This is a genomic window from Sphingopyxis microcysteis (genome assembly GCF_012274265.1).
Taxonomy (GTDB): domain Bacteria; phylum Pseudomonadota; class Alphaproteobacteria; order Sphingomonadales; family Sphingomonadaceae; genus Sphingopyxis; species Sphingopyxis microcysteis.
Genome location: NZ_JAANYY010000005.1, coordinates 336,995 through 394,665, shown reverse-complemented (window position 1 = coordinate 394,665; position 57,671 = coordinate 336,995). Strand labels below are relative to the sequence as shown.

Sequence of the window (57,671 nt, the reverse complement as noted above, 5' to 3'; positions counted from 1 at the left end):
CCGTTTGGTCATAATCAGTAGCCGACAGCGGGAACAAAGCCCGCTTCCGAGAATATGTGCTTCGTCTCCATAAACACATCGAGGCCCATAAGGCCGTGTAGCCGTCCAATTCCGCTCTGCTTGTAACCGCCGGTCTCGGCCTCAGCGAACAGGCGGTTGTGGCTATTGATCCACACAGTACCAGACTTGATTGAGCGCGCGATCCGCTGCGCCCGGCTCCCGTCGCGCGTCCACACGCTTGCGGCGAGTCCAAAGTCGGTTGCATTGGCACTTTTTGTTGCATCTGCTTCGTCGCCAAAACGTTCAATCGTGACGATCGGCCCGAAGAGTTCATCGCGAACGAGTGTGCTGGTGCGATCATCCACCGCGATCAGGCTGGGCGAGAGATAACTTCCGCCGGCTGGTGCATCATCAGGATGTCCGCCAGCCACCAGCACATCGCTTGCACTCGCTACAATCGCTGCAAGCCGGTCGCGATTGGCCATGTCGATCACCGGCCCCATCTCCGATCGGGGATCATCGGCGGCGTTGACATTCAATGCACGGAAATGTTGGGCAAGCCGGTCGCCAACCTGCTCATACGCCGCAGATTCGACCAACACCCGGGTGACAGCCGTGCACATTTGCCCCGCCGCTGCCGTGGCCCCACGGACGATCTCAGGCAGAGCGCGGTCCAGGTCGGCGTCGGCGAAAACGACAGCGGGTGCTTTCCCGCCCAGTTCGAGGTTGAGGCGCTTGAGCGTCGCGGCCGAGGCTTCAAAGATGCGTCCCGCAGTATGGCGTGAGCCCGTAAAACTGATCGCATCGACCTCTCGATGCACCACCAGGGCCTGCCCCACCTCATGCCCGTTTTCGTTGACCGAGTTGAGCACACCAGGCGGCAAATCGGGAACCGCTGCCATCGCCTCGATCATCAAGGCATTGGTTAGCGAGGTTTGCGGCGCTGGCTTCACCACGACAGTACAGCCCGCTGCCAGCGCTGGCCCAAGACTGCGTGCCAACAGAGTCACCGGTGCGTTCCATGGTACGATGATCGCGGCCACCCCGATCGGCTCGCGGCTGAAGATTGAAAGCTGACCCTCGCCAACCTCCTGGACCCGGCCGAAGATCGTTCGCGCTACCCCGGCATAATAGCGAAGTTCAGATACGGCCGCGCCAACCTCCCCCTCCATCTCTGCAGTACGTTTGCCGCATTCCGATACCGATACCGCGACAAGCTGGCCGCGGATGCGTTCGATCGCATCGGCCATAGCCAGCAGGACGGCCGCCCGCTTTCGGGGATTGTTGGACCATCCTCCGCGTTCAAAAGCTCTCCGCGCTGCAGACACCGCTGCATCGGCGCAGTCCGTATCGCCTGGCGAAAACACGCTGGCTACTTCCCCTGTGGAAGGGTTGATCGTTTCCATGGTTCCAGAACCGGCATGCCAACTGCCGTCGATGTAGTTTCGAGCAAGTTTCATCGTCACGCGAACCTCACAAGATGCGCCATCCGCCATCGGCACCAATTGCCTCGCCGGTCAGGTACGACGACGCATCGGACGCCAGCCAAAGCGCAACCTCGGCAATCTCCCTAGGGGTGGCGGAACGCCCCATGGGAATGAACGGCTTCGGAAAATTCGGCAGGGCATCGTCAGTGACGATCGTTTCAGCCATGTTTGTTTCGACCAGTCCCGGGCAGATCGCATTGATACGAATGCCCTGGCTCGCGTACTGCACTGCTGTCGCCTTGGTGAGCCCGAGAACGCCGTGCTTTGCGGCCGAATAGGCAGGGTTCCGCGGAGCTGCAAGAAAGCCCATGACCGAAGATAGGTTTATGATCGTTCCGCATCCTTGGACAGCCATCGCGCGCAGTTCGTGCTTCATGCACAAAAACACGCCCTTGAGGTTCACGTTCATCGCGCGATCCCATTCTGCTGCTTCGACATCGGCCAACATTTTGCCGAGCGGACCGAGAATGCCGGCGTTATTGACGGCGATATCCAGTTGGCCATGTCGACCGAGAACCCCAGAAACCATCGCTTCGACCTGCCTCTCGTCGGCAACGTCGCACGCAATATCGGCCTCGCTCGACAGATCGGCTGTCACGACTCTAGCGCCCATCGCAGAAAACAGGTCGGAAATTGCTCGTCCGATACCCGCAGCCCCGCCTGTGACTAGCGCAACCTTGCCGTTCAAATTTGCCATCAGATGTTCACCGAGCCGCCATCAACGAGGAGTGTCTGCCCAGTCATGAAGTCGCTGTCCGACGAGCAGAGGAAGATGAGCCCGCCGAGCAGATCTTCGGGATAGCCATCCCGCTTGAGAGCGCGGCTCGCGACTACGCGATCACGGTTCGTATCAAGATGTTCCTGGTTGGCGCTGATTGAATCCGACATGATCAGACCGGGCGCGAGCGAGTTGATGTTAAGGTTGTGAGCACCAAGCTCGCGGGCAAGAGCACGAGTGAAGCCTAACATCGCGCCCTTCGACGTGACATAATGAGACATGAAGGCCAGGCCCTTATAGGCACTGCCCGACGAGATGTTGACGATCTTTCCTGCGCCCTTCCCGATCATCATCGGCGCAACATGCTTCACCATCAGAAATGGACCGCGCACATTGACGGCCATCACCTTATCCCACAAATCGACATCGAGTTCGGTCACTCTGACGTCGCCAAGGGTGGCAAACACCGCCGCATTGTTGACAAGGATGCCAACATCTCCAGCCCATGCTGCAACGCTCGCAATCCCGGCCCTGACAGCAGATTCGTCGCTGACATCCACTCGAAAAAAACGAGCGGCGTCGCGTCCTTCGACAGAGTTGATGTCGGCCGCTAGGTTTTCTCCGTCGGCCAGGTCGAAAATGGCCACGCGCGCGCCTTCCTGCGCGAGCGCGCGGCTGTAATGCACACCGATCCCGCGCGCTCCGCCAGTCAGGATCGCGACTTTACCTTCAAGCTTTCGACTGGTCATGTCTGCTCCGGAAAATGGGTGGTAATGAGGGAGAGTTCATGCGCCACCATCTGTGCGCGGGCCCGCTCGGAATCCCGAGCCTCGAAGGCGCTTACAATCTCGTGATGATACCAGCAGGCCCGCTCCATGGATTGGGAGAGCGTCGCATCAAGCCGACCCAGGACATTGAAGGGCGAGTTCAGAGCGGTCTCCAGGATGCGCTCGCCCCGCGGGCTGTCCGCCGCCCGCCAGATGGTCGCATGAAACTCCCGATTCAACTCGTCGAAAATCGGCCTTGCCTCGTCACCATGCTCGCGTACGGCGCGTTCCATCCGGTTAGAAAGTTCTCGCAGCGAGGCGATTTCGGAACTATTAAGCCGCGTTGCAGCACGGGCCGCAGCACGACCCTCAATCAACGCCTTCAACTCCATGATTTCGATCCGGTCAGCCTCGTTGAACTCGGCTACCACGTGCTTTCGGTAGCGCTCCTTGACAACAAGGCCTTCCGCACTGAGCCGACCAATCGCCTCACGCAAAGGGGTTCGGCTCACACCAATGCGAACAGCTAATTCTGCCTCAGGCAAACTCTGGCCAGCGACGAGCGCCCCCTGTAGAATCCACTCCCGCAAGGCTCGATAAGCGACATCCACCGACTTGGGCAGATCAGAGTTTCCCGGGTTCGAATCGCCTCCATTTGTCATTGCATTGCTCATGGCAGCACCTCGCGACCGAATTCGCTCAGAGCCGTCATGCGGCAAGATGTCAGCTTCGAGCACCAACGAATGATCCCTTCCGGCCAGTGCGAATCTAAACCTCGTGAATCTTGGTATACCATGCCCAGCTCTCCTTTCAAGTTTTTGTGCCATTTTTGCCAATTATCGTGATTCCAGTATACCCGCGTTGGGAGCGCGAGATCGCGAGAGGCAGTTTTGACCTTCCTCGAACTGTAAGTCATCCTCTTCGTAAAACCGGCGAGTTCCTGTCCATTAGGAGCCAGAAAGCAACAGACCTGAGAGCGATCTCACATCGGCAGACATTTGCACTGGCCGGGCAAGCGCCTGATTGATGGTGTATGATCATCGCGGTCTGACGCGAGAAGTGCCGACGACATAGATCACGACAAGATCAGGTTTGCATCCACGATACGGCGCGGATCCACTTGTCAATTTCCGCCTCAACCCATACGGCACATTTGGGCCCCAGCGATCGTGACCTTGGGAACCGCCCCTCTCGCTCATACGCTGATAGATGGCGGAGCGGCGCAGTCCGACGCGGGCGATCACTTCCGGCAGGCGCAAAAGCCTCGCCGGCGGCGCTGCTTCGGGCGATTGAGGCGTGCGCATTTCATCTGGTGTTGCATGCGGCATAGTTGTGATCTGCCCCCTTCTGAGTGGTCCAAAATTGATGTTATTTTGGATGACGAAGGAGACATGGAATGCCGAGCAAGAAGCATCGCCCGGAAGAGATTATCGGCAAGCTGCGTGAAGCGGAGGTTGTGCTGGCGCAGGGCGCCACGACCGCCGAGGCGTGCCGTCGGATCGCGATCAGCGAGCAGACCTACTATCGTTGGCGCAAGGAATATGGCGGTCTGAAGACCGACCAGGCGCGGCGGATGAAGGATCTGGAGAAGGAGAATGCGCGGCTTCGGCTTGCGATCTCCGACCTCACGCTCGACAAGTTGATCCTGCAGGAAGCTGCCCGGGGAAACTTCTGAGCCCCGCGCGCCGCAGGCGCTGTATCGACCACATCAGTACAATGATGCCGGTGTCCGAGCGGCGGCTCTGCCGTGTGCTCGGGCAATACCGATCGACACAGCGCATGGTGCCTCGCGGGGCAGATGACGAAGCCGTTCTCACTGAGGACATCATCGCGCTTGCTCGGCAGTATGGCCGCTATGGCTATCGGCGGGTGACGGCGTTGCTGCGCGATGCGGGGTGGCATGTGAACCGCAAGCGGGTCGAGCGCATCTGGCGTCGCGAGGGGCTCAAAGTGCCGCAAAGGCAGCCGAAGCGCGGGCGGCTGTGGCTGAACGACGGATCGTGCATCCGGCTTCGGCCGGAATATCCCGGGCACGTCTGGTCCTACAACTTCGTCGAGGGTCGCACCCACGACGGGCGCAAATACCGGATCCTGTCGATCATCGACGAGGCGAGCCGGGAGTGCCTGGCGTTGCCGGTCGCACGCAAGCTCAAGATCGACGACGTGCTCGCGGCACTCGCCGAGCTGTTCGTCACGCGTGGGCCGCCGGCGCATATACGATCGGACAATGGCCCGGAGTTTATCGCAACGGCGGTGCAGCAATGGCTCGCCCAGATCGGCGTAAAGACGCTCTACATCACGCCGGGTAGCCCGTGGGAGAATGGCTATTGCGAAAGCTTCAACGGGTCCCTGCGTGATGAACTGCTCAACGGCGAAATCTTCTACTCGCTCGCAGAGGCACAGATCCTGATCGAGGCTTGGCGGCGGCATTACAACACCGTCCGGCCGCACAGCTCGCTGGGATATCGACCACCGGCTCCCGAGGCCGTTCCATCGCCAGTTTCGCCCTCCGGTTCCGCTTCGCTCCACCTGCGGCCAACACTGGCGATGGAGGCGTCAATGCACTAACAATCCAATCGGGCCACTCGGTGGGGGCCGGTCACAGTTCCAAAATATTTACCTTCAAGCTCTATGCGATCTTTTACGAGAGAAAGGAGCGCTTAGAGATGAAGGTTCTAACGACGCTGACAGTGGCGACGCTTGTGCCGATGTCCTTGCCGGCCCAGGCCGCGAGCGCGAGTTTTGAGCTGATAGGTCGCGTGCCTGTGTCCTGTAGCGCTTCTGTCGCCCACGCCGATCTACGCGAAGGAACGCTCCAAGTTGTAATCACGGAGGATTGTAACACATGGTACAATCTTCGAATGGCTTTTCCAGAGGGCAGCCGCGTGAGCGGGGTCTCAGTGGATGGAACGTCTTACCCGGTGCGAGACGGAACCGCGCTTATTGCGCGAACACCTTTTTCCGGATCAGCAACGACGGGGTCGGAATTTCGTGTAGAGTTTAGCGAAGCAGGGGCAGCTGAGGACCTAAAAACTCTGCATCTCGAAGCGATCGCGCGATCTTAAGGAGATCTGGTCTTGGGCGATGCTCATATCGCGTCGACGCTGATCACTATCAAGTCGCGATACTCGCCCGCAAATTTATTGCCGACTTTCGGGACGGTTGCCACAGCCCTATACGACGCTCCTTCTAGGGTTCGACGAGGTGACCGCGTAAGAAAGAATGGGCCCGCCAGGTTCGCGGGTGTCCCATCCACAACCAGAGTGTACGGGATGACCTCCGACTTCATCCCCACGTGCGCGAGCATGCCGCGATTTCTCGAATCCAGCCGAACACGCACGGGTTCGTTGGCCCTTAGTTGGATAAAGATCTGGTTCGTTGAGCCGTCAGTCAGTTCTCCCAGCGACAACACTGCGCTGCGTACGCCTGCATTGAACACACTAGCAGTGCCCGCTAAATTGACCTGCGCGCGTGACTGAACCTGTACACTTAAGGGTAGGCGGCGGTCCGCACGAACACCGCCGGTCTGGCCGACCAAGCGCAGTTGGATGTTTTCGTCGTAATGCCCAGATGGGACTACTTGACCTGCCGGGATCCTCACCTGAAGACGAAGGATCGTCTCTGCGTTCGGACCCAGCGCAACAGGTACTCCGAACCCGCTGTCCTGCTCGTTCGGAAGACGGACACCGTGCGCGCCCAAGATTTCGTAAACGAGGGGGGCGCCAGATGCGGAACCGGTCATTTTCCTGTTGCCAGACGATCCACCGATCGCGAGAACCTTTAGGTCACAAGCCTGGTCTGCACGATTACTTATCGTGACTTCTAACGGGTAAATGGTAGCATCAGGCGAGAATGGCTCATACGCGTCGTTACGCGGTGCAGCTACTCTGCTGATCTGCGGATCGCAGGCTTGTGCTGATGGGGTTCCTACCAAAAGAGCAACGACCATTACCGCGGCCAAAAGAACTTTCATTTGCTCGCTCCCGACATCTGGACTTTTCCGACATTGACCAATCCCGCACTGTCAGTCGGGATGACAATCTCCAGCCCTGTGTCCTCATCAGAACCGATAGCAAGTTTATAACGACCTGGCTTCAGGCCGGTTGCCGCGAACCTGCCCGCCCTGTTTGTGAACAACGGTATCGGTGGGTCCCCAGGACGGTCTCTTGATTTGAGCGTGCCAACGATCAGAGAAACTGGCTGCCCTTCGGTGTCCACAAGAACGCCCATAACCGTGCTCGCGGCATCGGAGCCAACAGTTAACCTGAATCCGCTGCCACTTCCCGGAAACACTTCGAAAGTGCCGGCACCAAGGTCATATCCGGTTGGCAGGTTCTCGACGTCCACAGTTACTAAGTTTCTCTGGTACGGACGATTCGTTGTGACGAGTGCCGGGCCAAGGGCATCGACCCGTGCGTAAACCTCCCCGGCGCCACCAACTGCAACCTTCACGGAACTCTCGGCCAAAGTCTTGTGGCGCTCGACGATTGCAAAGCCATCGCGATATGGGCGACCGACCGCGACGGCGCCGTCAGCAAAGCCAATTGCAGTGGCTGCCCGTAAAGTTGTTTGGCGCACACGCCCACCCGATACCGTGTCATCGAACAAATCGAACCGACCACCTAATTCTGCGCGATTGGTGATGTAGTTAACTTCGCCTTGGAAGCCGCGTTCGCCGTCGGCACCGCTTACTCCAGCACGGAAGCCTAGACTGCCGACAGAGTTGGTCAGACTCCGTTCGTATTCGACGCGGTAGCGGTCACTTCCAGTCTCGTAGCGCGCGTTAATGCCATCGCGCGATCCGAGGCGAAAGCTGAGGTTGAAGAACACCCTGTGATCGACACCGCGAAACTGCTCGTCCTCTCCCTCATAAAGGACCGACACATTGAGTTTCCCGAAGGAGCGACTGAGGCCGCCTGACCAGCGCGTCCGGTCTCTGCCGACGCGCCGATCTGTGTAACCGAAGGCAGCATTGGCGAAAACTCGGCCTGGCAATGCCTGGCGGTATCGAAAGGCGACATCGTTCTTGATATCTTGTCCTACGGATCCGTCGTTTAGGACGGAAAAGTCACGACTACGATGGTCCCAGATTGCCTCCACCTCGCCCAGCTGATCAAGCAGGCTGAATGACTTGATCCAGCCAAATGCTGCGGCGAAACCTTCGCCCGCCCGAGAGGTGCTCGCAGACGCTTCCATTCGGAATGTCCCCAGCGTCGTTGCTAGGAGAGCCTCGCCCCCTGCTACCTGGGCGTGTCTGTCGGCTTGCGCATTGATGCCCAGCGTGACGCTTTGGGTGACACCCTGCCGAAAAAATCCCGAGAACTGCGGATTGCCCCCATAGCGGAAACCCTTTTCCGTCGGGAAACGAGGAAAGCCCACGGCAAATGAAAACTCGTTGATACCTTCCTCGAGGAGAGTGGTAGTGAAGGACCTAGAAAAAGACGCGATCTCGCGCCGGCCGGCCTCGTCCTGGATTAGGAGACGCACCTCGTTTAGCCCTTCGGTGAAGGGAAGGTCGCGCAAGTTATAGGTGCCGGCACTGAGTTGGATGGTGCGGGTGATGACCCCGTTTACTTCCACCTCAACAATCGCATCACGATCAAGCGTGAAGCTCGTACGCCCGGCGGGCCTGACGTTTCGCGTTGGCTGAAGTTCGGCAAAGGCGCGTGTAATTGCGACACCGCCGAGCGGAGTCGCTCCCTGGAGCGGCAGCGCGAATGGATCCACGTCTCCGGCGGCATACCGAATTGCGTTCCGCCAATCATCGTGGATCAGAGTGATATTGCCACGGGTCAGGCGAGCATCTCTGCCACCATTATAGGTCCACTGATGAAACAGGTACGCGCCGTCTATACCACCGACGTTCAAGAAGCCGTCGATGCCAACGGTCGTCGGCTTTCCACCCTCCCGCGCGGGATTGAGTTTATCATGATGCACAAACGCCTTCGAAACGAAGAAGTTCATACCTCCGGCGAACGCCGCCGGGAGCATCGTATTCTTGTTGGGTGAGTCGATGATATTGGGGCTTAGCGCAAGTTCCTGCGCCCGTGCGATTTCGGGTGAAATGGACACCGACAAAGAGAGATTGGCAGAATCGAACGCGACCTCGATCCCGGGCACTTGCAACGCCGCGAGCGATATCAGGGGATCGGCGGCGGCGATGCGCGCTTCGAGCTCTGCGCGCGCGCTGTCGTTGACGCGAGGGCCTATCAGGTCGCGGAACCGTTTGGCATCGACCCCGATCACTTCGCCGCCCGTCGTCGTGCGAGCGGCGATGTCGCCAATGTAAACGTCTCGCAAGGTGAGCGGGAGGTTCACATCGATGGTGCGCTGCGCTTGTGCTGGAGGATCAGAAGCCTGAGGCTGAGCGTACTGCGCCTTGGCTGGCGGGGCGGCGACAGCAGCACAAGCCGCCGCACCAGCCAAGAAATAAGCCTTGGCAGAAAACTCTGACACTAACCGTCTTCGATGCCCCCCCACCTGGCTTCTACTTGATCGTCAGCTGCACCGGCCCCGACAAGTCGAAGTTCTTGGCGGCAGGGATTTTGTAAAGCCGACGGCCATGAGACGGCACAACGGACGCTACCAGCGTCTCTCGCAACGGATCTCCAGTGAGTTCCATCTTCGCGCCCGCGGCGTTGGTGAACGTCCAGGTCGTGTTACCAAGCGGCGCATATCGCGAGCCAGTATTTTCTAGCAGCACGTCCATCAGCCCGGGCTCGCTAGCCGCTTTGACGGAGACAACCTTGAGTTCCGTCTTTGCGCCCGCCGGCACCACGTAGGCGGCGGTTCCAAAATTGATCACGAACTGCACGCCAGTCGGTGCGTTCGGATCGACAACCGGTACCTGGTTGATTCCGATCACATACATCGCAGTGTCGTTGACGACGGGCTCGCCCACATATTGTATGCGAACAGCCTGGGTCTTCCCCCGCTCGACCACCATCTGGGGCGGGAGGACCACAAAATCGTCCTCCGCAGGGGTACGCGTTTCCTGCCCCGCTTCGTCCCAGCTCCGCTTCTCCACCACGACTTCAAGCGTGATCGGTCGGTCGGTGGTATTGTCGACCCGCAGTACGGTCGACGCGCCGGAACCAGTCGGGGCCAGCTCATAGCTCATCGGGTATACCCGATGCGCCGCAGCTGGCGTTGCGAACAAAACCGCGGTAGCCGCGGTCCATCCGAAAATTTTGCGACACACTGACATGGTCTGACCCTTGCTGGATGGCTCACAACGACTCTAGTCGACGGGTTCCATCTCAATTGTAAATGTCTCGCGGTAATTTCCCGCGAGCAGTTCTCGAGCGCTGCCCCAGTTGATTCGCATTCCGCCGTGCTGATCGATGACTGAGGTGCCGGATACGAAATCCAGCCCGCCAGCCCATTGCGCACCCGCTGCCGAAAAATTGGCCGCGACCGGCTCACCGCCATTGCTGACCATTGATGGCCAAGACACCGAATAGGGGAGATAGCTTCGCGCGTTGCCCGACTGATACAGTTCCGTGTGGCGAAGAGCGCCGTTTGCGGCGGTTGCCTTGAGCCGGAAGGGTATATTGCAGTTCAGACTGACGCCTACTTCTTCGACGCGCGAAGCGACTAGATTTACGGTGGCTGACGCTTGGTCAAAAATCACGCTACACTGAAGGGAGTTGACCGCTCTGATCGCAATCACAGCCTCTTTGCCGAAATCACGCTCGAAGTAAGTCTGATCGCGGGGTTGCAGGACCGTCTGCTCGACCACCTGCGCCTGCGCCGACGCAGACGCGATTGCCAACCAGCAGCCTAGCAAGATGTACTTGCGCATCACACCCAAACCCTCCTGCAACCAAGCCGAAAACAGGGGTGGCTTCAGAAAGCCACCCCTGCATCCATCGCCTCGTTATGAGGCAGCCTATCAGTTGGCGGTGATCGAAACGCGAACGACATCGGTGTAGTCACCGGCGAAGAGTGGGTTCGCAAGGGTGGCCGATGCCGGCTTGGCGAGGATCAGGCTCAAAGTGCCGGTCTGGCCGTTCACAAAGGCGCCGGACGAACCCAGGTTCGTCGTGTGAGGAGTGGCCAGTGACACAGGCGTGGCGATGCCAAGGCCAGAGCCGCCGCCGTGGGTGATGGTGTAGGGCACAAAGCCTTTATTTGCACCGGCCACGTTGTTGAGCTGACCGGCATTGTCCGAAGCAATCGTCCGGGTGAAGCCGTTGGCGCCGTTGCAGCGGTAGGTCAGGCTGCCAGCCGACTGAGCGGCGGTGCTATTGAGGTCGACGGTCACGTCACGGACGTCAGGCGACACGGTGCAGACCAGGGCGATGTTGCCCGTGATCGAGACGTCCGCCTTGTCGTCAGCCACGGCAGGAGTCGAAGCGAGCACGGCAAGAACCGAAGCAGCAGCAAAAAGAGTCTTCATCACTATTCTCCACAATGAACCAGCACGATTGCCGATCATCAGATTAAACGAGGCACGCCGTGCCACCGAAGAGCTGCGCGACGTCACCATTTCTCACGCCGGTATTCCCGGCGCAAACCTTCGGCTTCGTTCAATTGTCGCACGACATCGCCCTGAGCGAAGCGCCCAAGAGACGGCCTGCCCAAATGAGCAAAGCTACAGGAATGTGGGTAATGCCCGTGTTAGCAGGCGCCCCCTTCTAAAAGGTGCCGCGACCCTCGCACCTTCGAGCTTCTTCCGATCGGTGGATTAACCCCTGCCCTCAAAAGCTAACCGTTTGTTAACGGAGCGCGGGTCGATTCGCAACTCGTTTAACAAACGGTTAAGTGACTTCGGCGTGCACTTGGCAACTTCGTCCCAGTTCGAAACACCTTCAGTCAGTGTCTTAACGTGAGGGCCGGCGGTCATTTGGCCCCGCATGCGGGCGGCAAAATCAGGACCTATTGATTTATGATTCAGGCGCACTGCGAGGAGACTGAATTTCAGCAATTTATCGAGCTGACGGACGAGCAGATGGCGTATGTTCAGCCGTATTCTCCGAAGATCCATGGCCGGGAGCGCGTCGGGCAGCTTGCGCGAATTACGCGAGATGACGAGAGAACACGCGACGTCCCGCTGCCCGATAGTCCCCGCGAACAGGAAACGCAAAGCTGAGACAGCGCCGTTGACGGTTGACGCGCTGACGCCCTTCTCGTGCTAATATAGCTGCAGGCGCCCGAGATCTTCGGTTGTTGCCGTATCGAGAGGGCGACCGAGGAATGCAGCAAGCGTCGGACGCGGCTGATTTAGTCTTGCTGGGTGTGCCGACCCAAGCCGCGCATCCTCTTATCATGCTGCGTGCGCTGGCGAAGCGAGGTGACGGGAACGTGGACCGTAACAATAGTCACCATATGCTCCTCATCGTTGCAGGAGCTCTATGATCGGCATTACCACGCCGCCTTGCTCAACGTCCGTGTATCCTCCGCTACCTCAGTTTTGGCGCCCATGCTGCGAAGCGGGTTCGTCCATCAGGCGCAGACGGCCTTTACAGATTATCTTAGCAACTGCTATTGTGACAGCCTGCTCACAATCGTGAGTACACCCAATGAGTACACATGCGTCGTCTCACTTCGCAGAAAACGACGGAAAACCGTGGGCTTGTAACCCATCCGACCCCTCCCGTAGGGGTCACCACGGTCAAGCGCGCGGTCGGCGGGCTTTCTCTCCGAAAATTTCCGACCCCCTGCGGCCCCTTCGTCTAGCGGTCAGGACGCGGCCCTCTCACGGCTGAAACACGGGTTCGATTCCCGCAAGGGTCACCAAAATCCTTCTCGCAGGGTTCCAAACGGCTCCAAGCTGACTGTTTGACGGGGAGTTCGGGAACGGATCAGGCTCGATCGGATCGCTGCCACCGTGGCGACGGCCAACGGCTTCAAGGCAATGGCGGAGGAGCAGTTTGCAAAATTGCAACCCGATAACCCTTCGGCGGTAACGATGAAGAAGCCGCACTGGCCAGGCGATTCCCCAAGGTAGCGATTCATCGAGGTGTTGATCGCGAAGCGACCAATCGCCGAAATGACATCAACCCCCGACCGATATCCCCGACACATGCCGCCCGGTCGCATCGCGGCTGAGCTGGAGCACGATATCCACGGTCGTGCGCACGTAGGACAGGATATCGGCGCGCTGGAGCGTCGAGCCGCCCTCCAGCACTAACAAGGCCAGCTGCTCGAACGCGCGCTCGACGCTGTCAGCGTGGATGGTGGTCATCGAGCCTGGATGACCAGTGTTGATCGCACGCAGAAACGCAAAGGCCTCCGGACCGCGCAGCTCGCCAAGGATGATGCGGTCGGGGCGCATGCGGAGCGATGCCGATACAAGGTCGTTCGCAGTGACCGATGCCTCGCCCAGCGCGCTGCGGGCGGCGATCAAGCCGACGGCGTTGGCATGCGCTATCCGGATCTCGGGCGTATCTTCGATCAGGACCAGCCGCTCTTCGGCCGGGATTTCGCGGATTAGCGCATTGAGAAAAGTCGTCTTGCCCGATGACGTCCCGCCCGAGATCAGCACATTGAGGCGCCCCCGTACCGCCGCACGCAGTGCTCCGGCGATATCGCCGCTGTCGACCAGTGCACGCACCCGCTCGACCACTGCGGCTTGCCCCTGCCCGGCCTTGCGGACAGCGCGAAACGCATCGGCGGCGACATAATCGTCGAGCGTCAGCTCGGCCGACACGTGCTTGCGAATGGCGATCGCCAGATCGCCGCGCGTCGCGGGCGGTGCGACGATCTGAATGCGCGAGCCGTCGGGCAGGCTTGCCGACAGCAGGGGATGCTCGCGGCTGATCCCCTGGTGGCTGAGCGCCGCGACCTGCCGTGCCAGTCGGGCCAGCAGCGATGCGTCGAGTGCGGGAACATCATGCCGCTCGATCGCGCCGCCCAGCGTTTCGACCCACAGCTCTTCCGGGCGGTTGATATAGATGTCGGTGACGTCGGCCCGTTCGAGCGCAAACGACAATGGCGAGAGATAGCTGCCAAGATAGACCCGCTCGGCGACCGCTGCCGTCATCGCGGCGCCTCGACCCCGGTAAAGTCGAGATCGCGCGCGACAAATATGCTGATGCTCGTTCCCTGCCGGACGCTGAGCGTCGGCGGAATCTGCGTTGCCTGTGTCGTCGTACCGGCGCCGGGCAATGATCCGGGAAGCGCGATCACCACCGAATCGCCGACCGAGCGCGCCGCGAGGTTGCCGCCGATGAGCATCGCCGTCTGCAGGATCGATCCCGCAAAGCGCTCGAAAAAATGACTGTTGACCCTCGCGCGCACGCCGCCGACGCCGACCGGGTCGGTCGCCGGCGACTGGAGCGCGATCGTCACGCCGTCAGGACGGATGAGCCGGGTCCAGGTCACAAAGGCACGTTTCTGGCCGGGGCTGGTGTCCGACGCATATTCGCCGATGAGGCGACTGCCGCGCGGGATGAGTATGCGGGTGCCGTCGAACCCGTGGACGTCGCGCTGGACGAGCGCGCGGGCAAAACCTGCGCCGGTCGAGTTCATGGCGGTTTCGAGAACAGCGGGGATCAGCGTACCCTGCGGCACCGTCGTCGCACGATTGGCGATCGAACCCGCGCGGCTGCGCGCGGTGGTCCCGAACGAAGCGGCGGATTGACCGCCGGCCGCCGACGGCTGCGCTCCGTCGGCGGCGGGCCGGGCTTGGGAGTCAAGGATCAGGATGGCACCGCCACTGGTGCGCGGCGCTGGAACCTCCTGAGGCGGCGGCGGCGCATAAGAGATGGGCGGCGGCTGCGAATAGGATGGCGGCGGCGTCACGGGAACGGGCCGCGGCTGCGGCTCGCGCGGGGCAACAGCTGGGCTTGGCGGCGGAGCAAATGGCTGCGCCACCGCGGCACGCGGGACAGGCGGAATATAGAGCGGCGGCGGCGCCTGCGACGCTCCGACGAGCTCGGATGGCGCCGGACGCACCGCAGGCGCCGACAAGGCGCGGCGCCGCGCATCGAGGATCGAGAAGAGCAGTCCGGCGGCAACCACCACCCCGATTCCGATCGCAACACCCGAAAGTCCAGCGCGCGGACGGCCGACTTGGGGCACGACGCCGCGCTCAGCAGCTTTTTGGGGACCGGCGGGACTGGCGTCGGGCGCGCTCATGAGGCTTCCGCCTTGGGGAGGTATCGCTTAGCGCGCGCCGTTTTGCGATCGATGCGAAACAGCAGCATTTCATGCACGCTGTCGATCACGTAGAGATGCCCCCGCATATTGCCATTGGCCAGCCGCTCGCGGCCGTAGTCGTCGATGACAAACACCGCGGGCAGCGCGACGTCCGCCGGCCAATCGATATAGGTCTTGATGCCATCATCGTGCATCCGAACGGGCCACAGCGCACGGGTGCCGCCCATGCGGTACATGCCCACCGCCGCGGTCGCCTCGCTTGCCGCGGCTCCTGCATCGGTTCCCGGCTCGGGAGGATAGCGGAAGCGGATCTCATAAGGCGGCGAGCCATTGGCCGGGACCAGATCGAAGGCGTAAAAGCGCGCGCTCGTGATCACCGTCATATTGGTGCTGATGCCGCCCGCGTTCGGCCGCACGAACAGCATGTTGCCGCTCTGGCTCGCCACAACCTGCCACGCCCCGCTGTCGCCGACCGCGACATTCTGGATCTGCTCGTCTGGGGCGAGCGCGATCATGACCTGATAGCCGGGCGCAGCTTCGATCTCGACAACCTGGTCGCGGCGATAGTCGACCGTCTGCATGCGCGCGTCGCCGATACCCGGCTGCGGACGCACCTGCGACCCGGCGCCGGACATCGGCATCAACGACAGGATGACAAGAGCGATGCGGAACATCATGGGCGAGCCGCGGTCGGTTGCCCGGTTGACCCTGCAGGAATATTCGCGGGCAAAGCGGGGGCCGGTTCCACGACGGCGGTTGCGGGTGCGGGCGCCGCGATCGCCTCGGCGCTCTTTCGATAGCTCGTCACCTTGAATCCCAGCGGATTGATCATCCGGTCCGCCACCGACATCGGTTCACCGCTATAGCCGTAGCGGACGATCGCGACCCACGGCTGAGCCGGCCCGGCCTGCCCGCCAGCATCGCGCCGCTGGGTGTCGAAGCGGACCATCGCGCTGTCGTCGCTCATCGGGGTAACGCTTTTTACCTGCACATCGATCAGCGACGAACGCGGCAGTCGGACCAGCGGGCTGTCGGGACTGGAGACCTGAACCTCCGACAGATAGCTGTTACGAGCCGCGCCATCCGACCACAGCGCGACCTTCTGATAGTCGCGCTGCATCGAATTGATGTCGAAGCCCTCGCGGGCGATGACATATTGGACGAGGAAAGATTGCGTGAGCGCGCGCTCGCGCGAAATCGCCTGCGGCTCAAGTGGCTTCAAGGGTTGCACGAAGCCGGTCTGGCGGTCGACCAGCAAGGTATAGGGCTCGACGGTCTTGAGCGGGGTCAGGAATACGAGCGCGAGCGCCTCGCACACCGCGATAACCGAGGCGGCGCCAGCCACCCACCAAGCGGTACGGCGCGACGAGCGCAGCGCATTCTCGCGGTCGTGCGCCCAGCTCCCCGCTTCGGCATAATAGGCATCGAGCGCCTCGCGGCTGGGTTTGTTCATGAGCGCCGATCCCTGGCAAGTGCGCGTGTCGAGATGCGTTGGCGGGTACGGCGTCCAGCCGTTACCGCGGTGGGCGCGGCGCCATAACGCTCGATGCCATCCTGCCGACCGGTCGTGCGCGCGATATGCGCCGCACGCGATCCACCGCTCGCTTCGGCGGCGACGGTTTCGCGGCGCTCATTGATCGCAACCGCATCGGCGATCGCCGCCGCGCGCGAGCGGCTCTCGATCGGCGCGTGCGAGGCGACAGGCTGCTGCGCGCTTTCAATGCGCGAGGCACCGCCTTCGGCGGCGCGGGCTGACGCCACCTGCATCCACGCCGGGATGCGCAGGCTGAGCGCCACACGCCCGATGATCACCGTCACGGCGGTCAGCGCGATCGCGAAGATCGTCGTCGCAGCGAGCAATTGCGCGGGCGCGCCGATGATATCGAGACCGCCGCCGCGCCGCGCGAGCAGGCCGGCGAGCCAAGGCTCAAGGAACGCCAGCGCGACGCCGAGCGTGATCGCTATGGCGAGGCTGCCGAGCGCGGAGCCAAGCAGCGCTTTCAGCCAGCCCGCGAACAAGCCGCGCGTTCCGTCGAACAGCAGGAAGGCGGCGAACAGCGGCGCCAGCGCCAACAGCAGTCCGGCGACGATCCGCACCACCGCAAAGGACGCGATCGTCGAGACGAGGAAGATCACCCGGGCAAAGCCGAGCGCGAAATTGTCGAAGCCGATGAACGGTGCGGGCGGAACGCTCGGAACGATGGGTTGCCCGTTCGAGCCGAGCGGTGCCGGGCCGACGCCTTCGATCGCAAGGATCGTGAGCGCTTGATCGACGCCATCGATTCGCTGGACCAGCCCGCCGCCGCTGCCCGGCAGGCTCGCAGCGCCGCCGATCGTCGCGGCCAGCTCGGCGGGCGCGCGAAGAATGATTTCATAGACGAGGATCTGATACGCGGGCCAGCTCGTCGCCAGCACCAGCACCAGCCCGATCTTGACGAAGGTCAGCACCCCCTCGCGGATTGTCGGGGTTTGGCCGAGCAGCATCCGGTAGCCAAGAAACGCGATCAGCAGCGTGACCATGCCAGTGAGCAGGACCGAAGCGGTCGATCCCGGGGTTGCCATTGCACCATAGCCTTGCGCGCCAATGACCTGCGCCTGACAGTCGAGGAAGCGGAGCACGCTCGGCGCGAAGCTCTCGGGGGCCGGGATCGCGTCGCAAAGTGCCATGATCAGGCGCGCTCCATCAATGCGGCGTACCAGGCCTCGGGCGCATCGCCATGTTCGGCGCGCAGCTCGTCGAGGATCCGTACGGTGCGCTCGCGCCCCGACAGGATCGTCAGCAGTTCGTGCTCGCCCGACAGGTTGAGACGCGCGACGACGCTTTCATTGCCATGCTTGACGAGGAAACAATGCGCGCTGTCGGGCAGCGAGCGGACCAGCTCATATTCATGGGCGGTCAGCCCGAACCCGTCAATATAGTCTTCGGCGCGTGCTTTCGGGTTCGCCATGAAGATCTGCGTCGCCGCCTGTTCGATGATCGCGCTCGCAATCCGACTTTCCAGCGCATCCTGCGCGCTCTGGGTCGCAAAGCCGACGATCCCGTTGCGCTTGCGGATCGTCTTTTCCCAATCCTTGATCCGGCGCACGAATACGTCATCGTCAAGCGCCTTCCAGCCTTCGTCGACGACGATGATCGCCGGGCTGCCGTCGAGCCGCTCCTCGACGCGGTGAAACAGATACATCATCGCCGGGGTGCGAACCGCCGGGTCGTCCAATATCTGCGTCATGTCGAACCCCACCGAGCGCACCGTCAGGTCGGTCGCGTCGATTTCATTGTCGAACAGCCACGCACGCTCGCCGTCGCCCCACCACGGCCTGAGGCGCGACCACATGTCGCCCGCGTGCGGGCGGTGGCCGCCGCGGAACAGCTCGACAATATGGCGCAGCCGCCGGTGCTGCAGCGGCTGCGCGTAATTGGCGTCGATCGCATCCTTGACCTGCGCCAGCTCCTCGACGCTGGCGCCGCCCGCGAGCAGCGCGAGCCAGTCGATCAGGAACTGGCGATTGGCGGCATTATCCTCGAGCTGGAGCGGGTTGAGCCCCGACGGCGCGCCGGGGCGCAAAACATCGTAGCGCCCGCCGATTGCACGGATGAACAGCTCGCCGCCGCGGTCCTTGTCGAAGAAGACGATCCGCGGATCGAACTTGCGCGCCTGTGCGAGGAGGAAATTGAGCGCCACCGTCTTGCCCGACCCCGAGGGGCCGATGATGGTGAAATTGCCGAGATCACCCTGGTGGAAGTTGAAGAAATAGGGGCCAGCGGCGGTGGTCTCGAACAGGGTGACCGCATCGCCCCAATGATTGCCATGCGGCTGGCCAAGCGCAAAATTATGCCCGCTGGCGAGCCCCGCGAAATTGCCCGTCGAGACCAGGCCGCGCCGCGCGATATATTTGAAGTTGCCGGGGAACTGCGCCCAAAAGGCGGGTTCGAGCGCGATTTCCTCGCGCACCGCGATGATGCCGAGGTCGGTGAGCGCCGCCTGGACTTCGGCAACCCCCGCGTCGACCTCGGCGGGCGAAGCGCCGCGAATGCATATTGTCATATGATGCTCGCCAAAGCCCGATCGTCCCGCCGCAACCTCATCCTTGGCGTTCGCCAGCTCGGCGCGCAGGCTGAGTGCCTCGTCCTCGGCCGAGCGCATGCGGCGCAGCGTCAGGTTCATCCGCTCGAGCGCCGACTGGCGTTCGACGAAGCCGAAAGATTGCGAGACGGTCAGCTCGAACGGCAGGCGCAGCAGCTCGTCGAACATGCCCGGGCTGGTCTGGCCCGGATAATCCTTGATCGACACGAGGCCGAGAAAGCTGCGATCCGAATGCCCCGACGGCCCGAGTTCGATCGCCTCCTGCCCGAAACTGATCCGCCGGTCGGGGAGATACGCCCCGATGTCCTGCGTCGGCAGCAGCACCGGACGGCTCTCGCCATTGTAGAGCGTCGAGAGAAATTCGAGCGGCTCGGAGCAAGGCCCGACCGGGCCGTCATAGACCGTCAGCAGCGAAGGCTCGTAACTGCCGAGCGCAGCCATCAATGCCTCGCGCGCGGTGTCGAGCTGGCGCAAGTCATGCGTTTCAGTCTCTGCCACCGAACGCGCGCCACCCAGCTTCTCGCGCAAGCTGTCGAGCATCCCGACGCGGCCCTGCAACGGGCGCCGGATCAAAGTGAGATAGAGATCGTTGACGAACAGCTGGCGCCGGTCGAGCCGCCCCTGCCACGCCGCATCGAGCTTGGCGGAGAACGGATCGCCGAATGCCCCGTCGAGCCCGGCTTCGATGCGACGGCGGATGATATGGTGATAGATGGCAAAGCGCGACGAGCCGATCGATTGCAGCATCGCATCGCGCAGCCGCTTGCGATAGTTGATCTCGTCGGTGTCGGCGGTCTCGAACAACAGGCCGCGCAGCGCAATCACCTGCATCAGCAAGCCGTCGCGGGTCGCGATCGTGTAATCGTCGACATGATGGCCGTAAGGCAGGTGACGCCCGGCGGGCGCCTCCCTGGCAACGATCTTCGGTGAGGACGCTAGGGCCGGTAGGAGTTGCATCGCCAGATCGAAAAATTGCGCACCCGCGGACAGCGACCGACCTTGGCGAGCCAGAGGTCAAAGAAACGCGGCTCGCGCAGGCACAGCAGCACGCCGGCCAGATGGACGATCAGGGCGAGGACCAAGGCCCAGACCGACTTGAAGATCAGGAACAATTCGGTCGCGAGGACCGCGTTGGCGACGAAGTAGCTGTAGGTGACCCCCGCGAACATCTGTGGCCGCGTCAGCGCGACGAACATCACATCGCGCTCGACCCCGTTCATCGCTCAGCGACCGAGGCTGGCGGTGGACTGGATGCCCGCGACGATGCTGGCGGCCCCGAACAGGATGAAGCAGCCGACGATCACCGTCGCGCCGTAACGCCAGTTGATCCGTCCGGTCAGCATCATGAAGCCGACCGTCGCGACCGCGATGACCGCGACGACCGTCGCGATGGTGCCGAGGAGGGTGCCTTCGAGCCAGCGCAGCGCCGATACCAGCACACCCGAACCGGCCGGATCGGCGATTTCCTGTGCCTGCGCGGTCGCAACATGGAAAAGTCCGAGCAGGGCAGCCGAATAGCTGACAATTCTATATTTCAACTTCACCTATCCGTCCCGCTTCCTGCCAAGAACTGTTTTGATTACAGGCGCGAGGCTAGTCGGGACCAGATGCGTCGGCCAGTCGGAATCGACCAAGGGCGGCAACAATTGGTGCCAAAATGGTGGCGTTTTCGATTGCCGCGGTGGGCTAGGAGGCGCTGAATGTGAAGCTCTGGAGTCTCTATGTCCTTGCCGACCCTTTCACTCACTGATCCACCCGCGGAAAGCCCTATCACTGAGGGCGTTGGCTGGATTCAAGGTGCCGCCCTGGGTAGCACGGCGACGATCGTCGCGGTGGTTGCCGTGGCAACCATTGGACTGCTTATGCTGTTGGGCAGATTGGAATTGCGGCGCGGCATCACGGTCGTGCTCGGGTGCTTCATTCTGTTCGGCGCTGGCGGTATCGCAGCTGCGCTAACCGGCCGGGCCGGTGAGAATATTTCGCTACGCCCACAATCGGCCGCCGACACTGGTGAGTTGTCCGGCCAGTTGCGATCAACAGCCGCGCCGGCTGCCCCGTACGATCCCTACGCCGGCGCCTCTGTGCCGACGACGCGCTAAATAGTGATGAGTCACATCGCGCGCTCTAGCAGCTGGCTTCCTATGAAGAATGCAAAAAATCCAACGAAAAGTCGTGACAGACAGTTTTAGGGATGTTGCACCTGTCACCGTATCTCACCATGATGCTGAACGCCGGGAAGAACGAAGCACGGAAGACGGGCCATGAAAGAAGGCCAGCGGCACGACGACGCAGCGCCAATAGTTGGGGACACCTGTCACCGTAATAGCCCGCCTTCTTGCGCAGTCGGACGACAGTTCAATGATACGCCATTACCGCTCCGGGGTCGGGAAACAGAAGATCAGGAACGTATGAGGCAAAGCGACAGAAGTCTGGCCCAATCAAACTCTACCAACCTATTTCCTCATCTGTGGGGTTTTCTCCCACCGATATGATAGGCAAGTCAGCAGTGTAATCCGACCTTTCAATTGTCTCGATAGTGGAGTGCAGAAATATAGCAGGAGGCAGCGTTTGGGATCGACTTTGAGCGATGACGTCACCCCACTTCTGGGCATCCTCCATTTTTTCTGATCGGATAACAATACATGCGGGCCACTCGTAGTCTTCGTCGCTTGGTTGAGCAAGCGGGTCACGGAACCACGCGGTATATATAAAATCCATGATTACAAGCTTCCTATTTTGGCTGTGGGCAAGGCCGTTCAGGACCGCACGGGTGACCGTGAATACTACCGTCTGAAGCTTCATGTGTTCTGACCCTGGTCTGATCTCCTCCCCGAGGACCAGTTCCGACCGGCTCAGTGAATTCTTTTTCTTTCACATTGGGTTATTGCACCTGTCACCGTAATCCCCTGTCTGTCACCGTAATCCCCTGTCATCGTAATTCTAATCCGCACCGCAATCCAAAACTATTCGGCGGCTAGTAGGTTGCTATCCTAATCGCCTTCGCAATCACTCCGTAATCATTACGTTGACACGGATCCTTGAATTCTCAATTGCTTCTCCCATTCATTTTCTCTGCCAGCGAAATGATCGCGCAATCTGTCTTCCACATGCTCTGCTTCCCAAACTGCGGCTGTTTCCAAACCCTCGCATTCACCCGGTTCTGCAGGCCTCTCGAAGTGCGGGGCGAGCTCATCAATCTCTTGGTAAATTGAAAGATCGCCGGAGATGGGATCCTGCTTACAAAACTTCGGCTTATCGCTGAGCCTATCTGGAATATTTTGCATACCAAGCACATCCCACCTCCCGGAGGTGACCGCGTTGTTCATCACCATCAGAATGAAGGCAACTGGTAGTCGTTCAACCTCATATGCACTGGCTTCTTTGAACTCTTGGTCAAAAAATGCGATAAGAGGCTCATCAAGTACAATTCCTAATGCGTATATTCCGGCACCTAGGTCAATTTTCAAAATTTGACCTGGCTTTCTCCTACGTTTTCTATTTAACATTTTCCAAACTCTTTGTTGGCCGCAGCTCTACATGCAGCTCCTTGCGGATTTCGATCAGATATTCCATTAATCTGATTCCCAGATCGACCCCCTTGGGATCTAGCGCCACCGTTGCGCTCGATTTTTTGTTGTTCTCTACCACGAATTGCCTGTGGATTTCTAGATGATCTGTCGAGCCTTGCCGGACCAAATCCGTCCTTTGTCTTGTGATGTCTGGAATCCCGTCGAGCAACATTTTGCGCGGGAGTTCCGCGCCCGCTCGTCCGTCCCGTGTACACTTCGTTGGTTTTGGGGTTAGTCTTTGTGTAAGTTTGGTAGGTGCGCTCGCCTCTCGTTGCAGCCCTTTGGGCACCTTGCTCGGTGCCTTCTCGGATGCCTGAAGCAATAATTTTGGAGACTGCGATGCCTTCTGGACCAGAGCCCACCCCAGTTGGGAGAGTAATGACGTCCCACACTGCGCCAAGAACTTCGACCACATTGGCCAACTGATCAGGACTCAGTTCGCCACCGCAAGCGTTATTCATGCAAGTGATACTGGCAGCCTCTTCCCCCGAGGGATCGACCGAGTTAACAGGGTCATTGCCGACATAAGCATAAAGATTGACCTGATCATCATACCCGATCGGATCGGTCTGCATGAACCGCCCGAGCATCGGCGAGTAGATGCGGGCCTTGTAGTAATACATGCCAAGCTCGGGGAGCCACGCCTGTCCGGTGTATTGGAACCGCCCGAGGTTGCCGCCGTTCGGCACGCCCCAGTCGTCGTAGCGGTTGATTGCGAGCGGGGTGCCGTTCGCGTCCGCCACCGATATGATGCTGCCCTGATGGTCGGTGTAGAGCTGGCGCCGCGTGCTGGCGCCTTCGTACCACAGCAGCGGATCGTCCGAGCCGGCACCATGCGTATAGCGCCGCTGGAGATTGCCCCAGCCGTCATATTCGGCCACCAGTTCGTCGCCGTCATAGAGGAACCGCGTCGTCACGCCGCCGCCGACCGTCTCATAGAGCCGCCCCAGCGGATCATAGCGCAGCGCCGCATTCTTCGCCCCGGTGGCGCTCACCAGCCGGTTCTCGACATCGTAAGTGTACGTCGTCGCACCGTCGCCGGTCAGATTGCCGTTCGCGTCATAGCCATAAGTTGCCGGACCGACGGTGGCATATTGGTTGAGCCCGTTCACGGTGTAGCGAAGGGTTCGGTCGGTATCGCTACCCACAAAGGCGTCGTTCGACCGCGTCCGCATGATGATCTGGCTCGCCGGATTATGCCCGAACGTCGAGGTCGTGTCAGCGCTCGTTCCCGCCAGATCGTCGGTGAGGGTCGCCAGGCGCCCGACCGGATCATAGCCATAGCTGGTCGCGCCGCCGCTTAGGCGCGCCAGGCTCGTGCGCTGGCCCCGGTTGTTGTAACCAAAGGTCGCGACATTGGTCGCCCAGGCGCCCTCAAAGACCGAGGACATCCGGTCCAGGCCATCATGGCCGAAGGTCGTTGTGGCCACGCCCGGCTGCGTCAACTCGGCGCGATTGCCGTTCCTGTCGAAGCTGTATTGCAGCGTTCGCGCGACCCCATCCATCGTCAGGGTCGAGGAGGTCGGCCGCCCAAGACCGTTGTAGGCCGAGGTGAGCCCCTCACCGCCGGTGCCGTCGAACCGCGCGTAAAGCTGAAGCCCCCTCAGGTCATAGCCATAATAGACGTCGCGCGTGTGGGTCGATGACAGCCCGGCGCGCTCGGGGACGATCTTGGCCGTGTTCCGGTTGAGCGCGTCATATTGATAGGTCAGCGTCGATCCGTCGCGCTTGCGCAGGCTCGTGCGGTTGCCATTGGCGTCATAGCCATATTCTTCATAGTCGGTGGTGCTGGCGACCCCCGCCGTCGTTTTCGACGCGAAGTTCCAGCGCGCCAGCCGGTCGAGCGCGTCATAGGCGTAGCTCGCGCGCGTCCCGTTGGCGTCGGTCACGCTCGCCTGCTTGCCATTTACCGTATAGCTGTACGCGACATAATCCTGTTGCAGCGCGGTTCCGACCGCCTTCTGGACCTTTTCCAGCTGCCCCTTCACATTATAGACATTGCGCGTGATCCGGTCGGGACCGAAGCTGCCCTGCGTCCCCAGGCTGCACGCGCTCGCCGGGAGCGCGCCATAAGCCGCGGGGTTCATCCGCACCGCGGTGCATTCGAGCGCGCCGCCCGCATCATAGCTATATTGGGTGAGCGCGGTCGCGACCAGATCGCTGCCCCGCACCGTCACCCGCAGCTTGCGGCCCGCCAGATCATATTCGGTATCGATGGTCTGGAAGACCGTGAACCCCGTCCACGCCGCCGGGGCCACCGCCTCCGACTGCCACGCCGACAGCTCGCCCGACTCCACCTTGGTGAGCAGACCCTGCGCATTATAGCTGTTCCGCACCGCCGCATGTCTGAGCGCGCCGGCAGCGTCGGGATCGGGCGCAATCGTCCCTGTCACCCGCCTGTCCAGGTCATAGCGTGTCGCAAAAGTGTGGTCCGAGGCCGAGCTTTGCGCCAGCGCCGGGGCCGCCAATCCCGCCAGCAGCGCAAGGGCGCCGAGCGCCGCTTTCAAGCGCCCGCTCACGGACAGGTCGCCAAGGCGGTGGTGCCTTTCGGCTTCGTCTCGCTCACTTTGTTCCCCCGCCAGTCATAGCTGTAACAGGTGCGCAGCGCTTCGCCCGTCGCGTCATCGACCACGCCGCGCAGCAGCAGATTGTTGGGCCCGCTGTCGGGGCCATAGTCGTAAAGCGTCCGCACCTCGTCACCCGCGCCTGCCGAACAGGGCCAGGCGGGATTCCCTGTTGCCGCGCTCGTCTTGCAGATGCTCTTTGACGCCAGCAGCCACACCGGCTGGCCAGTCGCAACATAGCTGCCCGAGCCGGTCTTGATCCAGGCCTGGCGCTGCACATAGGCATAGCGCGTTTGTGGGCGCACGCCGTTCACCGCCGGACCGGTCTCGGTCAGCACGCCGCCATGCGCCGGATCATAGGTGAAGTCGGTCTGGTTGCCGTTGGCGTCGATCTGCACGATCGGCTTGTTGCACCGCTTGGCATCGGCCGGCCCCGAGCCGCAGCCCGTGGGCTTGACATGACCGGCCGGGTAGCTGGGCAAAAAGGCCTGGCCATAGGTCGCCGCGCCCGCGGGGATATTGGCGACCCCGGGGGTGGTGCAGCATAGGGCGAGCTCGGCGTCGGTGCGCGATATCATGTCGCCGCCGCCGACCAGCGTCGGGTGCGGCGCATTTTTGGGCCAGCTCGATTTCTGGATGACCTGCCCGGTGGTGCTGTAGAGAAAATATTCGCGGTTGCCCTCGTCCTGCGTGACGAGGGAAGGCATCACCGCATGATAGTCGAAGGTGATCCAGTTCGCGTTCACCGTCTCGTTTTCATAGCGATATTCGGTGGTGTTCGACGGCGTCGCCAGCTGCACCAAAACGCCGCGATCATATCTCAGGCTCGTGACCTTGCCATCGGGCGCCGTCATCCAGCTTCGCGACCAGCGGGGACGACCCGGAACGATCGGGACATCGAGCGGATCTTCGCCAAGGTTATAGCTGTAGAGCCATGTCTTGCCGTCGGCCATGACCTGCTTTCGGACGATGTCCGGCGGGGTCTGAAAGCTTTCGCCGGGCTGTGTGCCGTAGAAATTCTGGACTTCGCAGGTCGAAGAATTGGGCAGCGTGATGCAGGTCGGCGCGCTGCCGGTGATCTGGACCACCCCGCCGCGCACGTCGGTCACCGAAGCGAGCTGGCTGCCGCCCGATGTATAGCCGTACGACGCTTTCAGCGTGGCTCCGGCGCAGGTGCCCGATGCGACAAAATCGGTGGCGGTGTTGAAACCGCAGGCTGCCGAGACATTGCCATAGCCGTCATATTCGAGGTTCAGGATATAGCCCAAACTGCTTTTAACCGAGATCAGCTTGCCCGAGCCATTATAGGTGTAATCCAGTCGCGACCCATCGGCATAAACCGCCGAAATCGGGGCATTTGCGGGCAGCGACTTGCTGAACACAAAATTGGCACCGCGTTCGTCGGTCAGATAATAGGCGCCGGCGTCCTGCGTCAGCAGCGTCCCGAGCGCGGTCTTGTTCCAGGGAAGGAAGGTTCCGCCCGACGAGGTGTATCGATATCTTTTGCTATCGATGAACACGTCATATTCGGACGTGCTGTTCTGGACGAATTGCACGCCCTGAACAAAATTATGCGTCCAACCGGTCACCAAGCCAGTGTAATATTTTCCCATGATGTTGGAATTATGTGCCGCCGGAACGAATTCCGCCCAGCTTCTGACGAAGCGCAGCGGCCCGATCACAACATCTGTCTTCGAATGGGTAAAGCGCCCCGTCTGGAGATTGACGCCTGCCGGGCTCACGCTCATCTGGTCGGGATAGGCATAGCGAAGATCGTTCGAGGCGTGCGCGGGAACCGCCATCGCCAAAGTCGTGACGGCGGCGATGGATGCCGGGGTGAAAGACGCTCTTAGGCAGCTCGCCAAGGCCTGGACGACACGCATCAGTTGCACCCTCCCCAATCGTTGATGACGATGTCGAGCGCGCCCGTCGACGTCGCCCCCAGGCTGTCACGCACCGTATAAATGACCCCCGCGGGCCCCGCGGCGCCGAAGGACTGGAACTGGATGCTGGTGGTCCCGGAGATATAGGCGTTGCCCATCCCGTCGTTGTGAACGATCGAAACCAGGGCAAGCGGCAGGTTGCCTTCGGGGTCGGTATCGTTGGCGACGACATTGATGGTTCGGTTCTGGCACGTTCCCATCACCAGCGTGTCGGTCACCGCGACGGGCGGCTGGTTGGCCGGGCCATTGGCGTTGATCGTCGTCGTCGCCGTACCCATCCCGATCGACCCGCCGCTCGACGGCGCCGAGAGGACGGCCGCGAATTGCTCGGCCCCTTCCGACACACCGTCGTCCAGCACCGTCACGGCAAAGGTCCGGGCGGTTTCCCAAGGAAGGAATGTCATCGTTCCGCTCACTGCGCCGAAATCGACCGGCGCCGCGGCGGAGCCATTGCTGGTCGCATAATTGACGCTGAGCGATGCGGACGCGGTACCCGTCCGGCTGATCGTAAAGACCGCCGAGGCGCCTTCGCTGATGGTCGCAGGACCGGAAATCGAAAACACCGAGGCGTTGGGCGCCGGTCCGGGCAACGGCTGGCCGACGGCGACAGCGGTACGATTGCCGACCGGGTCATAATCCTGCGCGTTGGTCTTTCCATGGCGCGGACCACCGACGTTGCTTGTCGCAACCAGTCGACCAAGGGCATCATAGGAATAAGTGGTGGTTTCCGAAGCGCTCGATGTAACGGCAGGCCATGCCGCTAATACCAAAGCCAACACGCGACATCGCACTGAGCGCCTCCCCTTTTACCATCAGCGCCCGATTTTGAGGCGCTTGACGAGAGGCAAGAATTTTCAGTGTTTTAGTTTCCGGTCAACACGACATCGCCCGATACCACCATTTTGGTGGCGATTTTTTCTGAATATTGGAACGAAATTATATCCATAACCGATATTTTTATTCAATCTTCAATAATAACGCAATTTTGTCAAAATAACGACATTTCACGGTTAGAAAAATTTCGTTTGCCTAGAATTGAGTACGGTTGAGGACGTGTGAAGGATCCACATTCGGAAGACCGTCCCCTACCGCTCCTATCAACCGTAATCCCCGTATACATTCCCGTGCCGCCCACATTACTGCGCGGAAAGTCGGCCAACCTGACGCCACAAGATCTCATCTAGAAATTTGTAGGTCACCGCATTCAAGATCTCGCCAACCGACTCCATCGCCAGGCCGACGCGCTCGTCGAACCCGTTGTACAGCATCGCCTGCGTCTCGGCGCCGGCGCGCGCATAGCTCGCCAGTCGCGCATGGCCGTCATAGGCGAGCGTGACCCCAGCGCCCGCCGGGCGCGTGTCGGCGGTGAGGTTGCCGCGCGCGTCGTGCGTGAAGCTGCGTGTCCCCGCGGCATGCACCACCGACGTCAGCCGGTTTGTCCCGCTCGCGATCGCGTGCACGTCGCTCTGCGCCGGGCTGGCGTCGTCGGCGTTCACCCGACGCTCGACGCGTAGCAGATTGCCGTTCTTGTCGTGGACATAATCCTCGCGCGCAAAGCCGCTGGTGCCGCCGTCGACCCGGTTCAACCGGTCGACGCTGTCATAGCCAAAGCCGCGGCTGTTCGCCGGGGTCACATGGTCGGTGATCGAGGTGATATTGTCAAAGTATTTCTACGCTGCTATTCGTCCAATTTTTCAAGCTCAATAATCAACTCTTGAAGAATTTTGCGATTATATGCCGAATCCGATGACTTTATTTCAATCTTCGATCCAGTATCTTTCCAGTTTTCTACGGACGGCGAGATTCTTTGCCATGTCCAAATTGCTTTAATTAAATAGTTTCTTCTATTTCTTGTAGGAATTTTATTATCTTTACTTGCGTCAATATAGCTATCAATTAATATTTTTTGAAAAATCTTATCGCCATTGCTTATTCCATTTTCGAGCAAGGCGAGCATTTTTCTGGAATCTGGCGAATTTTCTGCGACTATCCAAGCATCATTATCTTTCCCATTCTTTCGTCGCAGCTCATCGATCTCGTGCATTTCCATTTCGGTTTTCATCTCGTCACGAAAAAGTGAGGGAGGCTCGTGGTTCCGTTCCATTTGCGCCGGTGACGCATGAGGCCTTTGCTCCGGCGATGAGGCCATCGGATCTCCACAACTCGCCAAAACGAGGGTCGACCCCAAGACCAGTTTGATAGCGAAGCTTCGCAAACGATCGATATTTGTCATGGGTAAGGTCTCCCAAGTTGCTTTCCATCAGGCCCGAAATCTTGCCACCCTTCACCCTCGCTCGTTTTCCGGCCAGGGTTGTGGAAAGGATCGGCGTGGGACGGATGCGGCGAAAGCTGCCCACCGTACGCCCACACGTAGGTAGTCGGGGCACGGACCCGACGCCTCATCGTCTTAGCCAATTGGGAAGCAAAACCATCCTGCCGCATTCCGGTATTACATGACCAAAGAACTATGATTTCGTCTTTTTTGCATCTCGCCTCCAAAATTCTTGTAAACTCATCGAGAGATCGAAACTCCACCCCTCCTTTTGTAAAACCTTCACCTTGCCAATACCTCATGTCATTTGCTTTGCCGGGATGGTTTACCAGTATATGTGAATCGCTCCCGTGAGCAAAAACCGAGCAAATTCCCGGCCGATCGGGCTGAGACAAGGCGCCAATAAACCATGCTGGATCGTCAACCGGATTGTGAAGGTTAATATTGGTCAGTCCGAGAGGATCAATGCCTACCAACGGATTTGCCGCAGCATAAGCATAGGGATTCACATCCCCACCCAGCCCTATGGGATCTGCCTGGACATACCGCCCGAGCGTCGGGTCATAATCGCGGTAATAGTTGTAATACAGGTCGGCATGCTGCTCGACCTGCCCCGGGAACCCGATCCGGGCGTAGCCGGTCGGGGTGACGACGGCGCCGCTCGAGTCGGTCGTGACCACCGGGGTGCCGAGGTGATTGCCCTGCGTCCAGTGGAGCTTGCTCGTCGCCCCGTCGGGGATCGCGACCGCCAGCGGCATGTAACCGCCCAGCCCGTCGTCGCCGCCGAACGCGGTGCCGTCGCCCACCTCGGGCAGCAGCCAGATATATTCGGCGCGAAGGTCGGCGGTCGTCGCGCCATATTCGCCGACGATGCGGTGGCCCGCGTCATAGGCAAAGCGCCGCTCCTCGACCGCACTGCCACCCAGCATCGTCGTCAGGCCGACGCGCTCGTCGAACCCGTTGTACAGCATCGCCTGCGTCTCGGCGCCAGCGCGCGCATAGCTCGCCAGTCGCGCGTGACCGTCATAGGCGAGCGTCACGCCCGCCCCCGCCGGGCGCGTGTCGGCGGTGAGGTTGCCGCGCGCGTCGTGCGTGAAGCTGCGCGTCCCCGCGGCATGCACCACCGAGGTCAGCCGGTTCGTCCCGCTCGCGATCACGTGGACGTCGCTCTGCGCCGGGCTGGCGTCGTCGGCGTTCGCTGGACGCTCGACGCGCAGCAGATTGCCGTTCTTGTCGTGGACATAATCCTCGTAACGGCAGCTCACCATCGACCGACACTCGCTCCACAGGCGCGTGCAGGTTACATATTATATCGAATTGCGCAGTTTTTGAACGCTATCAAACAGCAACAGAGCCTTAGCATCTCTTTCGATAATGCCTACATAATGTTCATAATCCGAGCATAGCTCGTCATAAGATATGATCAATTCAATTCCATTTTCCAGCCATGAACCAGTTTTCCAAAAATCTTCAATATTACTATCACAAATAAAAAACAGTTCTGACGGCATCCATTTGGGGAACTTATTATGACCCGATTGGATAAGATAGCTCAACTTTCCTCCAAATAACACTATCCCATAAACTTTATATTCAATATCATGAGAAATTTCATCTTGGCGAAAAATCTCCATTTCTAATTCCGTGGGATTGTGTTTTCGCTTCACTTTCATAAATGTCTCACTTTGGTTTGAAGTCAGTGAATCGCCCATTTGGCAAGGCTACGTAGTGAACCTCAACACCGTTAATGTTCTGCCGCATTTTCTGCGATCCGGGCGGAAATCGACCATCCCCCATTTGCAACGGTACGGGCGTGCCAAAAGAAGGCATGGCCATAGCTTGCTGGACGGCGTAGTGTTCGCGCAAATCTGCAGGAGCGCGCCCTGTTCGAGGATAGGGAGTAATCCAAAAGCTCGTAGGGCAGTACCCCTGAGAGTGAGCGAACTGATATATGATGTTTAGCTGTTCTACCGGGCTTGGCAAACCAGAATTAGGATTCCTAATGACAGGAGGTCGTGGTTGAGGCTGCCTTACGCGAGGTCGGGTGAATCCACCTTCGGCAAGAGGGTTTCGCCCAATTGGACTCAGCCCAGGCCGCCGGATTGGTGCGCGGGGAATTTGGATAGAGACAGTCTGGAGCCCATGCGGATCGCCGCCAGCTAATGGATTCGCCCCCGCATAGACATAAGGATTGCGATCCCCCTCCAGCCCGATCGGATCGGCCTGGACATACCGCCCGAGCGTCGGGTCATAATCGCGGTAATAGTTGTAATAGAGGTCGGCATGCTGCTCGACCTGCCCCGGGAACCCGATGCGCGCGAAGCCGGTCGGGGTGACGATGGCGCCGCTCGCGTCGGTCGTCACCACCGGGGTGCCGAGGTGGTTGCCCTGAACCCAGTGGAGCTTGCTTGTGCCGCCGTCGGGCACCGCGACCGCGAGCGGCATGTAACCGCCCAGCCCATCGTCGCCGCCGAACGCGGTGCCGTCGCCTACCTCGGGCAGCAGCCAGATATATTCGGCGCGAAGATCCGATGTGGTCGCGCCATATTCGCCGACGATGCGGTGGCCCGCGTCATAGGCAAAGCGTCGCGCCTCGACTGCACTACCGCCGAGCGTCGTCGTCAGGCCGACGCGCTCGTCGAACCCGTTGTACAGCATCGCCTGCGTCTCGGCGCCGGCGCGCGCATAGCTCGCCAGCCGCGCATGACCGTCATAGGCGAGCGTAACCCCAGCGCCCGCCGGGCGCGTGTCGGCGGTGAGGTTGCCGCGCGCGTCGTGCGTGAAGCTGCGTGTCCCCGCGGCATGCACCACCGACGTCAGCCGGTTCGTCCCGCTGGCGATCGCATGCACGTCGCTCTGCGCCGGGCTGGCGTCGTCGGCGTTCACCCGCCGCTCGACGCGCAGCAGATTGCCGTTCTTGTCGTGGACATAATCCTCGCGCGCAAAGCCGCTGGTGCCGCCGTCGACCCGGTTCAACCGGTCGACGCTGTCATAGCCAAAGCCGCGGCTGTTCGCCGGGGTCACATGGTCGGTGATCGAGGTGATATTGTCGTCACCGTCATAGCCGTAGCTGAGGTGCCAGACGTCAGCGCCAGCCGCGGTGGTGAGCCGCTTCGACGCCAACCGACGGTCGCTCCCCCAATCCTGCGCCAGCTTCAGACCATTGCCGAAATCCGCCGACAGCATCGGGCCAAAGGGCTCATAGGCGATGTTGGTCGCGAGCACCGTCCACGCCGACCCGCTGGTAGCCCGCGTTTTCACTTCGATCACCCGGCCCTTGGCATCGCGGCTGTAGGCGACGTCGCGTCCGCTCGGATAGCGGACCTGAATGATGCGATCGGCCAGGTCGTGGGTCCACGTCATCGCACCAACCGGCTGCACGCGGTCGGTCAGATTGCCGCGGTGGTCGTAGCCGAAGCTGGTCGTGCCGCTGGCGTCGGTCATGCTGGCGAGACGCCCGACGCAATGGCAATTCGCCACGCCGCCGCTGTCGTAGGCAAAGGTGACGGTCTCCGACGCGGGACGTCCCACCGGCGTCTTGCTCGTCACGCGCCCGAGAATGTCGCGTGTGTAATCGATGCGCTGACCGCGACCGTCGATCGCCGCCGTCAGGTCGCCGGCGGCATCATAGTAATAAATGCTTGTACCGCGGTCGGGGCTGGTTTCCTGAATGATCTCGCCAAAACCGTTGCGCACGAAGTTGGTCTGGACATTCACCGCATCGGTAAAGCGCGTCGGTTCGTCCTTGGCATTATAGAGCGTCGCGGTCGTGCCGGTATCGGGCGCCACCGTCGATGTCAGGCGATTGAGCGGGTCGAATGCCATGTCGGTCGCATGGCTGCGCGGCGATGTCGTGCGGACGGGATTGCCATTCTTGTCATATTGCCAAGCCGTCGTGCGCCCGGGTCCGAGCGTTTCGGTGAGCATGCGGCCGATGCTGTCAAAGGTGCGCGCGATCGTGCTGCGCACCGCGCCGTCGGCGCGCTTGATCTTCTGTTCGGTCACATTGCCCATCGCATCATGCGCGAAACTCTGCTTCTCGCCATCGGGAGCGGCAATCTCGAGCAACCGGCCCGCCAGGTCGTATACAAAGCTGAGCTTCTCGGTCGCTGGCGCAATTATACCCGTGACGCGGCCTTCAATGTCGTATTCGTAGGTTGTCGTGGCGTCCAGCGCCGCGGTCGTCGGATGCCTGACCGTGCTCGTCAGCAGGCGGCCCAATGCATCATAGGTGAAAAGCGTCTGAATGCCATTGACGTCGGTCACCGATGCCGGGCGGCCGTTCGCATCATGGCCTGCAAAGGTCGTGACGTGGTTCAGGCCATTGGTGACGGTTAGCAGATTCCCGGCGCTGTCGTAAGCGAAGCTGCTGATGTCGTCCTGCACGCCGACCGCCGCGCGGGGTCCATTGATCGCGGTCAGTCGCCCGCCAGCCCCCCAGCTGTAAGTTTCGGTGCGCGTCTGCCCGGTCGTCGCATAGGGTAGGCTGTGCGTCGTCGTGTCGGTCAGGGTGCGCGTCAAAAGTTCGCCCGTCGCGCCATAGGTCATTTCGGTGCGAAGGCCGGGTACGTCGATACGCGTCGGCAAGTCCAGCGTAGCATGCCACTGAAAATTGGTCGTGCGACCGACACTCGTCCAAGGCGCCTCTATGATCTCATTTGGTCGTCGAGTCTGATAGTCGTTGGCAAATTCGGTCACTGTTCCACGCGGGTCGATCGACTTATTGCGGATGATCGACACGTCTTCCCGCGTGGTGATGTAAAGTCGGTGCTCATGTGTTTCGACGTCGGCTTCTACCGTTGCCGTCGCCAATCCTTCGCGTTTGCCAAGGACCGAGGGTATGGCTCGCGACACCAGCCCATCAATTCGATCAAACCGATAAACCTCCTCGCGCCCGAGCGGGTTTGTCACGAGTCGATAGCGATGTTGATCAGGCTGTTCGGTGTAGTCGATTTCTACCCGGCCGACGCCGCCGACGCGTTCGCTACTCTTTACCAAACCATAAGCGTGATATTCATAGGTCGAGAGGCGCTGGCCATTCTGGTCTTTGATCCCGGTGAGGGCGTAGGGCTGGTCGCTATTCTCATACAGATATTCACGCGCCCAGATTTCCACATGCGCCGAGTCACGGCGACTGACGCGCGTCAATCGGTCATCTCTGCCGACCCGAGCCGTCGATGACGTATCACCATAAGTATAGATCAACTTCTCACCTCCCGGCAGAGCGACCTCGGTGATGACCTTCGATACCCTCGGCATATTCCCATAGATGACAAAATTCGAACCCGTCCCGCCGCCGACCAGCGGGAAGGTATAGACACTCTTTGCCTTTGCCTCCGCCCAAGTCAGGGTCATCTCTCGACCGAAATTGTCTCGGATCTTCGTCGGAAACTCTCCAACGTCATCGTAATCGAAGTATCGCGTATAACCGCCAGGCAGAACTTGCTGGATGGGAATCAGGCTGCGTTCGCGGAGCACCGGGGACCAATTGTCGGCGCGGCGATAGAGCGTGTAGCTTCCATCGGATTCAGTGAGCTTGAACTCCGCAGAGCCGCTTGGGCCAGCCGCTGCGGCCTCGAAATAGGCTTTGCGAGACGCCGGCGGCGGTGCCACCATTTCGAGTTGTCGTCGCCCGTTTGCATCGGCAACATAAGCCCAGCTGGTCGCGTCCCAAAAATTCCAGACCTTGAAATAGTCTATCCCGCCAGATGGCGTCAAATATTCGATCTTGTCGAACCGATTATGGTTACTCTCAAATACTGTGAGACGGCCCGGCAATATGCCATGCCAATTCGGACCAAAACCCGGAAGTGACGTCGACGATATGCGCGACAGACTGTGCTGGCGGCTTCTATATTGGCGAAAGACTCCAAACTGGCCGTCAGCGGTTTGGAAATCGAGTTCCGATTCGATTTTGGCCCCGGTCGCAAGGGAAACCGGGTTTCCGACCAGCGGATTGGCGCCCAAAGAAACAGGCTGACTGTCTTCGGTACAGTCACATTCGGGATTGGTGTCAGTGAGGCGGCGGCAGATGCCCGTGCGCGTCAGGTGATAGGGATCCGGACAGTATAGGATTGTCATTGCAGGTAGGACGGTGCTTGCTTCGGGCGGGCCGCCAAATTGCCGTGCCAGCCATCTGCAATAGAAAGCGTGAGGCGCCGCAAATTCGGGCGGTTGGTAGGTCGCGCCGGGGTTGTAGATTTCATGCTGTTTTCGGCAAGCAGCGTCAGGCGTGGGGAAGGTCTCGCTCGTCCCGACGGTGCCCCATGTCGCCGATGGCGCGACCGCAGGCTCACTACCCGGCATGACGGTTTGAGCGTAAGAATTCGAATGTGTCGCAAGATATAGCATGCAGAAAGCCACAACGCATGCCAAGCGGCGCAGGAGCCTAGAGGGCTCCTTGCTTGCGAATTGTACGTTCAACGTCTTGCTCCCGCGATTGTTAGCGCACCAAATCCTGAAAATTGGTTGCTATCCGCAAGAAGCATTTCCGATAATTTCGGTCAATTATACTTTGATATAAACCACCAATATGGAACCTTTCTCGTTCAACTAAGAAATTTGATTGAGTAATTGTTGCAAGTTGCGACCGGTCAGTCATTTATTGCGTGCTATCACAACCCCGTCTCGCGATCGAACAATCTCCGCTCATCGGAACGTAAGCGGTTGATGAAGCCTGAACCTTGTAGTCGATCTGACACTCGATTTTCAGCGAAGCGACCAAGCCCTAAGCCCCCACCTTTGTGCGAACGATTCATGAAGGCGGCTAAGCGAGCGTCGTTGATGGGGTATTTGTCGGCACGATTCCAATAGAGGGGTGAAATAATCCTAATATCAAATGCTTATCGTCAATTTCGTTTCCGTAGGGGTCACCAGCCCGCCACCATGTCTTGTGGGCCGACAGCAGCTGTATCAGCGCAGCCAACCGGCGGCCGCCGCCAGCTCGCGGATTTCGGTGCAATGGCGCTGGCGCTGCTCGGGGCCCAGCGTCGGCAGGATGCGGGCATAGCCGCGCAGCTGAAGCGCGATCAGTTCGGGCGTAAGGTCGGGAAGCTTGGCCGCGAGAAGCGCCCGGATTGCCGGTTCGTCGACGCGAAACCCGCACAGCTGCTGCGACGCGATGGCGACGGTTGTGCCGTTGAGGATCGCGTCCTCGCTGTAACGTGCCGGCGCTTCCGCCGCGACCGGCGGGGCCGACACGATGGCAAGGGCGGCCATCAGGCGAAAGGGAGCGCTAGCTATCATCATCATGTCATCGTTCCCTGTGCGTGCGGACGCCGCAAGACCGGCCATGCACCAGTGCATTTCCAGCCGTTCCGCACGGGCTCGACCCGATCGCGCGAATTTGCTCGACAATTGCGCGGCAATTAATCTTATCTTGAAATGCCGCGACTAATGGCAAACCGCTGATAAACCGAAAGATCGCTCATGACTGCGCGCCTGTTCCTGCTCATTCTCGCCAGCGTCAGCCTGTCGGCGCTCGCACAGCTGGCGCTGAAAGTCGGGACCACGTCCGCCGCTAGCGGGCGATCGGCGGGAATCGGCGGCGAAATTGGCGGGCTGGTGCAATCGCCGATGATCCTGCTCGGGCTCTGCCTTTATGGTGTCGGCGCGCTGCTCTGGTTGTTCGTGCTGGGGCGTGCACCGCTGTCTTTGGCCTACCCGTTCGTCGGGATCGGCTTCATTCTGACGATGCTCGCCGGTGCCTGGTGGCTGGACGAAAGCCTGAGCGCCGCGCGCATTGCCGGAACGCTGATGATCGCCGCGGGCTGCGTGCTCGTCGCGCGGTCCGCATAATTCCTTGCCACGGCGCTCAGACACCGCCCGATGACCGCGCCCGCACCCGCCGTGAACCCTTCGTCATCGGGGCTTTCGCCGCGGACGCGCGCGATCCTGCTCGTCACGATCATGCTGGTCGCGGTCGGGCTGCGAGTGGCCGCTGCGTGGGCCTTGCAGCATCCGCTCGAAAGCGACGCGCTTGCCTATTTCACGATGGCCGAAGGCTTGGCGGAACGCGGCGAGCTCGCCGACCATTATGGCCAGCACGCCTTTTACAGCGCGGGTTATCCGCTGCTGCTCGCGCCCGTGTTCCTGATCGTGGGAAGTTCGGTGGGGGCGGCCGTTGCGGTCAATATGCTGTTGTGCGCCGCGAGTATCTGGCTGATCTACCGGCTCGGCTTGGCACTATCCGCCCGCCGCGAAGCGGGGCTGCTCGCCGCCGCCGCCTATGCGCTCTGGCTGCCCGGGCTGTGGAATGCGACGATGCTGGCGAAGGAGAATCTGACCACGCCGCTACTGCTGGGCATCGCGCTGTGCGCGATCGCGATCGCGCGCAACCAGCGCCCGATGGTCGCGGCATCGGTGGCCGGTCTATTGTGGGGCGCCGCGCTGATCACCGGCGGGTCGGCGCTGCTGCTCTGTCTTGGCGTCGCCGCCGCGCTGTTGCTGCTGTGGCGCGCGCGCCGCAGATTTGCGCCGGCCTTTGCCGCGGGGCTATGCTTCGTCGCCGGGGCCGCGTTGCTGATGGCGCCGTGGCTTTATACGACGAACCAGATGGTCGGTCGCCCGGTGCTGACCACCAACGCCGCCTTCAACCTGTATCTGGGCAACAATCCGGCCGCGACGGGCCGCTTTGTCAGCATCGCCGACACGCCGCTGGGCAAGGACTGGAACGCGACGCGCATGGAGCTGGGCGAGGTCGGCAACGCCGACCGCCTGCAAGCCGAAGCGCTTGGCTGGATCGCCGCGAACCCCGACACAGCGGCGCAGCTCGCGGCGCTCAAACTCCTCTATTTCTGGCAACCCAATCTCCCCGACGAGGGCGAGATGGCGGCGTCGAAAGCGGTCGCCGCGATCCGGCTGGTCGAGGTCGGGCAATATGGCCTGATCCTGCTGCTCGGGCTGTTCGCCTTCGCCTCGCGGCGGATCGCGCCCGACGCCAAATGGATTTTTGCGGCGATGATCGCGGGCTTCTGGCTGATCCACGCCGCCGCCTATATCATCGTCCGGTATCGGGATCCGGTGATTCCGCTGTTGATCGTTCTGGCGGCGGTTCCGATCGCAGCGTGGATCGAGCGGCTTTTTGCGCGAAGGGGATCGCCCGATGCCGCCTGAGCAGCCCCTCCGCTCCGACAAGCCGGTGCCGCTGTTCGTCGACGTCGACGGGACGCTGGTGCGCGCCGATCTTTCGCTCGAAAGCTTTGTGCGGATCGCCCGGTCGGGCATTGCCGCGCTGATCGCGGTACTGACGTGGCTGATCGCGGGCCGCGCGGTCGCCAAGACGTTGGCGGCGCGGCGCGACCGCGTCGATCCGGCGCGCCTGCCCTATCGTCCCGAAGTGCTCCGCCTGATCGACGAGGCAAAGGCCGACGGGCGCCCGGTGATCCTCGCAAGCGCCAGCCACTGGCGGCACATCCGCGGCATCGCTGATCATCTGGGGCTTGCCGAACCGGTGATCGCGACACGCGGCCGGTCCAATCTGAAAGGTCCGGCGAAACTCGCCGCGATCCGCGCGCGGATCGGCGCCGACTCGCCGTTCGACTATGTCGGCGACAGCCGCGCCGATACGTGCCTGTGGCGCGAGGCGCGGCACGGCTGGTCGGTCGGCCATGTTCCGGCAGGGTCGACGGTCGCACGGCTCGGCGACCCGCGCCCCGGCGCCGCGCGGACGATCGTCAAGGCGATGCGGCCGCACCAATGGGCCAAGAACGCGCTGGTGATCGTTCCCGCGATGACATCGGGGCAGTTCACAAACCCCGCGGTGCTGCTGACCGCGGTGGCGGCGGCGCTGCTGATGTCGCTGATCGCCTCGTCGATTTATTTGCTGAACGACCTGCTCGACATCGACGCCGACCGCGCGCATCGCAGCAAATGGAAACGGCCGCTGGCGCACGGCGATCTGACGATCCCGGCGGCGCTGGGGCTGTCGTTGCTGCTGGCGGCAATCGGCCTGATCGGCGGCTGGTGGCTCGGCGGTGCCGAACTCATGCTCTGGTTCGTCGCCTATATGGCGATCACGACCGCTTATTCGTTCCGGCTGAAGGCGGTGATGGTCGGCGACGCGATCGTGCTTGCGTCGCTGTACACGATCCGCATCTGGATCGGCGCGATCGCGATCGGCGTGGCGCTGAGCTTCTGGCTGCTGCTGTTTTCGGTCTTCCTGTTCCTCAGCCTCGCCTATCTGAAGCGTTATGTCGAAATGCGCGACGCGATCGAGCCCGAGCGCCTGCTGAGCGGGCGGGGTTATGTCGGCGGCGACCTCGATGTCGTGATGATGTCGGGTATTTCGGCCGGGATGGTCGCGATCCTCGTGCTGGCGCTCTTTGCCCATGATCCGGCGACCGCGGCCAATTATGCGCAGCCGCAAATGCTGTGGCTGCTCTGCCTGCCGCTTCTCTATTGGCTGAACCGTATCTGGATCATGGCGCGGCGCGGCGAGGTCGAGGGCGATCCGGTCGCCTTTGCGATCAAGGACCGGCGCAGCCTGCTCGTCGGCGCGGTGACCGCCGGCATCTTCATGGTCGCGCTTTACGGACCTGCGGCGGTTCAACTGATCACCGGCTGATCGTACCGGTCGCCGCAAGCAGCGCGCGATTGCTCCGGAACGGCGCCGTCGCCGATCGATAGGTGCTGGCCGCGCCCGCTCGGCGGGGGCAGCAGGATCGGGTGAGCGATATTGCGGGCCATATCCACCTGATCCTGCCCGATCCCGCCGAGCGCGCGGCCTGTTTTCGCGCGCTGGCGGCAGGGGGCGACCGCGTTGTCCGCTGCTTTGCCAACGCCGATGACTGGCTGGAGGGTGACGGCGACCATGACGGCGCCATCCTGCTCTTTCGCTGGCACCAGCCCGGGCGGGTCAGCGGCGCGGCGTTGCTCGAACGGATCGCGGGGCGCGGCGATCTGGCGGTCTTTGTTGCCGCCGAGCAGCTGAGCATCGCCGAATCGCGCGCGATCCTGCGCGGCGGCGCGCGCAACCTGCTTGCGGCGCCGCTCGACCCGCGCATCGTGCGCCGGGTCATCGACGCGGCGGCTGGCGACTGGCAGGCGCGACAAGCGGCGCTGCATCGGCGCCGCGAGGCAGAGGCGCGGCTGGCGGCGCTGACCCCGCGCGAGCGCAGCATATTGGACGCGATCGCTGCGGGGCTCGGCAACAAGGCGATCGCGCGGCAGCTCGATCTCAGCCCGCGCACCGTCGAGGTTCATCGCGCCAAGATCATGCGCCGCGCCGGGGCCGACAGCGTCGCCGAACTGCTGCGCTGGCAATTCATCGCCGAACAGGCGCGCGGCGCGGCGGTCAATCCGGTCCATTCTGGTGCATGATCGCCGCGGCAAGCGGCCAGCCGCGCGCCGTCCCGCCTATAAGGCACATGAACGGCGCACCGCTCTTGAGTTGGTCCCCATGGGCGCTGCCGTTCACCCGCGCGCGGTCCACCCCACCTGACCGCGCGCGACCGACAGGGTCGGCAGGGGAATGTTCCTTCCCTTGCCGACCCTATTCGTTTCCCATGCAACGTCAGCCGGTGACGAGCGCGCGCTGTTCGGGACGGCCCATCGACAGCAGGATCGGGTCCGATGCCTGCCGCGCCATGAAATCACCCTTGCCCGCGATCCCCTGCCAGGTGATGCCGATCAGCGATTGCGCGATCGCGCCGCCCAGCGTGTCGCCGGGGCCGGGCAGGATGATGACGTCGGGGGCAAATTCGCGGGCCGCAACCTGCACCGACAGCGCGAAGTCGTAGGGCGCGAGGATCTGGTGGCCAAAGGTGTAATCCCACACCGCCGCCGGATCGCTGGCAAAGCGGCGCCAGACATGGCCGCGACCATCGACCATCGGGATCGTCGGCGCGCCGAACAGCGCGGGCGGCAGTTCGGCCTTCGCCTTGTCCGCGCTGCCGAACATCAGCGGGGTGTGGAACGGGCCATGGCCGGCAAGGCGTAGCGGGTCGCGCCCCGGCGTCGGCGGCGCTTCGGCGAGGAGCGCGGCGAGGCCCGCTTCGTCGCCCGCAAAGACGAGCATCCCGGCAAGATCGATCGACAGCGCGAGGGCGTGGCCGGGCCGCGCGGCGATGGCATCGACCAGATCGAACAGGGTTTCGCGCAAGCCCGGAACCGGGCGCCAATCCTCATCGACGACTTGCAGCAATATCTGCCCGCCCGGGCCGTGCGTCTGGCTGTTGAGGCCCATCGCATTGCTGATCCGGAAGCCATCCGCGACCGACACTGCACCGCCGAGCGCCAATGCGCTGTACCAGCCCATCGAATTGCCTGCGACCGCGATGACGTCATATTTTTCGCGGTCGATGCTGAGATAATCGAGCGCGGTCGCGGTGTAGATCAAGGGTGCTGCAACGTCGCCGCGCATGTGGGTGGCGACGCTGAAGCGATCGGCGCCGTCGAGTTCGGTGACGGTCGGCTGGCTGCGGTCCCGGCGCTGCGCGTCGAAATTCGCGATCAGCTCGGCGAAGCGCGCGCCGTGGAAACGCGCGATGCTGCCGAGTTCGCCCTTGCCATAGGTGCCGCGGCCGGGGGCGACGACGAGCGCGGTTTTGCGCGCGCTGCTCATCTCCGTCCCCTCATCCGTTCGTGCTGAGCTTGTCGAAGCACTGTTTTTCCTTCTGCGTCGTCAAAGATAAGAACGGCCCTTCGACAAGCTCAGGGCAAACGGTTTTGTTATCAGCCCTTGGCGAGCAGCTCCTTCGCCGCCGCGACGATGCTGTCGCGGCTGGGCAGGGTCAGCGTTGCGGCCTTGCCGAGCGGAATGAAACTGTCGTCGGCGGCGATCCGCGCGAGCTTCTTGTCCGGCGTGCGCTCGACAAAGGTCGCCATCAGCGCCTCGCTTTGCGACCCCGTGATGCGGCATTCGTCAACGATCAGGACGCGCTTGGCATCGCCGACCGCGGCGACGAGCTTGTCTTCGTCGACCGGACCGAGCCAGCGCAGGTCGATGACGCGCGCTTTCACCCCGTCGGCGGCGAGCAGCTTTTCGGCCTGGCGCGAGAGGTAGTAGCCATTGCCATAGGTGACGATCGCGAGGTCGCTGCCGTCGCCGTGGACGCCCACGTCGCCGAAAGCGATCGGCGCAGCGGCCCCGGGCGCCTCATAAACGCTCGTCCACAGCCCATCGCCCTCCTCGTGGAGATCGCGGGTCATGTAGAGCGCGATCGGCTCGACGAAAACGACGACGCGCTGTTCCTCGCGCGCGAGCCGCACGCATTCGCGCAGCATCGCGACCGCGTCACGCCCGTTCGACGGCACCGCGAGGATGACGCCCGGAATGTCGCGGAACACCGCGAGGCTGTTGTCGTTGTGGAAATGGCCGCCGAAACCCTTCTGATAGCCGAGCCCCGCGATGCGGATGACCATCGGGTTGGTATATTGGCCGTTCGAGAAGAAGCTCAAGGTCGCCGCCTCGCCACGGATCTGGTCCTCGGCATTATGGACATAGGCGAGAAACTGGATCTCGGGCATCGGGACAAAGCCGTTGTGCGCCATGCCGATCGCGAGCCCGAGGATCGCCTGTTCGTCGAGCAAGGTGTTGATCACGCGCGCTGAGCCAAAGCGCTGGTGGAGCTTCGCGGTGACATTATAGACCCCGCCCTTCGGCCCGACATCCTCGCCCATTACGGCAATTTCGGGATAGGCGAGCATCAGGTCGGCGAGCGCCCAGCTCAAGAGCCGCGCCATATGTTGCGGCTTGTCCATCGCGCCCGCATCGCTGCCGAACATCGCGGTGCGGTCCTCGTCCGAGGGGGTGTTCGCGCGGGCAAGCTCGCGGCTGGGCGGCACGATGCTCTGCATCACATGCGCGGGGGTGGTGATCTTGGGGCGCAGGATCGCGGCCTCGGCCTGCCGCGCCAGCGTCGCGCCGATGTCTTCATAGACGTCGGCGATCTCGGCGGGGGTCATCCACCCCTGCTCGGCCATCAGCGCCGCGCCCGCGAGCAGCGGGTCGCGCGCCTCGTCGGCCTCGATCAGCGCCTTGGGCAGATAGGCGCCCTGCACGTCCGACCCGGCGTGGCCGTAGAGCCGCACCGTCGCCATGTGGAGGAACACCGGCTTGCGATAGCGCCGCGCATAGTCGGCGGCTTCGCACGCCCCGGCATAGGCCGAGGCGAGGTCGCTGCCGTCGCACTGGATATAGTGCAGCCCGGCGCGGTGACGGAACTGCGCCTCGATCCAACCCGTGGGCGTGCGCGTCGAAATGCCGATGCCATTGTCTTCGCAGAGGAAGATCAGCGGCATGGGCGAGCCCTGGAACGCCGCCCAGCCCGCGGTATTGAACGCGCCCTGCGCGGTCGAATGATTCGCCGACGCGTCGCCAAAGCTGGTCAGGACCACCGCGTCGTCGGGGAGCGCCAGCCCGTCCATGCCGAGCCGCCGCGCGATGCCGATCGAAAAAGCCGCGCCGACGGCTTTCGGCAGGTGCGAGGCGATCGTCGAGGTTTGCGGCGGGATATTGAGCGGTTTCGATCCGATCACCTTGTGGCGGCCTCCCGAAATCGGGTCTTCGCTAGACGCGGCGAAGCTCAGCAGCATATCCCACGTCGGGGTTCCACCCGGCAACTGGCGCGCGCGGTGGAGCTGGAAAGCGTTCGAGCGGTAATGGAGGAACGCCATGTCGGTGACGCGCAGCGCCGCGGCGACCGCGGCATTGCCCTCATGCCCCGACGATCCGATCGTGTAGAAGCCCTCGCCGCGCGCCTGCAGGTGGCGCGACAGGCGGTCCATCTGGCGGCTGGTGAGCTGCGACAGGAAAATGTCGGTCGCGTCGGCGCGCGACAGTCCGATCGCGGCGGGATCGGGCGCATCGGCGCGGCCCGGCAAGCGGCCGGTCGCCAACGCGGCGAGGAATTTTTCATGTACTGCCTGCGCCGCGTCCACTAAAATTCCTCCCGTTCGGCCTCGCCCATTCTGGCGGCTGGTTACGCCCGCAACCATCGGACCCATGCGGCAGCGCGCTATAACGGGGCAGTCGCCTGTGCAAGCATCTCTTGCCTTGGCGCGCCGCCTCGCGCTACGCCTTGGCGCGATGACGATGCACGGCGGAACAGTCTTTTGGGCATGATGTCGCTGTGGATCGCCCAGGCGTCAGCGGCGGCCGAAGCGCCGGGCGCCAGTGGCGGCTGGCTGATCGATCCCGAACTCGTCGATCCCGCCTATAGCCAGACGATCGCGGGCGGCGAAATCCAGACCGCGTTTCCGCCGCCACCGCCGCCACCGCCGCCGACGCCCGAATGGCTGAAATCGCTGTTCGACATGATCGGCAGTTTTTTCCAGTGGAGCGCGCCCGCCGCCAAGCCGCTGCTGTGGGTCGGCGTCGCGCTGCTCGCGCTGTTCCTGCTCTATCATTTCGTTCCCGCCTTTGCGCGCTGGGTCGACAATCTGCCGTTCCGGCGCAAGGCGGGCGAGGATGACGCGGCGGACGACATCGGGCTGGCCGAAGCGGGCGCCGCGCGCGCGCTGCTGAGCGAAGCCGATGCACTGGCCGCCGAGGGGCGCTTTGCCGAGGCGGTGCACCTGCTGCTCTATCGCAGCGTCGAGGATATCGACGGCCGTCGCCCGGGGCTGGTCAAACCCGCGATGACCTCGCGCGATCTGGCCGAAGCGCGCGACCTGCCGGTGGTTGCGCAGGGCGCCTTCAGCCGCATCGCGCGCGCGGTCGAGATCAGCCTGTTCGGTGGACGATCGATCGACGCCGATGCGTGGCAACAGTGCCGTAGCGCCTATGCCGAACTGACGGTGCCGAAGAATTGGGCGCGGGCATGAACGACGGGGCGACGAGCGACGGCGGGTTCAACCCGCGCCTGATCGCGGGGGTCGTTGTGATCGGCGTGATCGCGTTCATCGCGCTGTGGGCGCTGATCGCGCTCGGCCCGCAGCTCAGCAGCGGTAACGACGGCGGCGGCCATGCGCTGTCGAAGGCGGCACCGGGCTATGCGGGGATCGTCGACCTGCTCGAACGCAGCGATGCGGTGGTCGATCTGCGCCGCAGCGAAGAGGCGCCGCAATATGAGGATGAATGGCGCGAGCTGCTGGTGCTGACCCCCTCGCACCAGACCAAGCCCGACGATCTGGCGCGGGTAATCAAGGGAAACCGCGGCGGGCCGGTGCTGATCGTGCTGCCGAAATGGCAGACGGGGCGGCATCCGGACAAGGCGGGCTGGTCGGGCCAAGGCTTTCCCAGCGCCCCGTCGCCCAAATCGCTGCCGCCGACGATCGGCGCGATCGACAAGATCGTCAGCGAGCCGCACGCGCGCGGCGCCACCGCGACCGGCTTCGTCGGCGGGCGCAACGTCGCGCTGCCGCTCCGTGGAATGCGGGCGCAGGTCATAACCTCCGGCGACTTCGCGACGATGATCGGCTTTCCGCACGGCGGCGCGCTGCTCGCCAAGCGCACCCACGACGAAATCTACATCCTGTCCGACCCCGATTTCGTCAACAACCTGGCCTTTGCGAGCCGCGATCGCGCCCGCGCCGCGGCGGTGCTGATCGACGCGGTGGCGGAGGATGCCGACGCCGACGGGATCGCGTTCGACCTGACGCTGAACGGGTTCGGCAGCCAGCGTTCGCTGCTGCGCTTTGCGTTCGTGCCGCCATTTATCGGCATCACCCTGTGCCTGATCGCGGCGGGGCTGCTCGCGCTGTGGCAGGCGTGGATGCGGTTCGGCCCGGCGCTGAAACCGGCGCGCGCCATCGCGGTGTCGAAGGCGGCATTGATCGCCAACAGCGCCGATTTGATCAAGCAGGCGCGGCGCGAGCTCGACGGCGCCGATGCCTATGTCCGCAGCCAGCGCAGCGCGATCGCGCGGCGGTTGCACGCCCCCGCCGGGCTCGATGACGCCGCAACCGACCGCTGGATCGACAAGCATCTGCGCGGCGGCGAAACATTTTCCGCGCTCGCCCGGCGACTGCCGCTCGCGCGCAATACCCATGAGTTTCTGGCAGACGCGCAGGCGCTGCACGACATCAGGAAGGATCTACTGCGTGACAGCTAATCCCATCGACAGCGTTCAGGCGCTCGGCGCCGCGATCGAAGGCGAGGTCGCCAAGGTCGTGTTCGGGCAGGGACCGCTGACCCGCATGGTCACCATCGCGCTGCTGGCGGGCGGGCATGTGCTGCTCGAAGGCCCGCCGGGGACCGCCAAGACGTTGCTGGCGCAGGCGTTCGCGCGCGCGACGGGACTCGATTTCGGGCGCATCCAGTTCACCCCCGATTTGATGCCCGGCGATATTTTGGGGTCGAACCTGTTCAACTTCCAGACGTCGAGCTTCACCCTCACCAAGGGGCCGATCTTCACCGAACTGCTGCTCGCCGACGAAATCAACCGCACCCCGCCCAAGACGCAGGCCGCGCTGCTCGAAGCGATGCAGGAACGCCGCGTCACGATCAACGGCGAGCCGCATGTCATGAGCCCGCGCTTTACCGTGCTCGCAACGCAGAACCCGATCGAACAGCAAGGCGTCTATCCGCTGCCCGAAGCGCAGCTCGACCGTTTCCTGTTCAAGCTGGTGGTCGATTATCCCGCCGCCGACGAGGAGCGCCGTATCGTCGCCGACCATGGCGGGCGCTTCAAGAGCCCCGCCGTCGCCGATTTCGGGGTGACCGAGGTCGCCAATGCCAAGACGATCGCGGCGGCGATCGACACCATCGCCACCGTCCGGCTGGCCGACGATATCGTCGATTACATCGTCCGCCTGGTCCGCGCGACGCGCGAAAGCGCCGACTTGGAATGCGGCGCCAGCCCCCGCGCCGCGACGTTGCTGGCGCGCGCCGCCTGCGCCGCGGCGGCGCTCGACGGGCGCGATTATGTGATCCCCGACGATGTGCAGCGACTGGCATCGGGGGTGCTGCGCCACCGCGTCATCCTGTCGGCGGCGGCCGAGATCGAAGGGCGCAGCGTCGAACAGGTCGTCGCGGCGCTGCTCGAGCGCGAGGAAGTGCCGCGGTGAACGGGAGCTCGTCACCGTTGCACCGTCATTGCGAGCGGAGCGAAGCAATCCAGGGCGTGGCAAGCCGCTCTGGATTGCTTCGCTCCGCTCGCAATGACGAACAAATAGGGGATAGGCTCGCATGATCTACCCGACCCGCCGCGCGATCTATCTGCTGCTGCTCGGCGCGCCGATGGCGCTCGCACTGGGACTGGTGCGGCCCGAGCTGTGGTTGGTGGCGCCCGGGTGGATCGGGGTGGTTCTGGCATGCCTGATCCTCGACACGGTCGCGGGTGCCAGTCCGCGCCACCTCAGCCTCGATGCGCGTTTTCCGCATCAGGTCGGGGTCGGCGATCCGTTCGACCTGACGCTCGCCGCGCGCGGGCGCGCGGTGCCGCCGCGCGCCGAACTGGCGCTCGCACTCGACGAGCGCTTTGTCGAGGGCGGGCGGCTGGCGGGTGAAATGCGCCGGACGAGCGACGGCGAAGCGCTGACCCGCACCCTGCCGCTCACCGCGTCGCGGCGCGGGCAGGCGGCAATCGAGGCGTTGTGGATTCGCTGGGCGGGGCCGCTGGGGCTGGTCTGGAAACAGCGCAAATTTGCCATCGACGGCACGATCAGTGTCGTCCCCAGCCTGCGCGCGGTGACCGACGAGGGCAGCCGCCTGTTCCAGCGTAACAGCTGGTTCGGCCTTCGCCAGCAACGCCTGCGCGGCGAAGGCACCGAGTTTGAGGCGCTCGCCGAATATCAACCAGGGATGGACCGGCGCGCGATCGACTGGAACGCGTCGGCGCGCCACGTCAAACTGCTGGCCAAGGAATATCGCGTCGAACGCGACAACCGCGTCGTGCTGGCGATCGACGGCGGGCGGACGATGGCCGAGCCGGTGGGCGGCATGCCGCGCGTCGACCGCGCGGTGTCGGCGGCGCTGCTGCTTGCTTATGTCGGGTTGAAGCTCAACGACCGAATCAGCCTGTTTTCCTTTGCCGCAAAACCGCAGGCGCTGACCCCCGCCTATATGCACACGCAGGATTTCCCGGCGTTGCAGCGCGCCGCGAGCCTGATCGACTATGCCCATGTCGAGAGCAATTTCACCCTCGCGCTGACCACGCTCGGCGCCCAGCTCAACCGCCGCTCGCTGATCATCCTGTTCACCGAATTCACCGATGCAACGAGTGCCGATTTGATGATCCGTGCGGCGGGACGGCTGGTCAGGAAACACCGGTTGCTGTTCGTCGTGATCCGCGACGAGGAAGTCGAGGGCGAGGAGCGACGCCGTCCCGAAGCCGGCGCCGATGTCACGCGGTCGAACGTCGCCGCGGCGATGCTGCGCGACCGCCAGCTGGTGATCGCGCGGCTGCAGCGGCTGGGCGCCGACGTGCTCGAAGTCCCCGCCGACGCGATGGGGGCGAGCGCGATCGAGGCCTATTTGGGCATCAAACGGGCGGGCACGCTGTGATCCCCGCGGCGCCCCCTGCCCGCGCGCTCGACGCCCCCAGCTTTTCGGCCAGCCGCTTTCGCGCCGAGCGCGAGGCCGACTGGATCGCCTTCGACCTGCTGCTGACCAAGCTGGAGAAAAAGGGTGCCAAGGCGCTGACCAGCGACGAGCTGTTGCAGCTGCCCCTGCTCTATCGCGCCACGCTGTCGTCACTGTCGATCGCGCGCGCGACGAGCCTCGACAAGGCGTTGCTCGACCATCTCAAGGCGCTGTCGATCCGCGGCTATTTCCTCGTCTATGGCGTGCGCGAGACGCGTTGGAACCGGGTCCGACGTTTTTTCCTCTACGACTGGCCCGCCGCGGTGCGGTCGGTGTGGAAAGAGACGATCATCATTTCGCTGATCATCCTGCTCGGCGCGATCACCAGCTATTCGCTCGTCGCGAGCAACCCCGAATGGTATTATAATTTCGTCGGCGAAGACATGGCGGGCGGGCGTGACCCGCGCGCGACCAGGGAATTTCTGCAATCGACGCTCGGCCATGGCAAGGCGGCGGGCGAGGGCGAAAGCGGGCTGCACATATTCGCGACCTATTTGTTCACCCACAACAGCCGCGTGTCGATCATGTCCTTTGCGCTGGGCTTTGCCTTTGGCGTGCCGACGATGATGCTCGAATATTATCAGGGCATCGGCCTCGGCGCGATGATGGCGGTGTTTGCCGGCAAGGGGCTGGGGTTCGATTTCGGCGGCTGGCTGTTCATCCATGGCACCACCGAATTGTTCGCCGCGGCGCTGTCGGGCGCCGCCGGGCTGCGCATCGGCGCCGCGGTGGTCTTCCCCGGCGCGCGCAGCCGGTTGCAGGCGGCATCGCATGCGGGGCGGACCGCGGGCAAGGTGATGATCGGGGTCATTTTGATGCTGTTCATGGCCGGGCTGCTCGAAGGGTTCGGGCGCCAGCTGATCACCGACACGATGCTGCGCTATGGCATCGGCACGCTGATGCTGCTGTTCTGGATCGGCTATTATTACATCCCGCGCCGCGAGGATGTGACATGAGCGCCGCCGCCGCAAAGGCCAATGCGAAGTCGCGCGCGTCGCGGGCAAAAAAAATCCGCCAGTTCATCACCCCCGAGGGGGTCGATCTCGAGCTGAAGATCGCGAGTTCGGGGCTGCGCTTCGGCGCGTTGCTGGTCGACCTGATCCTGATCATACTGGCGCTGTTTCTCTTTTCGCTGGTCATGCTGTGGATCGGCTTTGCGTCGCAATCGGACATCACCATCGTCGTGTGGATGCTCGGCGCCTTTGTGCTGCGCACCTTCTGGTTCATCGGCTTCGAGCTCGGATCGCGCGCCGCGACGCCGGGCAAGCGGCTGATGGGCATTCGCGTCGTCGCGCGCGATGGCGGCCGCCTGACCGCCGATGCGGTGGTTGCGCGCAACCTGATCCGCGAGCTCGAGCTATTCCTGCCGCTGATGATGGTCGGCGTCGGCGCGGCGGAGGATGCGGTGTCGGGGTGGACGATGCTGGCGGGGGTGCTGTGGTCGCTGACGCTCAGCCTGTTCCTGCTGTTCAACCGCGATCGGATGCGGATGGGCGACCTGATCGCCGGAACCTGGGTGGTGATGGCGCAGCGGGTGAAGCTCGACGCCGACATCGCCACCGATGGCGCTGGCGACGCGATGCTATTCAGCGAAGCCGAGCTGTCGGTCTATGGCATTTTCGAGTTGCAGGAGCTCGAACGCGTGCTGCGCAGCAAGGACGCGCGCGCGATGCGCGAGGTCGCCGACACGATCCGCGCCAAGATCGGCCGCGCGATCGCCGAAGAGGATGACGTCTTCCTGCTCAGCTACTACCGCCAACTGAAAGCCCGGCTCGAACGCAAATTGCTGTTCGGCAAACGGCGAGAGGATAAATATGCCAGCGACTGACCCGATGTCCGTAACCGCCGCGCTGCACCAGCGGCGCTCGGTGCGCAAATTCACCGACCAGCCCGTCGATCCCGCACTGCTCCGCGAGATTTTCACCGCGGCGCAGCGCGCGCCGTCGGGCGGCAATCTCCAGCCGTGGCAGGCGACGGTGCTCACCGGCGCACCCTGGCAGGCAGTCAAGGACGCGGTCGCCGCGCGACTGGCGATGGGCCGCGAAGGCTACCAGCCCGAATATGACATCTACCCCAAGGGGCTGACCGACCCGTGGGAAGCGCGGCGCTTCGGGGTCGGCGAGGCGCTGTACGCCTCGCTTGGCATCCCGCGCGAGGACAAGGCGGGGCGCCTCGCTCAGTTCGTGGAGAATTACCGGGGTTTCGGCGCACCGGTGATGCTTTTCCTCCACTGTTCGCGCATCATGGGGCCGCCGCAATGGTCGGACATGGGGATGTGGCTGCAATCGGTGATGCTGCTGCTCGTGGAGCATGGCCTCGCCAGCTGCCCGCAGGAATGCTGGGCGATGTATGGCGCGACGGTGCGGCAGGCACTCGCGCTCGGCGACGACCAGATTTTGTTCACCGGCCTCGCGATCGGCTATGCCGACGAAAGCACGCCGGTGAACCAGTGGCCGGTGCCGCGCGTGGGACTGGACGAAGTGATCGATTGGCAGGGATTTTGATATGAAGCGGCAGGCGATGTGGACACGATATGGGCTGATGGTGCCGCTACTGCTGGCGGTCGCCGGTTGCGCCGCGGTGCCGACCCCCGCGCCGCCGCCGCCGCGACCCGCCCCAGTCGCCGCTGCACCGACCCCGGCGCCGCTGCCGACCCCGACGCGTGGGTGGGAAGAACGCGCCGTCGATGCGGGTAGCTGGCGTTATGACGCGGGCAGCCGCGCCGCCGCCTTCGTCCCGACCGGCAGCGCGAGTCCGCTACTCACCATGGCGTGCAGCGGCGATATGATCCGGCTGACGTCGGGACTGGCCGGGGCGGTCAGCCTGCGCACCAGCGCCGGGACCGACCAGATCCGCTTTGACGGCGGCAGCGCGGCGCTGCCGAGCCGCGATCCCCGGCTCGACCGCATTGCATTCAGCCGCGGCCGTTTCGCGCTCGAAGCGCCGGGGGGCGGCGCGCTGACGCTACCGGTGCAGTCGGAGATTGGCCGGGTGATCGAGGATTGTCGGTAGAGTGATCCTCCCTGTGGCGAAGCCATGGGGAGGTGGCAGCGCAAAGCGCTGACGGAGGGGCGATAGCGCTACGTCGCAAAGCCCCTCCACCATTCGCTGCGCGAACGGTCCCCCTCCCCATGACTTCGCCACAGGGAGGATATGGGCGCTATCCCCCCAGCTGTACCGTCCCGCCGCGGATCCAGCCCCAGCGGCACGGACCCTGATATTCACGCGCGCTGGCCACCGATTTGCCGACCCCGCACATGTCGGGATCGGTGCCGGGCGCGGCGAAGACGATGCCGAACCACGCGTCATTCTCGGCGGCTTCGCAGAGCGACACATTCGCACCGCCGGCCAGCTTTGCCTTAACCGCGCGCGTTTCGCCCGGTGCCCAGAACACATCGGTGCCGCCCGGCTTAACCCGGCTGATGCTCGAGCAGGCGGGCAGGCTCGGTCCTTCGGTGCCGATCATCACCGCGCGCGTCGCGAGCGGCTCGCCCGATACGGCGGGAGCATTTTCGGCGGGCGGCGCGGGCTGGCTGCACGCCGCCAGCGGCGCCGCGAGCGCGGCAGCGAACGCCAGCGAAAGGCGGGGAGAAAATCGAGGCGAAGGAGTGGTTTTCATGGCGCGAATCTAGCCGTCGCAACGGGACCATGCAACGCTCGTCACAAACTGGCCAAGACCCGCATTTTCGCTTGGGTTTTGCGGCCTTCGACCCTATATAATCGATATGACGGACACGCCCGAAACCAGCGCGCCAAGCGCGCCTTCCAACCAGCCCAACACCAACGCCTATGGCGCCGATTCGATCAAGGTTCTCAAAGGCCTGGATGCGGTGCGCAAGCGCCCCGGCATGTATATCGGCGACACCGACGACGGGTCGGGGCTGCACCATATGGTGTTCGAGGTCAGCGACAATGCGATCGACGAAGCGCTCGCGGGTCACTGCGACCTCGTCCTGATCACGCTCAACAGCGATGGATCGGTCAGCGTCGAGGATAATGGCCGCGGTATTCCGACCGGCATCCACGCCGAAGAAGGCATTTCGGCGGCCGAGGTCATCATGACCCAGCTCCACGCGGGCGGGAAGTTCGAAAACACCAGCGACGACAATGCGTACAAGGTTTCGGGCGGCCTGCACGGGGTCGGCGTCTCGGTCGTCAACGCGCTTTCGGAATGGCTCGAACTCACGATCTGGCGCGACGGCGAAGAGCATTGGATGCGCTTCGAGCATGGCGATTCGGTTGCACCGCTCAAGGTCAACGGCCCTGCGCCCGCGGGGAAGAAGGGCACGCGCGTGACCTTCATGGCATCGACCGAGACGTTCAAGAATGTCACCGAATTCGATTTCGAAAAGCTGGAGCATCGCTATCGCGAGCTCGCCTTCCTCAATTCGGGCGTCCGCATCAAGCTCGTCGACGCGCGCCATGCCGAACATGAAAGCCACGACCTCTTCTACGAGGGCGGGATCGCGGCGTTCGTCAAATATCTCGACCGCAACAAGAATGCGCTGCTGCCCGATCCGATCGCGATCAGCAGCGAACGCGACGGCATCGGCATCGACGTCGCGCTCGAGTGGAACGACAGCTATTATGAAAATGTCCTCTGCTTCACGAACAACATCCCGCAGCGCGACGGCGGCACGCACCTCGCCGCCTTCCGCGCCGCGCTGACGCGCACGCTCAACGGCTATGGTGAAAAGTCGGGGATGCTGAAGAAGGAAAAGGTGTCGCTGACCGGCGAGGATATGCGCGAAGGGCTGACCGCGATCGTTTCGGTCAAACTGCCCGATCCGAAATTCTCATCGCAGACCAAGGACAAGCTGGTTTCTTCGGAAGTCCGTCAGCCGCTCGAAAGCCTGATGGCCGACCGGATGACCGAATGGCTCGAAGAAAATCCCGCCAATGCCAAGGCGGTGATCCAGAAGGTGATCGACGCCGCCGCGGCGCGCGAAGCCGCGAAAAAGGCGCGCGAGCTGACGCGGCGCAAGGGCGCGATGGACATCGCGTCGCTGCCCGGCAAGCTCGCCGACTGTCAGGAACGCGACCCCAGCAAGTGCGAACTCTTCCTCGTCGAGGGTGACTCGGCAGGCGGGTCGGCCAAGCAGGGCCGCGACCGGCATGTGCAGGCGATCCTGCCGCTGAAGGGCAAGATATTGAACGTCGAGCGCGCGCGCTTCGACCGCATCATCTCGTCGAAGGAAGTCGGCACGCTGATCCAGGCGCTTGGCACGGGTATCCGCGACGAGTTCAACCTCGAAAAGCTGCGCTATCACAAGATCGTGATCATGACCGACGCCGACGTCGACGGCGCGCATATCCGCACGCTGCTGCTGACCTTCTTCTATCGCCAGATGCCCGAGATCATCGAGGCCGGCCATCTCTACATCGCGCAGCCGCCGCTCTACAAAGTCGCGAAGGGGCGGAGTGAGGTCTATCTGAAGGACGATACCGCGCTCGAAAATTATCTCGTCGATGCCGGCATCGACGCGCTGCTGCTCGAAACGGCGGGCGGGGCACGCTCGGGGCAGGATCTGCGCGGACTGATCGACCACGGCCGGCGCCTCCGCGCGCTGATGCGTTACGTCCCGCGCAACCTCAATCACGGGCTGGTCGAGGCGCTCGCGCTGACCGGCGCGCTCGATCCCGACCTCGACACGGCGGGCCGCCACAGCGCCGCCGCGACCGCCGCAACTTGGCTCAACGCCGCCGAGCGCGCGCTGACCGGCGGCGCCGAGGCGGTATGGACCGTCGAGGCAGTCGAGGGCGGCGGCTACACGCTCGAACGCCGCTGGCGCGGGGTCAGCGACCATCATGCAATCGACGCCGGCTTCCTCGCCAGCCAGGAAGCGCGCCGGATGCACAAGCTCGCCGCCGAACAGGCCGACACCTATGCGCGTCCGGGCCGGCTGGTGAAAGCCACGGGCGCGGCCGCCGAGGTCGAAGCCGAGACGGCCGATGGCGAAGAGGGCGATCTGCCCGCAACCACGAACGCCAAGGCCAACCCGGTCACGCGGCCGTCCGAACTGCTCGAGGCGATCTTCGCGCACAGCCGCAAGGGTCTCGCGATCAGCCGCTACAAGGGGCTGGGCGAGATGAATGCCGAACAGCTTTGGGAAACCACGCTCGATCCGGCCAATCGTTCGCTGCTGCGTGTCGAGGCCGAACAGGCCGATGTGGCGCACGAAATCTTCGAACGACTGATGGGCGACGAGGTCGAACCGCGGCGCGATTTCATTCAGACAAACGCGCTTTCGGTGGCGAATCTGGACGTATAATTTCAGTTATTGATCGGTTAAAACGGTCAAAATCGCACATCCGGACGCAAATATTATTCCGTTTAACGCGCGGCGGCTTGTTTTGGCAGGCCGCCGCTGCTTTTGGCGCCTCCTCTGACAAGGGGATGATGTCTTGCGGGCCTTTTCAGCCATGCTGCTTCCGCTTCTGCTCACGGCTTCGGCCGCAGCGCAGGAGGCCGAAATCACCGACAATCCGATCGTCGAGATCGTCCAGCCCGCCGATGAAGAAACCGAAATCGGTGGCGGAATGGCGAGCTATTACGGCAAGGAACTCGCCGGTAACCGCACTGCGAGCGGTGAGCGCTTCAACCCCAGCCACCTGACCGCAGCGCATCGCTCGCTGCCCTTTGGTAGCCGGGTGCGCGTCACCAACGTCGCGAACGGCGACAGCGTAATCGTCCGCATCAACGACCGCGGACCCTTTTCGCACGGCCGGGTGATCGACGTCAGCCACGCCGCGGCGCGCGAGATCGGCATGCACCGCAGCGGCACCGCGCGGGTGAAGCTGGCGCTGCTCGACGACTGAGCGACCCGCACGCCGCGACGCTGCGCCTGCCATCCCGACCTGCCGTCTATCCGTCGCCGAAAAGCCGGTGCATCGGCGCGATCGCTTCGGGGCCATAGCCGACCGATCCGACGGCAATTTTTCCGCCAATCGCCTCGATCACCCGCGCGGTCCAGATGGGACCAAATCCGCCGCATAGTTCGAGCAATTCGATCCCTTCATCGACGAGCGCGCGCGCCGCGGCCGGTCCCGCGGCGGGATCGCCGATCCCGATGGCGATCATTTCGAACCGATCCGATTGCATCACCACGCGATGCCTGGCGGGATCGAGACCGCCGCCCGTCACGATGAAACCGAATTTTGTCAGTGCCATGGTCTTTGTCCTGTCCATCCGCGGGGCCAAGGGCTGGTCCCCAATCGACACCCGAATGGCGCGCGACTATAGTCGCGTCCAATGTCATTTTTGACCAAGTTGAGACGGAACAGGACTGATGCTCGATCTGCAAAGGCTGCGCTATTTTGTCGCGGTGGCCGAAGAAGAGAATGTCGGACGCGCTGCGGAAAGGCTGCACCTGACCCAATCGCCGCTCAGTCGGCAGATCCAGAGCCTGGAGGCGGATCTGGGCCTCGCGCTGTTCCACCGTGCGAAAAAGCGCCTTCGCCTGACCGCTGCGGGGCGGCAGTTTCTGGCCGAGGCCCGATCCTTGCTGGCGCATGGCGAGCGGGTCGAACAGCAGGCGCGCGCGATCGCGATGGGGTCGGCGGGGGCGCTGGTCATCGGTTATGTCCCGGGCGCCATCCATGCCGGGGTCGTGACCCGCTGGCTGCGGGCGTTCCGCATGGTGGCACCCGACGTCGACATCATGCTCAAAAAACTGCGATCCGCCGAACAGGAGTGTCAGCTTCGCTCGGGCGAGATCGATATCGGCTTTGCCCACGCGCGCCCCGCTTTGGGTGCCGGGGTGTCGTCTCGGGCGATTTGCCGCGAGTCCTTCAAACTTGCCGTACCCGCGCACCGATATGGTCGCGCCGCACCCACCGCGCGCGACCTGCGCGGGGCGCGGTTCATCGCCTTGCCCGGCACCGCTGCGGCTGGCCACAAAGACGAATTTTTCGCGGCCTGCGCGGCGGCAGGGTTCGACCCCGATGTCCGCTATGAAGCCGCCGACCCGCTTGCGGCGCTGGAAATGGTCGATGCCGGGCTGGGCTTTGCGATCGTGCAGGCCAGCCTGAAACGCATCAAACCGGCGGGAGTGGCGCTGGTCGACCTGCCGCCCGGGTTCGACTGGACGATGGCGATCCACCTGCTGTGCGGCGAGCCGTGTACACCGATCGCAGCCCGATTTTTCGGGCTCGACGTCGGCGCCGAATGAGCCGCGCCGCGATCGGGCGCGATCAATCGAACACCGACCACCCCGCCGCATAGGCGAAATGTTCGAGCGCCGCGGCGCCCGCCAGCGAGGTTCCCGCCTCGTTGAGCCCCGGCGACCAGACGGCGATCGACCCCTGCCCCGGCGCGATGCAGAGGATGCCGCCGCCAACGCCGCTCTTGCCCGGCAGGCCGACGCGAAAGGCGAATTCGCCCGAATTGTCATAATGTCCGCAGAGCATCATGATCGCGTTGATGCGTCGCGCGCGGTGCGGCTCGATCAATTGCTCGCCGGTCAGCGGGTCGCGGCCCTCCATTGCGAGGAACAGTCCCGCGCGGGCGAGCTGGCGGCACGACATCGCAATCGCGCATTGGCGGAAATAGACGCCGACGACGGTTTCGACCGGATGCTTCAGATTACCGAAGGCGTCCATGAAATGCGCCAAGCTGCGATTGCGCGCGCCGGTTTCAGATTCGGAAAAAGCGACGTCGAAATCGATTTCGACCCTGTCATCGCCGGCGCGGGCGCGCA

Annotated in this window: 51 protein-coding genes, 1 tRNA gene and 1 pseudogene (2 of these 53 running past the window's edge); 19 read left to right on the top strand and 34 right to left on the bottom strand. The window is 62.8% G+C overall.

Annotation, left to right across the window (positions count from 1 at the left end; genetic code table 11):
• The 6 genes and pseudogenes from G9408_RS15800 to G9408_RS15775 all read right to left on the bottom strand — a co-directional run.
• Positions 1 to 12: the 5' portion of a sulfatase-like hydrolase/transferase gene (locus G9408_RS15800; RefSeq protein ID WP_168454871.1), read on the bottom strand. The gene continues 1,605 nt to the left of window position 1, outside the view; only the first 12 of its 1,617 coding nucleotides appear in the window; the start codon lies at positions 10 to 12; the stop codon falls past the left edge of the window.
• Between the two features lie 2 nt (positions 13 to 14).
• Complete coding sequence (locus G9408_RS15795) at positions 15 to 1,460, bottom strand: aldehyde dehydrogenase family protein (RefSeq protein ID WP_168454953.1); 1,446 nt, start codon at positions 1,458 to 1,460, stop codon at positions 15 to 17.
• Between the two features lie 13 nt (positions 1,461 to 1,473).
• Positions 1,474 to 2,184 carry an SDR family NAD(P)-dependent oxidoreductase gene (locus tag G9408_RS15790; protein WP_118074350.1) on the bottom strand — a complete coding sequence of 237 codons (711 nt, stop codon included), beginning with the start codon at positions 2,182 to 2,184 and terminating at the stop codon, positions 1,474 to 1,476.
• On the bottom strand, positions 2,184 to 2,954 hold the full coding sequence (locus tag G9408_RS15785) for an SDR family NAD(P)-dependent oxidoreductase (protein ID WP_168454870.1): 771 nt from the start codon (positions 2,952 to 2,954) through the stop codon (positions 2,184 to 2,186). The genes G9408_RS15790 and G9408_RS15785 overlap by 1 nt, the downstream gene beginning before the upstream one ends.
• On the bottom strand, positions 2,951 to 3,646 hold the full coding sequence (locus G9408_RS15780) for a GntR family transcriptional regulator (RefSeq protein WP_168454869.1): 696 nt from the start codon (positions 3,644 to 3,646) through the stop codon (positions 2,951 to 2,953). The genes G9408_RS15785 and G9408_RS15780 overlap by 4 nt, the downstream gene beginning before the upstream one ends.
• A gap of 412 nt (positions 3,647 to 4,058) precedes the next feature.
• A pseudogene (locus tag G9408_RS15775) lies at positions 4,059 to 4,300 on the bottom strand (AlpA family phage regulatory protein).
• A 68-nt stretch (positions 4,301 to 4,368) separates the two neighbouring features.
• Here G9408_RS15775 and G9408_RS15770 point away from each other — a divergent pair.
• Positions 4,369 to 5,540, top strand: a protein-coding gene (locus G9408_RS15770; RefSeq protein WP_168454868.1) for an IS3 family transposase whose coding sequence is annotated in 2 segments (ribosomal slippage) — positions 4,369 to 4,633 and positions 4,633 to 5,540 — 1,173 coding nt in all. Because the reading frame shifts where the segments join, the coding sequence is not laid out codon by codon here.
• A gap of 520 nt (positions 5,541 to 6,060) precedes the next feature.
• On the opposite strand, the gene G9408_RS15765 is transcribed toward G9408_RS15770, so the two are convergent.
• The 5 genes from G9408_RS15765 to G9408_RS15745 form a co-directional block, all read right to left on the bottom strand.
• Positions 6,061 to 6,945: a hypothetical protein gene (locus tag G9408_RS15765; protein WP_168454867.1), complete on the bottom strand. Its 885-nt coding sequence runs from the start codon at positions 6,943 to 6,945 to the stop codon at positions 6,061 to 6,063.
• The gene (locus G9408_RS15760) at positions 6,942 to 9,428 is read right to left on the bottom strand and encodes a fimbria/pilus outer membrane usher protein (RefSeq protein ID WP_210423401.1); all 2,487 of its coding nucleotides are present in this window, start codon (positions 9,426 to 9,428) and stop codon (positions 6,942 to 6,944) included. Before G9408_RS15760 ends, G9408_RS15765 begins: the two co-directional genes overlap by 4 nt.
• Positions 9,429 to 9,459: 31 nt before the next feature.
• Entirely contained in the window at positions 9,460 to 10,092 is a 633-nt protein-coding gene (locus G9408_RS15755; RefSeq protein WP_168454865.1) for a fimbria/pilus periplasmic chaperone, read from the bottom strand.
• 120 nt (positions 10,093 to 10,212) lie between these two features.
• Entirely contained in the window at positions 10,213 to 10,776 is a 564-nt protein-coding gene (locus G9408_RS15750) for a hypothetical protein (RefSeq protein ID WP_168454864.1), read from the bottom strand.
• Between the two features lie 90 nt (positions 10,777 to 10,866).
• Complete coding sequence (locus tag G9408_RS15745; protein WP_168454863.1) at positions 10,867 to 11,373, bottom strand: hypothetical protein; 507 nt, start codon at positions 11,371 to 11,373, stop codon at positions 10,867 to 10,869.
• A 489-nt stretch (positions 11,374 to 11,862) separates the two neighbouring features.
• On the opposite strand from G9408_RS15745, the gene G9408_RS15740 reads away from it, so the two are divergent.
• Together G9408_RS15740 and G9408_RS15735 are read left to right on the top strand one after the other, a co-directional pair.
• On the top strand, positions 11,863 to 12,066 hold the full coding sequence (locus G9408_RS15740; RefSeq protein WP_168454862.1) for a hypothetical protein: 204 nt from the start codon (positions 11,863 to 11,865) through the stop codon (positions 12,064 to 12,066).
• A gap of 572 nt (positions 12,067 to 12,638) precedes the next feature.
• Positions 12,639 to 12,713, top strand: a tRNA-Glu gene (locus tag G9408_RS15735).
• A 259-nt stretch (positions 12,714 to 12,972) separates the two neighbouring features.
• Here G9408_RS15735 and virB11 read toward each other — a convergent pair.
• Genes virB11 through G9408_RS15695 form a run of 8 tightly spaced genes read right to left on the bottom strand, consistent with a single transcriptional unit; the run spans position 12,973 to position 20,697 of the window.
• Positions 12,973 to 13,959 carry a P-type DNA transfer ATPase VirB11 gene (gene virB11, locus G9408_RS15730; RefSeq protein ID WP_168454861.1) on the bottom strand — a complete coding sequence of 329 codons (987 nt, stop codon included), beginning with the start codon at positions 13,957 to 13,959 and terminating at the stop codon, positions 12,973 to 12,975.
• A complete protein-coding gene (locus G9408_RS16480) occupies positions 13,956 to 15,056 on the bottom strand; it encodes a TrbI/VirB10 family protein (protein ID WP_210423400.1) in 1,101 nt (366 codons plus the stop codon). Before G9408_RS16480 ends, virB11 begins: the two co-directional genes overlap by 4 nt.
• Positions 15,053 to 15,754 (bottom strand): TrbG/VirB9 family P-type conjugative transfer protein, encoded by a 702-nt coding sequence (locus G9408_RS15720; protein ID WP_168454860.1) that lies wholly within the window; start codon positions 15,752 to 15,754, stop codon positions 15,053 to 15,055. The genes G9408_RS16480 and G9408_RS15720 overlap by 4 nt, the downstream gene beginning before the upstream one ends.
• On the bottom strand, positions 15,751 to 16,530 hold the full coding sequence (locus tag G9408_RS15715) for a virB8 family protein (protein WP_168454859.1): 780 nt from the start codon (positions 16,528 to 16,530) through the stop codon (positions 15,751 to 15,753). Before G9408_RS15715 ends, G9408_RS15720 begins: the two co-directional genes overlap by 4 nt.
• On the bottom strand, positions 16,527 to 17,744 hold the full coding sequence (locus tag G9408_RS15710; RefSeq protein WP_168454858.1) for a type IV secretion system protein: 1,218 nt from the start codon (positions 17,742 to 17,744) through the stop codon (positions 16,527 to 16,529). The genes G9408_RS15715 and G9408_RS15710 overlap by 4 nt, the downstream gene beginning before the upstream one ends.
• Before the next feature lie 2 nt (positions 17,745 to 17,746).
• A complete protein-coding gene (locus tag G9408_RS15705) occupies positions 17,747 to 20,116 on the bottom strand; it encodes a VirB4 family type IV secretion/conjugal transfer ATPase (RefSeq protein ID WP_168454857.1) in 2,370 nt (789 codons plus the stop codon).
• Positions 20,095 to 20,379 (bottom strand): type IV secretion system protein VirB3, encoded by a 285-nt coding sequence (locus G9408_RS15700; RefSeq protein WP_168454856.1) that lies wholly within the window; start codon positions 20,377 to 20,379, stop codon positions 20,095 to 20,097. The genes G9408_RS15705 and G9408_RS15700 overlap by 22 nt, the downstream gene beginning before the upstream one ends.
• Positions 20,380 to 20,382: 3 nt before the next feature.
• A complete protein-coding gene (locus tag G9408_RS15695) occupies positions 20,383 to 20,697 on the bottom strand; it encodes a TrbC/VirB2 family protein (protein ID WP_168454855.1) in 315 nt (104 codons plus the stop codon).
• A 183-nt stretch (positions 20,698 to 20,880) separates the two neighbouring features.
• Here G9408_RS15695 and G9408_RS15690 point away from each other — a divergent pair, with 183 nt between their 5' ends.
• Positions 20,881 to 21,258 (top strand): TrbC/VirB2 family protein, encoded by a 378-nt coding sequence (locus G9408_RS15690; protein ID WP_168454854.1) that lies wholly within the window; start codon positions 20,881 to 20,883, stop codon positions 21,256 to 21,258.
• Positions 21,259 to 22,179: 921 nt separating this feature from the next.
• Here G9408_RS15690 and G9408_RS15685 read toward each other — a convergent pair.
• The 10 genes from G9408_RS15685 to G9408_RS15640 form a co-directional block, all read right to left on the bottom strand.
• A complete protein-coding gene (locus G9408_RS15685; protein ID WP_168454853.1) occupies positions 22,180 to 22,665 on the bottom strand; it encodes an Imm26 family immunity protein in 486 nt (161 codons plus the stop codon).
• A complete protein-coding gene (locus tag G9408_RS15680) occupies positions 22,659 to 25,247 on the bottom strand; it encodes an RHS repeat-associated core domain-containing protein (protein ID WP_168454852.1) in 2,589 nt (862 codons plus the stop codon). The genes G9408_RS15685 and G9408_RS15680 overlap by 7 nt, the downstream gene beginning before the upstream one ends.
• Complete coding sequence (locus tag G9408_RS15675) at positions 25,244 to 27,175, bottom strand: hypothetical protein (RefSeq protein WP_168454851.1); 1,932 nt, start codon at positions 27,173 to 27,175, stop codon at positions 25,244 to 25,246. The genes G9408_RS15680 and G9408_RS15675 overlap by 4 nt, the downstream gene beginning before the upstream one ends.
• Positions 27,175 to 28,011 carry a Calx-beta domain-containing protein gene (locus G9408_RS15670; protein ID WP_168454850.1) on the bottom strand — a complete coding sequence of 279 codons (837 nt, stop codon included), beginning with the start codon at positions 28,009 to 28,011 and terminating at the stop codon, positions 27,175 to 27,177. Before G9408_RS15670 ends, G9408_RS15675 begins: the two co-directional genes overlap by 1 nt.
• Before the next feature lie 360 nt (positions 28,012 to 28,371).
• Positions 28,372 to 28,869, bottom strand: a complete 498-nt coding sequence (locus G9408_RS15665; protein WP_168454849.1) for a hypothetical protein — start codon at positions 28,867 to 28,869, stop codon at positions 28,372 to 28,374.
• 44 nt (positions 28,870 to 28,913) lie between these two features.
• Complete coding sequence (locus tag G9408_RS15660) at positions 28,914 to 29,468, bottom strand: hypothetical protein (protein WP_168454848.1); 555 nt, start codon at positions 29,466 to 29,468, stop codon at positions 28,914 to 28,916.
• Complete coding sequence (locus G9408_RS15655) at positions 29,465 to 30,775, bottom strand: RHS repeat-associated core domain-containing protein (RefSeq protein ID WP_168454847.1); 1,311 nt, start codon at positions 30,773 to 30,775, stop codon at positions 29,465 to 29,467. The genes G9408_RS15660 and G9408_RS15655 overlap by 4 nt, the downstream gene beginning before the upstream one ends.
• A 39-nt stretch (positions 30,776 to 30,814) precedes the next feature.
• On the bottom strand, positions 30,815 to 31,219 hold the full coding sequence (locus G9408_RS15650) for a hypothetical protein (protein WP_168454846.1): 405 nt from the start codon (positions 31,217 to 31,219) through the stop codon (positions 30,815 to 30,817).
• On the bottom strand, positions 31,188 to 34,862 hold the full coding sequence (locus G9408_RS15645; RefSeq protein ID WP_168454845.1) for an RHS repeat protein: 3,675 nt from the start codon (positions 34,860 to 34,862) through the stop codon (positions 31,188 to 31,190). The genes G9408_RS15650 and G9408_RS15645 overlap by 32 nt, the downstream gene beginning before the upstream one ends.
• 1,557 nt (positions 34,863 to 36,419) lie before the next feature.
• Positions 36,420 to 36,758 (bottom strand): hypothetical protein, encoded by a 339-nt coding sequence (locus G9408_RS15640; protein ID WP_168454844.1) that lies wholly within the window; start codon positions 36,756 to 36,758, stop codon positions 36,420 to 36,422.
• A 177-nt stretch (positions 36,759 to 36,935) separates the two neighbouring features.
• Here G9408_RS15640 and G9408_RS15635 point away from each other — a divergent pair, with 177 nt between their 5' ends.
• From G9408_RS15635 to G9408_RS15620, 4 genes are all read left to right on the top strand, one after another.
• The gene (locus G9408_RS15635) at positions 36,936 to 37,304 is read left to right on the top strand and encodes a DMT family transporter (protein WP_120217798.1); all 369 of its coding nucleotides are present in this window, start codon (positions 36,936 to 36,938) and stop codon (positions 37,302 to 37,304) included.
• A 30-nt stretch (positions 37,305 to 37,334) separates the two neighbouring features.
• Entirely contained in the window at positions 37,335 to 38,621 is a 1,287-nt protein-coding gene (locus tag G9408_RS15630) for a glycosyltransferase family 39 protein (RefSeq protein ID WP_168454843.1), read from the top strand.
• A complete protein-coding gene (locus G9408_RS15625) occupies positions 38,611 to 40,071 on the top strand; it encodes a UbiA family prenyltransferase (protein WP_168454842.1) in 1,461 nt (486 codons plus the stop codon). The genes G9408_RS15630 and G9408_RS15625 overlap by 11 nt, the downstream gene beginning before the upstream one ends.
• A gap of 101 nt (positions 40,072 to 40,172) precedes the next feature.
• Positions 40,173 to 40,826, top strand: a complete 654-nt coding sequence (locus G9408_RS15620; protein ID WP_328804485.1) for a response regulator transcription factor — start codon at positions 40,173 to 40,175, stop codon at positions 40,824 to 40,826.
• A 193-nt stretch (positions 40,827 to 41,019) separates the two neighbouring features.
• Here the strand turns inward: G9408_RS15620 and G9408_RS15615 are convergent, their stop codons facing one another.
• On the bottom strand, positions 41,020 to 42,069 hold the full coding sequence (locus G9408_RS15615; RefSeq protein WP_168454841.1) for an ACP S-malonyltransferase: 1,050 nt from the start codon (positions 42,067 to 42,069) through the stop codon (positions 41,020 to 41,022).
• Between the two features lie 110 nt (positions 42,070 to 42,179).
• On the bottom strand, positions 42,180 to 44,387 hold the full coding sequence (locus G9408_RS15610; protein WP_168454840.1) for a dehydrogenase E1 component subunit alpha/beta: 2,208 nt from the start codon (positions 44,385 to 44,387) through the stop codon (positions 42,180 to 42,182).
• A gap of 180 nt (positions 44,388 to 44,567) precedes the next feature.
• Between G9408_RS15610 and G9408_RS15605 the strand changes: the two genes are divergently transcribed.
• From G9408_RS15605 to G9408_RS15570, 8 genes are all read left to right on the top strand, one after another.
• Positions 44,568 to 45,272 carry a DUF4129 domain-containing protein gene (locus G9408_RS15605; protein ID WP_168454839.1) on the top strand — a complete coding sequence of 235 codons (705 nt, stop codon included), beginning with the start codon at positions 44,568 to 44,570 and terminating at the stop codon, positions 45,270 to 45,272.
• Positions 45,269 to 46,501 (top strand): DUF4350 domain-containing protein, encoded by a 1,233-nt coding sequence (locus G9408_RS15600; protein WP_168454838.1) that lies wholly within the window; start codon positions 45,269 to 45,271, stop codon positions 46,499 to 46,501. Before G9408_RS15605 ends, G9408_RS15600 begins: the two co-directional genes overlap by 4 nt.
• Positions 46,491 to 47,456, top strand: coding sequence for an AAA family ATPase (locus G9408_RS15595; protein ID WP_328804484.1), 966 nt, complete (start codon positions 46,491 to 46,493; stop codon positions 47,454 to 47,456). The genes G9408_RS15600 and G9408_RS15595 overlap by 11 nt, the downstream gene beginning before the upstream one ends.
• 121 nt (positions 47,457 to 47,577) lie before the next feature.
• The gene (locus G9408_RS15590; RefSeq protein WP_168454837.1) at positions 47,578 to 48,894 is read left to right on the top strand and encodes a DUF58 domain-containing protein; all 1,317 of its coding nucleotides are present in this window, start codon (positions 47,578 to 47,580) and stop codon (positions 48,892 to 48,894) included.
• Positions 48,891 to 49,928, top strand: coding sequence for a stage II sporulation protein M (locus G9408_RS15585; protein ID WP_168454836.1), 1,038 nt, complete (start codon positions 48,891 to 48,893; stop codon positions 49,926 to 49,928). Before G9408_RS15590 ends, G9408_RS15585 begins: the two co-directional genes overlap by 4 nt.
• Complete coding sequence (locus tag G9408_RS15580) at positions 49,925 to 50,800, top strand: RDD family protein (RefSeq protein WP_168454835.1); 876 nt, start codon at positions 49,925 to 49,927, stop codon at positions 50,798 to 50,800. Before G9408_RS15585 ends, G9408_RS15580 begins: the two co-directional genes overlap by 4 nt.
• A gap of 4 nt (positions 50,801 to 50,804) precedes the next feature.
• Positions 50,805 to 51,476 carry a nitroreductase gene (locus G9408_RS15575; RefSeq protein ID WP_235957865.1) on the top strand — a complete coding sequence of 224 codons (672 nt, stop codon included), beginning with the start codon at positions 50,805 to 50,807 and terminating at the stop codon, positions 51,474 to 51,476.
• Position 51,477: 1 nt separating this feature from the next.
• Positions 51,478 to 51,984, top strand: a complete 507-nt coding sequence (locus G9408_RS15570) for a hypothetical protein (protein WP_235957863.1) — start codon at positions 51,478 to 51,480, stop codon at positions 51,982 to 51,984.
• A 148-nt stretch (positions 51,985 to 52,132) separates the two neighbouring features.
• On the opposite strand, the gene G9408_RS15565 is transcribed toward G9408_RS15570, so the two are convergent.
• The gene (locus tag G9408_RS15565) at positions 52,133 to 52,591 is read right to left on the bottom strand and encodes a hypothetical protein (protein WP_137869724.1); all 459 of its coding nucleotides are present in this window, start codon (positions 52,589 to 52,591) and stop codon (positions 52,133 to 52,135) included.
• Positions 52,592 to 52,697: 106 nt separating this feature from the next.
• Here G9408_RS15565 and gyrB point away from each other — a divergent pair, with 106 nt between their 5' ends.
• Together gyrB and G9408_RS15555 are read left to right on the top strand one after the other, a co-directional pair.
• On the top strand, positions 52,698 to 55,244 hold the full coding sequence (gyrB, locus tag G9408_RS15560; RefSeq protein WP_168454833.1) for a DNA topoisomerase (ATP-hydrolyzing) subunit B: 2,547 nt from the start codon (positions 52,698 to 52,700) through the stop codon (positions 55,242 to 55,244).
• 151 nt (positions 55,245 to 55,395) lie between these two features.
• Positions 55,396 to 55,791 (top strand): septal ring lytic transglycosylase RlpA family protein, encoded by a 396-nt coding sequence (locus G9408_RS15555; RefSeq protein WP_168454832.1) that lies wholly within the window; start codon positions 55,396 to 55,398, stop codon positions 55,789 to 55,791.
• A gap of 46 nt (positions 55,792 to 55,837) precedes the next feature.
• On the opposite strand, the gene G9408_RS15550 is transcribed toward G9408_RS15555, so the two are convergent.
• Positions 55,838 to 56,143: a DUF6506 family protein gene (locus G9408_RS15550; protein WP_168454831.1), complete on the bottom strand. Its 306-nt coding sequence runs from the start codon at positions 56,141 to 56,143 to the stop codon at positions 55,838 to 55,840.
• A 118-nt stretch (positions 56,144 to 56,261) separates the two neighbouring features.
• On the opposite strand from G9408_RS15550, the gene G9408_RS15545 reads away from it, so the two are divergent.
• Positions 56,262 to 57,143, top strand: coding sequence for a LysR substrate-binding domain-containing protein (locus tag G9408_RS15545; RefSeq protein ID WP_168454830.1), 882 nt, complete (start codon positions 56,262 to 56,264; stop codon positions 57,141 to 57,143).
• A 22-nt stretch (positions 57,144 to 57,165) separates the two neighbouring features.
• On the opposite strand, the gene G9408_RS15540 is transcribed toward G9408_RS15545, so the two are convergent.
• On the bottom strand, positions 57,166 to 57,671 hold the 3' portion of the coding sequence (locus G9408_RS15540; protein ID WP_168454829.1) for a glutaminase. Its footprint extends 424 nt past the window's final position; the window shows 506 of its 930 coding nt (coding positions 425-930); the start codon falls outside the window, past its right edge — the gene reads right to left on this strand; the stop codon is at positions 57,166 to 57,168.

Coding starts and splice junctions, on each gene's coding strand:
- G9408_RS15615 (WP_168454841.1), bottom strand. CDS start 42,069: ATGAGCAGCGCGCGCAAAACCGCGCTCGTCGTCGCCCCCGGCCGCGGC.
- G9408_RS15640 (WP_168454844.1), bottom strand. CDS start 36,758: ATGATGATGATAGCTAGCGCTCCCTTTCGCCTGATGGCCGCCCTTGCC.
- G9408_RS15550 (WP_168454831.1), bottom strand. CDS start 56,143: ATGGCACTGACAAAATTCGGTTTCATCGTGACGGGCGGCGGTCTCGAT.
- G9408_RS15715 (WP_168454859.1), bottom strand. CDS start 16,530: ATGAACAAACCCAGCCGCGAGGCGCTCGATGCCTATTATGCCGAAGCG.
- G9408_RS15755 (WP_168454865.1), bottom strand. CDS start 10,092: ATGAGCTATGAGCTGGCCCCGACTGGTTCCGGCGCGTCGACCGTACTG.
- G9408_RS15545 (WP_168454830.1), top strand. CDS start 56,262: ATGCTCGATCTGCAAAGGCTGCGCTATTTTGTCGCGGTGGCCGAAGAA.
- G9408_RS15635 (WP_120217798.1), top strand. CDS start 36,936: ATGACTGCGCGCCTGTTCCTGCTCATTCTCGCCAGCGTCAGCCTGTCG.
- G9408_RS15565 (WP_137869724.1), bottom strand. CDS start 52,591: ATGAAAACCACTCCTTCGCCTCGATTTTCTCCCCGCCTTTCGCTGGCG.
- G9408_RS15720 (WP_168454860.1), bottom strand. CDS start 15,754: ATGATGTTCCGCATCGCTCTTGTCATCCTGTCGTTGATGCCGATGTCC.
- G9408_RS15650 (WP_168454846.1), bottom strand. CDS start 31,219: ATGGGCGATTCACTGACTTCAAACCAAAGTGAGACATTTATGAAAGTG.
- G9408_RS15705 (WP_168454857.1), bottom strand. CDS start 20,116: ATGCAACTCCTACCGGCCCTAGCGTCCTCACCGAAGATCGTTGCCAGG.
- G9408_RS15690 (WP_168454854.1), top strand. CDS start 20,881: ATGTCCTTGCCGACCCTTTCACTCACTGATCCACCCGCGGAAAGCCCT.
- G9408_RS15790 (WP_118074350.1), bottom strand. CDS start 2,184: ATGGCAAATTTGAACGGCAAGGTTGCGCTAGTCACAGGCGGGGCTGCG.
- G9408_RS15605 (WP_168454839.1), top strand. CDS start 44,568: ATGATGTCGCTGTGGATCGCCCAGGCGTCAGCGGCGGCCGAAGCGCCG.
- G9408_RS15555 (WP_168454832.1), top strand. CDS start 55,396: ATGCTGCTTCCGCTTCTGCTCACGGCTTCGGCCGCAGCGCAGGAGGCC.
- G9408_RS15570 (WP_235957863.1), top strand. CDS start 51,478: ATGAAGCGGCAGGCGATGTGGACACGATATGGGCTGATGGTGCCGCTA.
- G9408_RS15795 (WP_168454953.1), bottom strand. CDS start 1,460: ATGAAACTTGCTCGAAACTACATCGACGGCAGTTGGCATGCCGGTTCT.
- G9408_RS15710 (WP_168454858.1), bottom strand. CDS start 17,744: ATGGCACTTTGCGACGCGATCCCGGCCCCCGAGAGCTTCGCGCCGAGC.
- G9408_RS15740 (WP_168454862.1), top strand. CDS start 11,863: ATGATTCAGGCGCACTGCGAGGAGACTGAATTTCAGCAATTTATCGAG.
- G9408_RS15750 (WP_168454864.1), bottom strand. CDS start 10,776: ATGCGCAAGTACATCTTGCTAGGCTGCTGGTTGGCAATCGCGTCTGCG.
- G9408_RS15785 (WP_168454870.1), bottom strand. CDS start 2,954: ATGACCAGTCGAAAGCTTGAAGGTAAAGTCGCGATCCTGACTGGCGGA.
- G9408_RS15600 (WP_168454838.1), top strand. CDS start 45,269: ATGAACGACGGGGCGACGAGCGACGGCGGGTTCAACCCGCGCCTGATC.
- G9408_RS15645 (WP_168454845.1), bottom strand. CDS start 34,862: ATGACCCTGACTTGGGCGGAGGCAAAGGCAAAGAGTGTCTATACCTTC.
- G9408_RS16480 (WP_210423400.1), bottom strand. CDS start 15,056: ATGAGCGCGCCCGACGCCAGTCCCGCCGGTCCCCAAAAAGCTGCTGAG.
- G9408_RS15625 (WP_168454842.1), top strand. CDS start 38,611: ATGCCGCCTGAGCAGCCCCTCCGCTCCGACAAGCCGGTGCCGCTGTTC.
- G9408_RS15685 (WP_168454853.1), bottom strand. CDS start 22,665: ATGTTAAATAGAAAACGTAGGAGAAAGCCAGGTCAAATTTTGAAAATT.
- G9408_RS15675 (WP_168454851.1), bottom strand. CDS start 27,175: ATGCGTGTCGTCCAGGCCTTGGCGAGCTGCCTAAGAGCGTCTTTCACC.
- gyrB (WP_168454833.1), top strand. CDS start 52,698: ATGACGGACACGCCCGAAACCAGCGCGCCAAGCGCGCCTTCCAACCAG.
- G9408_RS15580 (WP_168454835.1), top strand. CDS start 49,925: ATGAGCGCCGCCGCCGCAAAGGCCAATGCGAAGTCGCGCGCGTCGCGG.
- G9408_RS15660 (WP_168454848.1), bottom strand. CDS start 29,468: ATGACAAATATCGATCGTTTGCGAAGCTTCGCTATCAAACTGGTCTTG.
- G9408_RS15745 (WP_168454863.1), bottom strand. CDS start 11,373: ATGAAGACTCTTTTTGCTGCTGCTTCGGTTCTTGCCGTGCTCGCTTCG.
- G9408_RS15765 (WP_168454867.1), bottom strand. CDS start 6,945: ATGAAAGTTCTTTTGGCCGCGGTAATGGTCGTTGCTCTTTTGGTAGGA.
- G9408_RS15630 (WP_168454843.1), top strand. CDS start 37,335: ATGACCGCGCCCGCACCCGCCGTGAACCCTTCGTCATCGGGGCTTTCG.
- G9408_RS15780 (WP_168454869.1), bottom strand. CDS start 3,646: ATGAGCAATGCAATGACAAATGGAGGCGATTCGAACCCGGGAAACTCT.
- G9408_RS15590 (WP_168454837.1), top strand. CDS start 47,578: ATGATCTACCCGACCCGCCGCGCGATCTATCTGCTGCTGCTCGGCGCG.
- virB11 (WP_168454861.1), bottom strand. CDS start 13,959: ATGACGGCAGCGGTCGCCGAGCGGGTCTATCTTGGCAGCTATCTCTCG.
- G9408_RS15655 (WP_168454847.1), bottom strand. CDS start 30,775: ATGGTGAGCTGCCGTTACGAGGATTATGTCCACGACAAGAACGGCAAT.
- G9408_RS15575 (WP_235957865.1), top strand. CDS start 50,805: ATGTCCGTAACCGCCGCGCTGCACCAGCGGCGCTCGGTGCGCAAATTC.
- G9408_RS15700 (WP_168454856.1), bottom strand. CDS start 20,379: ATGAACGGGGTCGAGCGCGATGTGATGTTCGTCGCGCTGACGCGGCCA.